The sequence below is a fragment of the Endozoicomonas sp. OPT23 genome, assembly GCF_009653635.1.
In the GTDB taxonomy this organism is placed as follows: domain Bacteria; phylum Pseudomonadota; class Gammaproteobacteria; order Pseudomonadales; family Endozoicomonadaceae; genus Endozoicomonas_A.
In genome coordinates this window covers 57,672-115,342 of the sequence record NZ_PPFD01000006.1, presented here as the reverse complement: position 1 = coordinate 115,342, position 57,671 = coordinate 57,672, and the positions used below count along the sequence as shown (strand labels likewise).

At 47.3% G+C, this 57,671-nt stretch carries 50 protein-coding genes (2 of these 50 cut by a window edge); 29 read left to right on the top strand and 21 right to left on the bottom strand.

What is annotated here, in order from left to right; genetic code table 11:
- Positions 1 to 828 carry the final stretch of a hypothetical protein gene (locus tag EOPP23_RS14475; RefSeq protein WP_153766722.1) on the top strand. 1,863 nt of this gene lie to the left of the window's left edge, so 828 of the gene's 2,691 nt are visible here — the last part of the coding sequence; the start codon falls outside the window, past its left edge; its stop codon occupies positions 826 to 828.
- Positions 829 to 886: 58 nt separating this feature from the next.
- On the opposite strand, the gene fabB is transcribed toward EOPP23_RS14475, so the two are convergent.
- Positions 887 to 2,104 carry a beta-ketoacyl-ACP synthase I gene (fabB, locus tag EOPP23_RS14470; protein ID WP_153766721.1) on the bottom strand — a complete coding sequence of 406 codons (1,218 nt, stop codon included), beginning with the start codon at positions 2,102 to 2,104 and terminating at the stop codon, positions 887 to 889.
- 28 nt (positions 2,105 to 2,132) lie between these two features.
- Positions 2,133 to 2,645 (bottom strand): 3-hydroxyacyl-[acyl-carrier-protein] dehydratase FabA, encoded by a 513-nt coding sequence (fabA, locus tag EOPP23_RS14465; RefSeq protein WP_153766720.1) that lies wholly within the window; start codon positions 2,643 to 2,645, stop codon positions 2,133 to 2,135.
- Between the two features lie 525 nt (positions 2,646 to 3,170).
- Here fabA and EOPP23_RS14460 point away from each other — a divergent pair.
- From EOPP23_RS14460 to EOPP23_RS14440, 5 genes are all read left to right on the top strand, one after another.
- The gene (locus EOPP23_RS14460) at positions 3,171 to 4,199 is read left to right on the top strand and encodes an NAD(P)H-dependent glycerol-3-phosphate dehydrogenase (RefSeq protein WP_153766719.1); all 1,029 of its coding nucleotides are present in this window, start codon (positions 3,171 to 3,173) and stop codon (positions 4,197 to 4,199) included.
- 71 nt (positions 4,200 to 4,270) lie between these two features.
- Complete coding sequence (locus EOPP23_RS14455) at positions 4,271 to 4,579, top strand: DUF4389 domain-containing protein (protein ID WP_153766718.1); 309 nt, start codon at positions 4,271 to 4,273, stop codon at positions 4,577 to 4,579.
- Positions 4,579 to 5,016, top strand: a complete 438-nt coding sequence (locus EOPP23_RS14450) for a histidine phosphatase family protein (RefSeq protein WP_153766717.1) — start codon at positions 4,579 to 4,581, stop codon at positions 5,014 to 5,016. The genes EOPP23_RS14455 and EOPP23_RS14450 overlap by 1 nt, the downstream gene beginning before the upstream one ends.
- 152 nt (positions 5,017 to 5,168) lie before the next feature.
- On the top strand, positions 5,169 to 6,383 hold the full coding sequence (locus EOPP23_RS14445; protein ID WP_153766716.1) for an MFS transporter: 1,215 nt from the start codon (positions 5,169 to 5,171) through the stop codon (positions 6,381 to 6,383).
- 82 nt (positions 6,384 to 6,465) lie between these two features.
- Positions 6,466 to 8,358, top strand: a complete 1,893-nt coding sequence (locus tag EOPP23_RS14440) for an ATP-binding cassette domain-containing protein (RefSeq protein ID WP_153766715.1) — start codon at positions 6,466 to 6,468, stop codon at positions 8,356 to 8,358.
- Positions 8,359 to 8,420: 62 nt separating this feature from the next.
- On the opposite strand, the gene EOPP23_RS14435 is transcribed toward EOPP23_RS14440, so the two are convergent.
- On the bottom strand, positions 8,421 to 8,864 hold the full coding sequence (locus EOPP23_RS14435; protein ID WP_153766714.1) for a universal stress protein: 444 nt from the start codon (positions 8,862 to 8,864) through the stop codon (positions 8,421 to 8,423).
- A 392-nt stretch (positions 8,865 to 9,256) separates the two neighbouring features.
- Between EOPP23_RS14435 and fadB the strand changes: the two genes are divergently transcribed.
- The 5 genes from fadB to EOPP23_RS14410 all read left to right on the top strand — a co-directional run bounded on the left by fadB (position 9,257) and on the right by EOPP23_RS14410 (position 16,590).
- The gene (gene fadB / locus EOPP23_RS14430; protein ID WP_153766713.1) at positions 9,257 to 11,410 is read left to right on the top strand and encodes a fatty acid oxidation complex subunit alpha FadB; all 2,154 of its coding nucleotides are present in this window, start codon (positions 9,257 to 9,259) and stop codon (positions 11,408 to 11,410) included.
- Between the two features lie 47 nt (positions 11,411 to 11,457).
- Positions 11,458 to 12,630: an acetyl-CoA C-acyltransferase FadA gene (fadA, locus tag EOPP23_RS14425; protein WP_153766712.1), complete on the top strand. Its 1,173-nt coding sequence runs from the start codon at positions 11,458 to 11,460 to the stop codon at positions 12,628 to 12,630.
- A 352-nt stretch (positions 12,631 to 12,982) separates the two neighbouring features.
- Positions 12,983 to 15,625 carry a type I DNA topoisomerase gene (gene topA / locus EOPP23_RS14420; RefSeq protein ID WP_153766711.1) on the top strand — a complete coding sequence of 881 codons (2,643 nt, stop codon included), beginning with the start codon at positions 12,983 to 12,985 and terminating at the stop codon, positions 15,623 to 15,625.
- Between the two features lie 90 nt (positions 15,626 to 15,715).
- Entirely contained in the window at positions 15,716 to 16,204 is a 489-nt protein-coding gene (locus EOPP23_RS14415) for a DUF6586 family protein (protein ID WP_153766710.1), read from the top strand.
- A gap of 125 nt (positions 16,205 to 16,329) precedes the next feature.
- Positions 16,330 to 16,590 (top strand): hypothetical protein, encoded by a 261-nt coding sequence (locus EOPP23_RS14410; protein ID WP_153766709.1) that lies wholly within the window; start codon positions 16,330 to 16,332, stop codon positions 16,588 to 16,590.
- A 42-nt stretch (positions 16,591 to 16,632) separates the two neighbouring features.
- Here EOPP23_RS14410 and EOPP23_RS14405 read toward each other — a convergent pair whose 3' ends face one another.
- Positions 16,633 to 17,181 (bottom strand): cell division inhibitor SulA, encoded by a 549-nt coding sequence (locus tag EOPP23_RS14405; RefSeq protein ID WP_153766708.1) that lies wholly within the window; start codon positions 17,179 to 17,181, stop codon positions 16,633 to 16,635.
- A 16-nt stretch (positions 17,182 to 17,197) separates the two neighbouring features.
- Positions 17,198 to 17,797, bottom strand: a complete 600-nt coding sequence (gene lexA, locus EOPP23_RS14400; RefSeq protein WP_153766707.1) for a transcriptional repressor LexA — start codon at positions 17,795 to 17,797, stop codon at positions 17,198 to 17,200.
- A 305-nt stretch (positions 17,798 to 18,102) separates the two neighbouring features.
- Here lexA and EOPP23_RS14395 point away from each other — a divergent pair, with 305 nt between their 5' ends.
- The 8 genes from EOPP23_RS14395 (at position 18,103) to EOPP23_RS14360 (ending at position 24,539) form a co-directional block, all read left to right on the top strand.
- Entirely contained in the window at positions 18,103 to 18,753 is a 651-nt protein-coding gene (locus tag EOPP23_RS14395; RefSeq protein WP_153766706.1) for a TetR/AcrR family transcriptional regulator, read from the top strand.
- Between the two features lie 33 nt (positions 18,754 to 18,786).
- Positions 18,787 to 19,284, top strand: a complete 498-nt coding sequence (locus EOPP23_RS14390) for a L,D-transpeptidase family protein (protein ID WP_370514772.1) — start codon at positions 18,787 to 18,789, stop codon at positions 19,282 to 19,284.
- A complete protein-coding gene (gene nagZ, locus EOPP23_RS14385; RefSeq protein ID WP_153766704.1) occupies positions 19,281 to 20,342 on the top strand; it encodes a beta-N-acetylhexosaminidase in 1,062 nt (353 codons plus the stop codon). Before EOPP23_RS14390 ends, nagZ begins: the two co-directional genes overlap by 4 nt.
- 11 nt (positions 20,343 to 20,353) lie before the next feature.
- On the top strand, positions 20,354 to 21,454 hold the full coding sequence (locus EOPP23_RS14380) for a mechanosensitive ion channel family protein (protein WP_153766703.1): 1,101 nt from the start codon (positions 20,354 to 20,356) through the stop codon (positions 21,452 to 21,454).
- A gap of 94 nt (positions 21,455 to 21,548) precedes the next feature.
- Complete coding sequence (locus EOPP23_RS14375; protein ID WP_153766702.1) at positions 21,549 to 22,580, top strand: mechanosensitive ion channel family protein; 1,032 nt, start codon at positions 21,549 to 21,551, stop codon at positions 22,578 to 22,580.
- Between the two features lie 28 nt (positions 22,581 to 22,608).
- A complete protein-coding gene (locus EOPP23_RS14370; protein ID WP_153766701.1) occupies positions 22,609 to 23,766 on the top strand; it encodes a PP2C family protein-serine/threonine phosphatase in 1,158 nt (385 codons plus the stop codon).
- A gap of 9 nt (positions 23,767 to 23,775) precedes the next feature.
- Positions 23,776 to 24,108 (top strand): STAS domain-containing protein, encoded by a 333-nt coding sequence (locus EOPP23_RS14365; RefSeq protein ID WP_153766700.1) that lies wholly within the window; start codon positions 23,776 to 23,778, stop codon positions 24,106 to 24,108.
- Between the two features lie 2 nt (positions 24,109 to 24,110).
- Positions 24,111 to 24,539 carry an ATP-binding protein gene (locus EOPP23_RS14360; protein ID WP_153766699.1) on the top strand — a complete coding sequence of 143 codons (429 nt, stop codon included), beginning with the start codon at positions 24,111 to 24,113 and terminating at the stop codon, positions 24,537 to 24,539.
- 64 nt (positions 24,540 to 24,603) lie between these two features.
- Here the strand turns inward: EOPP23_RS14360 and EOPP23_RS14355 are convergent, their stop codons facing one another.
- Positions 24,604 to 25,527: a CsiV family protein gene (locus EOPP23_RS14355; protein ID WP_153766698.1), complete on the bottom strand. Its 924-nt coding sequence runs from the start codon at positions 25,525 to 25,527 to the stop codon at positions 24,604 to 24,606.
- A gap of 71 nt (positions 25,528 to 25,598) precedes the next feature.
- Positions 25,599 to 29,060 (bottom strand): transcription-repair coupling factor, encoded by a 3,462-nt coding sequence (gene mfd, locus EOPP23_RS14350; RefSeq protein WP_153766697.1) that lies wholly within the window; start codon positions 29,058 to 29,060, stop codon positions 25,599 to 25,601.
- 339 nt (positions 29,061 to 29,399) lie between these two features.
- Here mfd and EOPP23_RS14345 point away from each other — a divergent pair, with 339 nt between their 5' ends.
- A complete protein-coding gene (locus EOPP23_RS14345; RefSeq protein WP_228550753.1) occupies positions 29,400 to 30,779 on the top strand; it encodes a glyceraldehyde-3-phosphate dehydrogenase in 1,380 nt (459 codons plus the stop codon).
- A gap of 132 nt (positions 30,780 to 30,911) precedes the next feature.
- On the opposite strand, the gene EOPP23_RS14340 is transcribed toward EOPP23_RS14345, so the two are convergent.
- The 6 genes from EOPP23_RS14340 to EOPP23_RS14315 all read right to left on the bottom strand — a co-directional run bounded on the left by EOPP23_RS14340 (position 30,912) and on the right by EOPP23_RS14315 (position 40,375).
- Entirely contained in the window at positions 30,912 to 32,507 is a 1,596-nt protein-coding gene (locus tag EOPP23_RS14340; protein ID WP_153766696.1) for an ABC transporter ATP-binding protein, read from the bottom strand.
- Between the two features lie 16 nt (positions 32,508 to 32,523).
- Positions 32,524 to 33,588: an ABC transporter permease gene (locus EOPP23_RS14335; protein WP_153767212.1), complete on the bottom strand. Its 1,065-nt coding sequence runs from the start codon at positions 33,586 to 33,588 to the stop codon at positions 32,524 to 32,526.
- A gap of 11 nt (positions 33,589 to 33,599) precedes the next feature.
- Entirely contained in the window at positions 33,600 to 34,688 is a 1,089-nt protein-coding gene (locus EOPP23_RS14330; RefSeq protein WP_153766695.1) for a microcin C ABC transporter permease YejB, read from the bottom strand.
- A gap of 27 nt (positions 34,689 to 34,715) precedes the next feature.
- A complete protein-coding gene (locus EOPP23_RS14325; protein ID WP_194842613.1) occupies positions 34,716 to 36,677 on the bottom strand; it encodes an extracellular solute-binding protein in 1,962 nt (653 codons plus the stop codon).
- A 98-nt stretch (positions 36,678 to 36,775) separates the two neighbouring features.
- Positions 36,776 to 38,554 (bottom strand): extracellular solute-binding protein, encoded by a 1,779-nt coding sequence (locus EOPP23_RS14320; RefSeq protein ID WP_153766693.1) that lies wholly within the window; start codon positions 38,552 to 38,554, stop codon positions 36,776 to 36,778.
- 3 nt (positions 38,555 to 38,557) lie between these two features.
- Complete coding sequence (locus EOPP23_RS14315; RefSeq protein WP_153766692.1) at positions 38,558 to 40,375, bottom strand: extracellular solute-binding protein; 1,818 nt, start codon at positions 40,373 to 40,375, stop codon at positions 38,558 to 38,560.
- Positions 40,376 to 40,597: 222 nt separating this feature from the next.
- Here EOPP23_RS14315 and EOPP23_RS14310 point away from each other — a divergent pair, with 222 nt between their 5' ends.
- Complete coding sequence (locus EOPP23_RS14310; RefSeq protein WP_153766691.1) at positions 40,598 to 41,197, top strand: hypothetical protein; 600 nt, start codon at positions 40,598 to 40,600, stop codon at positions 41,195 to 41,197.
- Between the two features lie 92 nt (positions 41,198 to 41,289).
- Here the strand turns inward: EOPP23_RS14310 and EOPP23_RS14305 are convergent, their stop codons facing one another.
- Positions 41,290 to 42,339, bottom strand: a complete 1,050-nt coding sequence (locus EOPP23_RS14305; protein ID WP_153766690.1) for an AraC family transcriptional regulator — start codon at positions 42,337 to 42,339, stop codon at positions 41,290 to 41,292.
- 83 nt (positions 42,340 to 42,422) lie between these two features.
- Between EOPP23_RS14305 and EOPP23_RS14300 the strand changes: the two genes are divergently transcribed.
- Together EOPP23_RS14300 and EOPP23_RS14295 are read left to right on the top strand one after the other, a co-directional pair.
- Positions 42,423 to 43,868, top strand: coding sequence for an NAD(P)/FAD-dependent oxidoreductase (locus EOPP23_RS14300; RefSeq protein WP_153766689.1), 1,446 nt, complete (start codon positions 42,423 to 42,425; stop codon positions 43,866 to 43,868).
- A 3-nt stretch (positions 43,869 to 43,871) separates the two neighbouring features.
- Entirely contained in the window at positions 43,872 to 44,672 is an 801-nt protein-coding gene (locus tag EOPP23_RS14295; RefSeq protein WP_153766688.1) for an alpha/beta hydrolase, read from the top strand.
- Positions 44,673 to 44,739: 67 nt separating this feature from the next.
- On the opposite strand, the gene EOPP23_RS14290 is transcribed toward EOPP23_RS14295, so the two are convergent.
- Both EOPP23_RS14290 and gloB read right to left on the bottom strand, forming a co-directional pair.
- Positions 44,740 to 46,374 (bottom strand): LysM peptidoglycan-binding domain-containing protein, encoded by a 1,635-nt coding sequence (locus tag EOPP23_RS14290; protein ID WP_153766687.1) that lies wholly within the window; start codon positions 46,372 to 46,374, stop codon positions 44,740 to 44,742.
- A gap of 41 nt (positions 46,375 to 46,415) precedes the next feature.
- The gene (gloB, locus tag EOPP23_RS14285) at positions 46,416 to 47,219 is read right to left on the bottom strand and encodes a hydroxyacylglutathione hydrolase (RefSeq protein WP_228550731.1); all 804 of its coding nucleotides are present in this window, start codon (positions 47,217 to 47,219) and stop codon (positions 46,416 to 46,418) included.
- Between the two features lie 256 nt (positions 47,220 to 47,475).
- On the opposite strand from gloB, the gene EOPP23_RS14280 reads away from it, so the two are divergent.
- The 3 genes from EOPP23_RS14280 to dnaQ are packed head-to-tail and all read left to right on the top strand — an operon-like array spanning position 47,476 to position 49,399.
- The gene (locus EOPP23_RS14280) at positions 47,476 to 48,267 is read left to right on the top strand and encodes a methyltransferase domain-containing protein (protein WP_153766685.1); all 792 of its coding nucleotides are present in this window, start codon (positions 47,476 to 47,478) and stop codon (positions 48,265 to 48,267) included.
- A complete protein-coding gene (gene rnhA / locus EOPP23_RS14275; RefSeq protein ID WP_153766684.1) occupies positions 48,264 to 48,716 on the top strand; it encodes a ribonuclease HI in 453 nt (150 codons plus the stop codon). The genes EOPP23_RS14280 and rnhA overlap by 4 nt, the downstream gene beginning before the upstream one ends.
- A complete protein-coding gene (gene dnaQ, locus EOPP23_RS14270; RefSeq protein WP_153766683.1) occupies positions 48,713 to 49,399 on the top strand; it encodes a DNA polymerase III subunit epsilon in 687 nt (228 codons plus the stop codon). The genes rnhA and dnaQ overlap by 4 nt, the downstream gene beginning before the upstream one ends.
- Positions 49,400 to 49,504: 105 nt before the next feature.
- Here the strand turns inward: dnaQ and nhaB are convergent, their stop codons facing one another.
- On the bottom strand, positions 49,505 to 51,007 hold the full coding sequence (nhaB, locus tag EOPP23_RS14265; protein ID WP_153766682.1) for a sodium/proton antiporter NhaB: 1,503 nt from the start codon (positions 51,005 to 51,007) through the stop codon (positions 49,505 to 49,507).
- A 134-nt stretch (positions 51,008 to 51,141) separates the two neighbouring features.
- Here nhaB and nudC point away from each other — a divergent pair, with 134 nt between their 5' ends.
- A complete protein-coding gene (nudC, locus tag EOPP23_RS14260) occupies positions 51,142 to 51,930 on the top strand; it encodes an NAD(+) diphosphatase (RefSeq protein WP_153766681.1) in 789 nt (262 codons plus the stop codon).
- Between the two features lie 42 nt (positions 51,931 to 51,972).
- Here nudC and EOPP23_RS14255 read toward each other — a convergent pair whose 3' ends face one another.
- Positions 51,973 to 52,725: a hypothetical protein gene (locus EOPP23_RS14255; RefSeq protein WP_153766680.1), complete on the bottom strand. Its 753-nt coding sequence runs from the start codon at positions 52,723 to 52,725 to the stop codon at positions 51,973 to 51,975.
- 191 nt (positions 52,726 to 52,916) lie between these two features.
- Here EOPP23_RS14255 and ppk2 point away from each other — a divergent pair, with 191 nt between their 5' ends.
- Positions 52,917 to 53,750 (top strand): polyphosphate kinase 2, encoded by an 834-nt coding sequence (ppk2, locus tag EOPP23_RS14250; RefSeq protein WP_228550730.1) that lies wholly within the window; start codon positions 52,917 to 52,919, stop codon positions 53,748 to 53,750.
- A gap of 157 nt (positions 53,751 to 53,907) precedes the next feature.
- Positions 53,908 to 54,936, top strand: coding sequence for a protease SohB (sohB, locus tag EOPP23_RS14245; protein ID WP_153766678.1), 1,029 nt, complete (start codon positions 53,908 to 53,910; stop codon positions 54,934 to 54,936).
- A 78-nt stretch (positions 54,937 to 55,014) separates the two neighbouring features.
- Here the strand turns inward: sohB and EOPP23_RS14240 are convergent, their stop codons facing one another.
- The 3 genes from EOPP23_RS14240 to EOPP23_RS14230 form a co-directional block, all read right to left on the bottom strand.
- Positions 55,015 to 56,184 carry a cation:proton antiporter gene (locus EOPP23_RS14240; protein WP_153766677.1) on the bottom strand — a complete coding sequence of 390 codons (1,170 nt, stop codon included), beginning with the start codon at positions 56,182 to 56,184 and terminating at the stop codon, positions 55,015 to 55,017.
- Between the two features lie 186 nt (positions 56,185 to 56,370).
- Positions 56,371 to 56,877, bottom strand: a complete 507-nt coding sequence (locus EOPP23_RS14235) for a DUF934 domain-containing protein (protein WP_153766676.1) — start codon at positions 56,875 to 56,877, stop codon at positions 56,371 to 56,373.
- A protein-coding gene (locus EOPP23_RS14230; RefSeq protein WP_153766675.1) for a nitrite/sulfite reductase crosses the window boundary here: on the bottom strand, positions 56,861 to 57,671 show its 3' portion. Its footprint extends 845 nt past the window's final position; 811 of the gene's 1,656 nt are visible here — the last part of the coding sequence; its start codon lies beyond the right edge, outside the window; it ends in the stop codon at positions 56,861 to 56,863. The genes EOPP23_RS14235 and EOPP23_RS14230 overlap by 17 nt, the downstream gene beginning before the upstream one ends.

The window sequence follows — 57,671 nt, the reverse complement described above, 5'->3', positions numbered from 1 at the left end:
GCAGAGGAGTTTCTCGAATTGAAAGCTCATATTACCCGAGCACGGGAACAGTTGATCAGGAAATCACTGACGCCCGACACAATAGCCCCTGGTGACTATGAAGGTGCAGATACTCTGGCTAACTATTTCGATACGGTACTGCATTGTCTTGATATCTATCAGGTTCCTTTTGTTGGTAGTCAAAACTCTCATATCGATAAGATAATTACAGAGGTTAAAGCAAAGGAAGGAAAAGCTTCGCAAGCTATACGTCGTACGAGACTGGCTGATAAACCCTGTACGCTTCAGTTTCGCAGCGGTGAGGTCAGGCTGGACCGTAACCTTTTAGCAGCTCGCTGCGAATACATTGGCAGTGCACAACACTTTGGTAATACGGACAAGGTCTCTTTCAAAAATGCTAATTCCAACAACCCCTTAGCAGAAAAAGCTTTTGAAACTTATCTCACTTCAGGAGACCTAGGGAACATTGGCGAATTACCTGCATCAGCTATCGTATCTCTTTTCCAGCTGGCCAATCGCTACCAGGCCACTGAGCTTGAAAACCACTGCCTGGTTCATATTCTAAAAGCCATTAAGTACAACCTGTTTACCGTGCAGGAGATGGAGCATGTTGTGACATTCATGACAAGGCAAGAAATTCAGCAGGCTCTGGCGCCTCTTATTGAACTACAGGCTGTTGATCAGGGAGGAGGTCCAAGGAGTTTAAAAAGTTTACAGAGCAGGTGCAGAACAATTCCCAGAGCACCAGCCTATGAGTTCGAAAATGGGCTTATGTCACTGCAACTTTCAAAAGGCGGTAGACCGGTAGGAAGGGTCAAACGAGATTGATTTTTCCCAAAAAAAAGCCCTGAAAAAATCAGGGCTTTTTAGTAAGGAAGAAAAAATCTTATCCTTCGTATGCCTGCATAACCAGACAGGCATTAGTGCCGCCAAAGCCGAAGCTGTTGGACATAATGCGGTTCAGTTTTTGTTCACGAGCTTCACCCACCAGAATTGGCAGACCTTCAGCCTGTTCATCCAGCTGACCTACGTTTGCAGAAGCTGTAATGAAGTTGTGCTTCATCATCAGCAGGCAGTAGATTGCTTCCTGAACACCAGCAGCACCCAGAGAGTGCCCGGACAGAGACTTGGTGGAACTGATGGTTGGCATTTCGCCACCAAACACTTCTTTCAGTGCTTTCAGTTCAGCAACGTCACCAACAGGAGTACTGGTACCGTGGGTGTTGATGTAATCAACCGGGCCATCCAGAGTCTCCATAGCCAGACGCATGCAGCGGGCAGCGCCTTCACCGGAAGGGGCAACCATGTCGTAACCGTCGGACGTTGCACCGTAACCTACGATTTCGCCATAGATCTTGGCACCACGAGCTTTAGCGTGTTCCAGTTCTTCAACCACAACCATGCCGCCACCGCCAGCGATAACAAAACCGTCACGATCAGCATCGTAGGCACGGGAAGCTTGCTCAGGGGTTTCATTGTACTTGGTGCTCAGTGCGCCCATGGCATCGAACAGGCCAGTCTGTGACCAGTGCTCTTCTTCACCACCGCCGGCAAAGACGACATCCTGTTTGCCCAGTTGAATCTGTTCAACCGCGTTACCAATACAGTGGGCACTGGTCGCACAAGCAGAAGTAATGGAGTAGTTAACACCCTTGATCTTGAACGGTGTTGCCAGACAGGCTGATACAGTGCTGCCCATAGTGCGCGTTACGCGGTAAGGACCGACACGCTTAACACCTTTCTCACGCATGATATCTGCAGCTTCAACGATGTTCTCGGAAGAGGCTCCACCGGAAGCAGCGATCAGACCTGTACGCGGGTTAGAGACCTGGTCTTCAGTCAGACCGGAATCTGCAATAGCCTGCTTCATGGAAACATAGGCATAGGAAGCCGCCAGTCCCATAAAACGCAGCGTTTTACGATCAATGTGTTCGCTCAGGTCAATGTCTACGGTACCGGAAACATGACTGCGAAACCCTTTCTCGGCATAGCTTTCGTTGAAGCGAATACCTGAGCGTCCATTTTTCAGACTGTCAGCGACCTCGTCCTGAGTGATACCCAGACAAGATGTGATGCCGATCCCTGTAATAACAACGCGTTTCATGTGTCTAAACCCAAATTATCCAAATAAATCAAAAAGCGTCTGTGCTCTGGAACAGCCCGACACGGAGCCCTTCAGCGGTATAGATTTCACGTCCATCTACGCTGACGCTGCCATCAGCAATACCAAGCACCAGTTTACGACTGATAACGCGCTTGATATTGATTTTGTAGGTCACTTTCTTTGCCGTTGGCAGAATCTGGCCGGTGAATTTCACAGCACCACTACCCAGCGCACGGCCCTTGCCAGGATTACCGACCCAGCCGAGATAGAAACCAACCAGCTGCCACATAGCATCCAGCCCCAGACAACCAGGCATTACCGGATCACCAGGGAAGTGACAGTCAAAAAACCAGAGATCCGGAGAAATATCCAGCTCTGCAATAATCTCTCCCTTGCCGTAAGTCCCGCCTTCGTTGCAGATCTTAACAATGCGATCCATCATCAGCATGTTTGGTGCTGGTAACTGTGCATTGCCCGGACCAAACAGTTCACCTTGTGAACAGCGGAGCAGGTCTTCTTTATCAAAGGATTCTTGCTTCATTCGTTCTTTATTCCTGGATCAGACCGTGACCGAAATATGGCTGTTTTGCCATGTACTGATATGCCAAACAGACCGTTATCTGACGGGTCACTGGCCACGGGAATTCATTACTTTCGTACCGATGCTGCACTATACCACTGCCAACTGCCAGCAATCAGCGGCTGGGTGTTGAATTTAACAAAAAAACAACAGTTGAGAGGCTTTCAGTGACATTTGGTACCTAAATCCCGTCTTATCTGTACATTTAGAGGTCTTTCAGTATCGGGATCATCGTAATGACTCTCAACAGTTCTTAATAACTATCAATGGTCAATGTTCAATGGCTCCTGAAATGTGAAGACTCTGAAATATGAAAATAGCAGCTATTAATCCGGCCATTATATCAAAAGCGTTTAAATAGCTCTGAAAGGCGTTGGATTTTATCATTCACTCATGCCATATACGTGGTGAGTATTGTATGATTTTACCGATATCAATCTGGAATCCTTAACGGATTCCCAAGACTTACAGCCGGAATTGATTGCAATGACGCCAAACGAAGCTAGCCAGCAGTATACCATTGCCATTCTGGGCGGTGGCAGCTTTGGTACCGCCCTGTCAGACATCTCAGCACAGAAAGGCCACAAGGTTAACCTGTGGATGCGCAGTGAAGAGCAGGTACGGGGCATTAATGAAGACCACATAAACCACAGATATCTACCGGATTTCAATATTCACCCTTCTGTCACAGCGTCTACTGATATAAACGACGTTGTGGCCAGTGCTGATATCGTGTTGATCGCCATTCCCAGTAAGTCCTTCAGGGAAGTGGTCCAGAGAGCAGCTCCATTCCTTTCTGGCAAAATAGTCGTCAGTACCACTAAAGGCATTGAACCGGTCACCTTTGATCTGATGAGTGAAATCCTCAGAGAAGAAATACCCGATGCCCGCATCGGTGTGCTCAGCGGGCCGAATCTGGCCAAGGAGATTGTCGCCAAGGCGGTTACTGCCACGGTGATCGCCAGTGAAGATGATGATCTCTGCGAAACCGTCCAACAGGTTCTGTACTGTGACTATTTTCGTGTTTACTCCAACCATGATACTTACGGTGTTGAGCTGGCAGGAGCACTGAAGAACATCTATGCCATTGTTTCCGGTATGGGCGCAGCCATGGGGATGGGGGAGAACACCAAGAGTATGATGATTACCCGCAGTCTGGCGGAAATGAGCCGCTTTGCGGTAACACTCGGCGCGAACCCGTTGACTTTCCTTGGCTTGGCCGGTGTCGGTGACCTGGTAGCCACCTGCACCTCTGACCTCAGTCGTAACTACCGGGTTGGATTCGCTTTAGGGCAGGGCAAAACACTGCAGGAAGCAGAAGAGGCGCTCGGCCAAGTCGCTGAAGGAGTTAACACCCTGAGTCAGGTAAAGCAGAAAGCAAAAGAGCTGGATGTGTATATGCCTATTGTCGAAGGGCTTCACAAGGTTATTTTTGAAGACTTCAAAGTACATGACCTGGTTAAAAATATGATGAATCGCGAGCAAAAGACGGACGTAGAATTCATGGTTCGCTGATTTTTGATAGTGACTTATTGATAAAAGCCCTTTCCCAACAACCGGTTTTGGTGAATAAAAGGAATAAATAAATGGATAGCAAGATTAAGGAAAACCTGGTCTCCGAGTCACGGTGGCTGCGCCTGGTTTTTATGGTGCTGTTTTATCTGGTGGTTTCGGTCCTTGCTCCGGTCGTTGTTCTGATCGCTATCGTTCAAGCTCTGCTTGGCTTTATCTCTGGCCACCCTAATGAGCGCCTGCTTAGCCTGAGTTCATCCATAAATTATTATATTTACCAGATAATTCAGTACATTACTTTCAACTCTGAAAGTAAACCCTACCCATTTTCAGATTGGCCAACTGACTCACCACAAGAGACTCAGGAGCACGAGAACGTATAATGCTAGTTGCAATTGTTCGACACGGTGATGCAGGCTTTGCTGCTGAAGACAGACTGAGAACCCTGACTGATTACGGCAGGCAGCAACTTGAACTGACGGCGGAAAAACTGAAGCCTTATGGGTTCGAGCAGATTCTGACCAGCAGCTATGTTCGAGCTCGTGAGAGTGGCGACATTCTCGCACAAAATCTTAATCTGCCAATCAGTGTACTTGACGGTATAACACCAGATGATTCTGCAACTGATGCAGTCTTTTCTTTTCCTGAACAGGGAAACCTCATCATCGTCAGTCATATGCCACTGGTTTCATCACTGGTCTCTGTTCTCTGTGAAGGAACTGAAACGGGTGGCCCATTTTTTAATACAGGTTCAGCGACTATCCTCGAGATGGATCTTCCTGGTCCCGGCCTCGCTCGACTAAAAGCCTTTTCAGGCTAATTCACTAAAAAATATTAATTTACATTCCTATTAGCCATGAACTTTTTCATGGCTGCCCTAATCTATATCTGCCCTGATTCTTCTTTTCGAATCAATTCCTATAACCAGAACAGCGAAATAATGCCGTTGTTGCAGTCATAAAGGGCTCGCAGGTGCAGAGATGGTCAATGGTGCAGGGAGTGCTCGCCAGTGGTGTTGCAACCCTGTTTTGTATTTATCAGTTTATGATGCAGGGTGCACCATCAGTGATGGTGTTTCAACTTTCGAAAGACCTGAACCTGAGCCTGACCCAGGTAGGGTTTATGGGCAGCGCTTTTCTGTATGCACTTTTCTTCTGTCAGGTACCTGGGGGGGTGCTGGCGGACCGTAGTCATCCCGGAAAGTTATTGGCAGCCGGCTGTTTGCTGATGTCTCTGGCCATCTACTGGTTTTCACATTCAGAAAATTACTGGGAAACACTGATCAGCCGAGCCGTTATGGGGATTGCAACATCGCCAGCCATTGTTGTCTGTTTGTCACTGGTGGCTCGCTGGTTTCCGAAAAAACTGTTTCCCTTTCTCAGCGGTCTGATCGAGAGTGCGGCCATGCTTGGTGGAGCTTTAGGACCAATGCTTCTTCCTGGCCTCATTGAGCAATCTGGTTGGCGCGACACCATGTTGTTTGTCGCTATTACAGGCGTTTGCCTAAGTGGCCTGCTACTGATTTGTGTAAGAAATCCAACGGCTAATGTTTCGCATCAGGATTTAAGTGAGCCCTATCAATGGCAGCAATTGCTGAATAACCCCAGCCTCTGGTTTTGCTGCATCTATGGTTTAGGGCTTTTTGCCTTGATCAGCGGCTTTGCCGGGTTATGGGGCATTCCTTTTCTCGAAAGCCGCTTCCATGATCAGCTGGGACATTCAAAACACGCAGTATCATTAATTTACCTTGGTGCTGCAGTAGGCGCTCCGACGCTGGGTTTGCTTGCTTCATTAACAGGTCGTGCTGTTCTGATCATGCAGGTTTGTGCTGTTCTGGTGATTATAGGCAGTAGCTATATTTTCTACTCGGACTGTGACTCAGCAACCATGTGTATTTACTGTTTTGGTACAGGCTTTATCTCGGGAAGCTATCTACTGGTATTTTCAGAAGTAAGAAAACTAGTGCCTGATTCTATGGAAGGTGTCGCTATGGCTATGGCCAATGCTTTTATGCTGCTGGGAGCCCCCATCATACAACCACTGGTAGGCTGGCTGCTTGAGTTAAGCAAAGATGTGGAGCTTTCGGCTTCCAGTTACTCCAGTGCATTGATCGTTATTATTCTATGTCAGCTAATAGCTTTTGCCTGCATCTGCCTCTATGGATACAGGCTCAGAAAAGAGCAATAACGCCAGCCTGACTGTTCACAGCACCACGATAGCGGTATTCTTGCAGCCAATTTTGCAGTGATAAGGTTAGGCACTAAAGTCAATGCCGCTACTTAGATTCGATAACATCAGTCTCGCATACGGCGACCATCCTTTGATGGATCAGGCCGAATTTCAAATCCGCAAGGGAGAGCGCGTCTGTCTGCTGGGCCGTAATGGCGCCGGCAAGTCCACCATGATGAAGCTGGTGTCCGGAAAAATAGATTCCGACGATGGCACCATCTGGCGCAAACCCGGCCTTAAAATTGGCATCCTGAATCAGGACTTACCGGATCAGGATGATAAAAAGGTTTACGACGTTGTTGCGTCCGGTCTCGAGGAAGTCGGTGAATGGATCAGCCAGTTCCACGAACTGTCCATGAACATTGAGACCGATGAGGACATGAAGCGTCTTGAGAAGGTACAGCAGAGGCTGGAAGCCGCCGATGGCTGGAACCTTCAACAGAAAGTGGACACAGTGATTCAGAAACTGGGTCTGCCTGAAGAGAAGAAGATGAAAGAGCTCTCCGGCGGTTGGCGTCGAAGAGTTGAACTGGCCAGAGCACTGGTTTGTGACCCCGATGTACTGTTACTGGACGAGCCGACCAACCACCTGGACATCGTAGCCATCGACTGGCTGGAAAAGCAGCTGCTGGATTTCCGTGGCGCTCTGCTGTTTATCACTCACGACCGTTCTTTCCTGCAGTCTCTCGCTACCCGAATCATTGAACTGGATCGAGGCAAGCTGACCAGCTGGGAATGTAATTACGCTGAATACCTTGAACGTAAAGCCCATGCTCTGGAAGTAGAAGCGGAACAGAATGCTCTGTTCGATAAGAAGCTGGCTCAGGAAGAAACCTGGATTCGACAGGGTATCAAGGCGCGGAGAACCCGTAACGAAGGCCGTGTTCGTGCCCTGAAAGCGCTGCGTGAAGAACGTATGGATCGCCGTAACGTGCAGGGCAAGGCGTCCTTTGGTCTGGAGTCCGGCAGTACCTCCGGCAAGCTGGTGCTGGAGGCTAAGAAGATCTCCAAAGCCTTTGAAAACAATACCATTGTTAAAGATCTAAATCTGCGTGTTATGCGTGGTGACAAGATCGGCCTGATCGGCGCCAACGGTGCCGGTAAGTCAACATTGCTGAGTATCCTGCTGGAAAAAATGCAACCGGATACTGGTTCTGTGAAATCCGGCACCAAGCTGGAAGTGGCTTACTTCGATCAGCTTCGTAACCAGCTGGATCTGGAAAAGACGGTTATTGATAACGTCGCTGAAGGCCGTGAAAGCATCACCATCAATGGTGCTGACCGTCATATTATCAGTTACCTGGGTGACTTCCTGTTCCCGGCGGGTCGCTGTCGTGTACCCGTAAAAGCACTGTCCGGTGGTGAGCGTAATCGTTTGCTCCTAGCTCGCCTGTTCAGTAAACCAGCCAACCTGCTGGTGATGGACGAACCGACCAACGACCTTGATGTTGAAACCCTTGAGCTGCTGGAATCACTGCTGGTCGACTTCCAGGGCACCATGCTGCTGGTCAGCCACGACAGGGCATTCCTCGATAACGTAGTGTCCAGTACTCTGGTGTTTGAGCCGGGCGGCGTGATTCGTGAATACGTGGGTGGTTTTGATGACTGGCTGCATCAGGGCGGCAAGATTACCCAGCTGGTGGCTGAGCCACAGACAGCCAAGTCTGGAAAAAAGGAAGAGCCTAAACCTACAGAAGCTGCTGAGCCGAAAAAGAAAAAGCTCAGCTACAAGCTACAACGTGAGCTGGATGGCCTCCCTGCAGAGCTGGAAAAGCTGGAAGAAGAGCTGAGCACACTCGAAGCCGCTATGGCTGACCCGTCATTCTATGCAGATGATCAGGATAAGGTTCAAAAAACTCTGGATAGACTGGAGACGTTGAATCAGGAAATCGAGGAAAAGATGGAACGCTGGGAAGAGCTGGAGAACATGTAAGTTCTGACAGCCTTTCTATAGAGAAGAAGCCGGAATAATCATGTTCCGGCTTCTTTTTAATCTTACTTCTCTTTCTTACCCACTCTCACCGCCAGCACATCACAGCAGGCGCCGTGCAGGATACTGGTTGAAGTAGAGCCGAGAATCAGTGCCAGACCATGACGACCATGGCTGCCCACCACGATCAGATCCACATCGGACTCTTCAGCTATTCGATGCACTTCCCGCTCGGGACGTCCATAAACGACATGCTGTTGCCCCTTATCGATATGAATACTTTCGGCCAGCTTGGAGATGCGCTCCCGTGCCTGCTGGGTGATTTCATCCTGCAGGGTGGTCAGGTCCAGTGGTATGTCACTGCCGTAAGCAACGCTGAGTGGTTCGACAACATGAACCAGAGTTAACTGTGCCTGATAGGTTTCAGCCAGTGATTTTGCTTTATCCAGGACATCATCAGCTTCGTCGGACAGGTCTATCGCGACCAGAATATGTTTATATTGGCTCATAGACTGTTTCTCTTTTTCAGTTGTTGACTGTTATTGATAAGTGCCAAGAGTCCACGCAAGTGCGCTCCCATTGCCTACAGAATTCCACTCGTTTAAGAATGCTGTTTTGTTTGCGCACTTCGATCATAGACCAGTCAATGCAATTTTTTTCTGTGCCAGATCATTATTCAACGAAACTAGACGCATTGACAGCAAAAATATAAGTAAAAATGACTAGACAGCTTCTGCAATTGCTTGACATTGATGGGGATTTAAAAGAAGGTAAGCAAAATTCAAACAAACGTATGAATCGGGCTTTTTAACTGTTGCATTCAAACATCGATAACAGAGCGACAGTGAGAGCATAACCAATTACATACATAATCATCTTCAATCCGCTCGGAGAGAAATCAATGATCTATCAAGGGAAGGCATTCAAGGTTCTGGCTCTTGAAGACGGCATCGTCGAACTCAGGTTTGACCTGGAAGGCGAGTCAGTCAACAAGTTTAATCAGCTGGCCATTGAAGACCTTAATGCTGCTATTGAAGCTATCAAGGCTGACAGCAGTGTGCAAGGTGTCGTCCTTACCAGTGGCAAGGACGGCGTATTTATCGTTGGCGCTGACATCATGGAATTCACCAGCACCTTTAAACAGGCTGATGAAGAACTGATGAACATGGTTCTGTCCGTTAATAAGGTATTTAACGGTCTCGAAGATCTGGATATGCCAACCGTTGCCGCCATAAACGGCAGTGCGCTGGGTGGTGGTTTTGAAGTCTGCCTGGCGGCTGATTTCCGCGTCATCTCCACTAAAGGCGGCGTCGGCCTGCCGGAAGTTAAACTGGGTATCTACCCGGGCTGGGGCGGGACTGTACGCTTGCCTCGACTGATTGGCGCAGACAATGCCGTTGAATGGATTGCCGGTGGTCGTGAACAGAAGCCTGCAGCTGCCCTGAAAGTTGGTGCGGTTGATGCGGTTGTTGCTCCAGAGAAACTTCTGGAGTCTGCTATATCTCTGGTTAAGAGTGCGCTGTCTGGCGATCTCGATTTCAGAGCTCGCAAAGAAGAGAAGAAAGCACCTCTCAAGCTACCAATGCTTGAATCCCTGATGGTGTTCGAAACCTGTATGGGTGTTGTTCGACAGCAGGCAGGGCCAAATATTCCTGCTCCGGTAGCCGCTGTTAAAACCATCAAGAAGCACGCAGAACTGCCTCGTGATGAAGCCATTGAAGTAGAAGCCAAAGGCTTCGTAAAACTGGCCAAGACTCCGGAAGCGGATGTCTTCGTTAATCTGTTCCTGAACGACCAGATGCTGAAGAAGAAAGCCAAGGGCATGGCCAAAATCGCCAGTAAAGTCGAGAAGGCTGCAGTGCTCGGTGCTGGCATCATGGGCGGCGGTATTGCTTACCAGTCAGCCTACAAAGGCACACCGATCCTGATGAAGGATATTGCTCAGGAAGGTCTTGATCTGGGTCTGACTGAAGCGACCAAACTGCTGTCCAAACGTGTCGCTCGTGGTCGTATGGATCCTGCCAAAATGGGTCAGGTTCTGAACAGCATTGTTCCAACACTTTCTTACAGCGAATTCAAAGACGTAGACGTTGTTGTTGAAGCTGTAGTTGAGAACGTTAAGGTCAAGAAAGCGGTACTGGCTGATGTAGAAAATCACGTCCGTGAAGACGCTGTTCTGACCTCTAACACGTCCACAATCTCCATTACCGAACTGGCTAAAGACCTGAAGCGTCCGGAAAACTTTTGCGGCATGCACTTCTTTAACCCCGTTCACGCTATGCCACTGGTTGAAGTGATTCGTGGCGAGAAGACCAGTGATAAAACGGTTGCTACCGTCGTTGCTTACGCACAAAAAATGGGTAAGACCGCCATCGTAGTCAACGACTGTCCCGGCTTCCTCGTTAACCGTGTGCTGTTCCCGTACTTTGGCGGATTTGCCTCACTGGTGAAAGACGGTGCCAACTTCCACAAAGTCGACAAGGTTATGGAACGCTTTGGCTGGCCAATGGGTCCGGCTTACCTGCTGGACGTTGTTGGTATCGATACCGGCTTCCACGCTGAGCAAGTGATGGCTGAAGGCTTCCCGGATCGTATGACCCGTGACTGGAAGAGCGCCATGGACGTAATGTATGAAGCAGGTCGCTTCGGTCAGAAGACCGGTTCCGGTTTCTACAAGTACGAAATGGATAAGAAGGGCAAGCCGAAGAAACTGGTTGACGATTCTGTTCCTGCTCTGATCTCCGGCGTTGTCGGTGAAGCGAAAGAGTTCGACGATCAGGAAATCATCGAACGCATGATGGTGCCTCTGTGCATGGAAACCATTCGTGCCTACGAAGACGGCATTGTTGCCACACCAGCAGAAGCGGATCTGGCACTGCTTAACGGCATTGGCTTTCCGATCTTCCGCGGTGGCGCACTGAAGTACATCGATACCATGGGTGTCGACACGTTTGTTGAGCTGGCTGACAAGTACGCACACATAAGCCCACTGTATGCTCCAACAGAAAAACTGCGGGAAATGGCCCGCGCAGGCAAGACGTTCTACGGCGTCTGAACATTCGGCTTTTAACAGATTAATGACAGAATAAAGAGAGACATATTATGAGCCTGAATCCAAGAGATGCCGTTATTGTTGACTTTGGACGTACCCCGATGGGTCGTTCCAAAGGTGGCATGTACCGTAACGTCCGTGCCGATGATCTGTCCGGTGATTTGATTACCGGTCTGCTGGCCCGCAACCCGAAGGTTGATCCGGCAGAAGTGGAAGATGTGATCTGGGGTTGTGTCAACCAGACCCTGGAGCAGGGCTGGAACATTGCCCGTATGGCATCGTTGCTGACGCCAATTCCTCACACGGCTTCAGCGCAAACTGTGAGCCGCCTGTGTGGTTCTTCCATGAGTGCCCTGCATACTGCTGCCCAGGCGATTCAAACCGGCAACGGTGATGTTTTCGTGGTCGGTGGTGTTGAGCACATGGGACACGTTGGCATGATGCACGGCATTGATCCAAACCCGCGCCTGTCCAAGCATATAGCCAAAGCGGCCGGTATGATGGGCATGACCGCAGAAATGCTGGGACTGATGCACGGCATTACCCGTGAACAGCAGGATGAGTTCGGTGTTCGTTCCCATCAGCGCGCTCAGGCTGCCACTGAAGCCGGTCGTTTCAAGAATGAAATCATTGCCATGAAAGGCCATGACGCTGACGGCAGTTTAAAACTGTTCACCCAGGACGAAACCATTCGCCCTGAAACCAGCCTGGAAAGCCTGAGTCAACTGAGACCTGCGTTTAACCCGAAAGGCACAGTAACCGCGGGTACGTCGTCACAGATTACCGACGGTGCTTCCTGCATGATCGTAATGTCTGCACAGCGCGCTCAGGATCTGGGTATTCAGCCAATGGCGGTGATACGTTCCATGGCTACTGCCGGTGTTGATCCGTGCATCATGGGTTATGGTCCGGTACCAAGCACCAAAAAAGCTCTGAAACGTGCCGGCCTGACCATGGATGACGTTGATTACGTTGAACTGAACGAAGCCTTTGCGGCACAGGCGTTGCCAGTTTTGAAAGATCTGAAACTGCTCGACAAGATGGATGATATGGTCAACCTGAACGGTGGTGCTATTGCACTGGGCCACCCATTTGGCTGTTCCGGCGCTCGTATCTCCGGTACCTTGCTGAATGTGATGGAGCAGAATAACGGCTCCATTGGTATCGCAACCATGTGTATCGGTCTGGGGCAGGGTATTACCACTGTCTTTGAACGCCTGTAACTGAATAAACCCTTCGTTTTTCAGTGGAAGCTGCGCCGCATTAGCGGTGCAGCTTTTTCCGTTTTAGGGGATAAGTCAGTAACCTGCTGAAATAATAGAAATATTTCTAACAACAGGTCTGGATTAAACTTCTGGGCTGTGAAACGATAAAAAAGGATGGTCGTTCAAGAAAAAAACGGTTTGATTTGACAGTTTTCCTTGACCGATGTTTTTCTTGACCTTATATATTGAAACAATTTTTCAATTCCCGACCTTTCTTGTTTCAGCAAGCACAAGCCCGAGCCAGAGGATTAAAATGCCTGTAGCGGCGTGGCTGAAACAATGGAGATGATTACAGGACGTGTAAGGTAGCATGGGCAAATCTCTAGTTATCGTCGAATCGCCCGCCAAGGCGAAGACAATAAACAAATACCTGGGCAAGGATTTTGTGGTGAAATCCAGTGTCGGTCACATACGTGATCTGCCCACAGCAGGCGGTGCCAAGAAACCGGTTGACGCTAAAGCCAGGGCTAAGGCCGCTGCTGAAACACGCAAACTGTCTCCTGAGCAGAAAGTCATCCATAAAAAGAAAAAGGCGCGTCAGCAACTTGTTGAGCGCATGGGCATTAACCCGGAAAAGAACTGGGAAGCCCGTTACGAAATTCTGCCTGGCAAGGAAAAGGTTGTAGACGAGTTACGTCGTCTTGCAGCCAACGCCGACACAGTCTATCTCGCGACCGATTTGGACCGCGAGGGAGAAGCCATTGCCTGGCACCTTCAACAGGCCATTGGTGGTGATGAAAGCCGCTATCGCCGGGTAGTTTTCAACGAGATTACCAAGAGCGCTATCCAGGAAGCTTTTAAAGAGCCTGGTCAGCTGAATATTGATCGCGTTAACGCACAGCAGGCACGTCGTTTCCTCGACCGTGTTGTGGGTTATATGGTCTCACCATTGCTCTGGGCAAAAATTGCCCGCGGCCTGTCTGCAGGACGGGTTCAGTCTGTTGCTGCCAAGCTGGTTGTTGAGCGGGAACGTGAAGTTCGTAAGTTCATCCCTGAAGAGTACTGGGAAGTTTTTGCTGATATCACCAGCAAAGATGGCACCGAGATTCGTTTTCAAGTGGCCAAAGAGAGCGGTAAAAACTTCCGCCCCGAGAACAAGGCGTCTGTTGACGTAGTTCTGGGCACACTGAAAGCAGCTGACTATCAGCTGACGGATCGTGAAGACAAGCCAACCAGAAGTAAGCCTTCGGCCCCGTTTATTACTTCAACACTGCAACAGGCAGCCAGTACCCGCCTTGGTTTCAGTGTTAAGAAAACCATGATGATGGCCCAGCGTCTTTATGAAGCTGGTCATATCACCTATATGCGTACAGACTCCACCAATCTGAGTAAGGAAGCCGTGGAGAATGCTCGTGATTACATCGATGATCAATTTGGCATTCGTTACCTGCCTGAATCACCGAACGTATACTCCAGCAAAGACGGCGCACAGGAAGCTCACGAAGCGATTCGTCCGTCCAGTGTCAAGACCGAGCCTGGTTCCATTACCGGTATGGAGCGTGACGCTGAGCGCCTGTATGAACTGATCTGGCGTCAGTTCGTTGCCTGTCAAATGACACCAGCTGAGTATCTAAGCACCACCCTGACCATCAAGATTGATAAATACGAGCTGAAAGCTAAAGGCCGTACGCTCAAGTTTGACGGTTATACCCGTGTTCAGACAGCAGTCGGTCGTAAAGGCGAAGATCTGATTCTTCCTGCTCTGGAGAAAGGTGAGAAACTCAACCTGAAAGAGCTGGACCCACGCCAGCTGTTTACCAAGCCGCCAGCACGATTCAGTGAAGCTGCGTTGGTAAAAGAGCTTGAGAAAAAGGGCATTGGTCGTCCGTCAACCTATGCATCCATCATCTCGACCATTCAGGACCGTGGTTACGTTTCGCTGAAAAATCGTCGTTTCTACGCAGAGAAGATGGGTGACATTGTTACCGATCGCCTGTCTGAGAACTTTACCGATTTGATGGATTACAACTTCACGGCTCACATGGAAGGTAATCTTGATTCGGTGGCAGAAGGTCAGGAAGACTGGAAAAATCTACTGAACAATTTCTACGGTGATTTCAGCAAGAAGCTGGAACATGCCGAAGACCTTGATGACGGTATGCGGGCCAATGACCCGACTCCAACCGATATCAAATGTCCCGAGTGCAGCCGCGAGATGATGATTCGTACGGCCAGTACCGGTGTATTCCTGGGTTGCTCTGGCTATTCACTGCCACCAAAAGAACGCTGCAAGAGCACCATCAACCTGGTACCGGGTGATGAAGCAGAAGACGCAGACGATGAGAACGCAGAAGTTAACGCGCTTCGTGCCATGCATCGCTGTCCTAAGTGCGCGACAGCCATGGAAAGCTACCTGATCGACGAACAGCGCAAGCTGCACGTTTGCGGTAACAATCCGGACTGTTCCGGCTTTGAAGTGGAAACAGGGCAGTTCAAACTCAAGGGGTATGATGGTCCGCTGCTGGATTGCGATAAGTGTGGTTCAGAAATGCAGTTAAAGTCTGGTCGTTTTGGCAAGTACTTTGGTTGCACCAACTCTGAATGCAAAAACACCCGTAAGCTGCTCAAGAGCGGTGAAGCTGCGCCACCGAAAATGGACCCGGTTCCAATGCCGGAGCTGAAGTGTCTGAAGGTGGAAGATCATTATATTCTCCGTGACGGTGCGTCTGGACTGTTTCTTGCGGCCAGTCAGTTTCCAAAGAACAGGGAAACCCGTGCACCTCAGGTAAGCGAACTGATTCCACATCAGGCCGAGATTGATCCAAAATACGGTTATCTGTTTGATGCGCCAAGACAGGATCCTGATGGCAATCCGTCCATTATTCGCTACAGCCGCAAGACCAAAACTCAGTATGTAATGAGCGAGGTTGATGCCAAGGCGACGGGCTGGAGTGCTACCTTTGACGACGGCAAGTGGACTGAAAAGACCACCAAGAAGCGCAAGAAAGCCTGATTACGTTTTAACCAGATTTTTTTGTGATAGCAACACCCGGAACGCCCTGCATTGTCAGGGCGTTCTTCTAGAAAGAAAAGAGAGGTTGTAATGTCCAGCTCATGGCAGTCCATTACTAATAAAAAACTACATAACGCCCGCTTACAACTGGATGCCTGGGAAAGTGCCGAGAGTATGGCTTATCAGGGATTCAGGGAAGGTTTCCTGTTTCAGTGCAAACTGGCCTACCAATCGCTGCTGTCAGAAATAGTAAACAGCTACGGCATTTCTGATACCGCTGTCAGAAACCTTCATGAAGCCGGTGAGCTGATAAAGAGTAAGGACACGGTTTCGTCAGAGCTTGAACAGTTACAGCAACTCGAAAACACCGATAGCTGGCTAAGCACCTTGTTGAGCGAGATTGGCAAACTTGAAGCCTTGTCTCTGTCAGAATTTCAGCCAATTCAATACCAGGCATCACTGCTTGCCAGCGATGCGGTGACCAGTGATGACATCAAGAGCATTGAGCAGGCACAACATTCATTGAAAGCCATGAAAGAGCTGGTAACGCACTTCCGTAATTTCAACCTTGAATGGTAAGCATGCTGATACTGAAGGGATATTCAATCAGGCTGGATTGATCATATTACGAAATTACCTGATAATAGCGGTCAACAATTACAGACAGCTTCCTGCTGTGAATCTGCATAGGTGTGGTTAGTATTATGGATCAGGACAGAGCTGCTTCTTTTCTTGAAATCGTCGAGTTGCCCAATGGTGAGATTGTCTTACGTCGTAGCGATGACGACGACAGTGAAGAACCATTACTGACCATGAAGTTTTCTGAAGAAGCCAAATCCTATCTCGAAGGCGAATACCTTCAGGTAGCCAAAGCTATGTTTGATGCTGGTATGAAGGAAGTTGCAGAACTGACTCAGCCTCAATCTTCAGACGATGAAGTTCCTGAAAACAGAGTACTGCACTGACTCTTATCTGCTGTTTGTTTCGACTGACTCTTTCTGTGAGAGTCAGGCAGCTCTGTTTCTACTGCGAATAGCCAAAGCCTGACAATGCCCATTCTTCGCTGCGGATTCCAGCAGGTCCAGATTTTCATTATCTACTTCATTCAACCAACTGATCACGGTATGGCTTGTACCTGAAGCCAGAGCTTTGCGAGTCAGCTCCAGCAGGTCTGCTTTACCCTTTGGGTTGATCACCTGAACCTTAGTGTGGTTGATGCCGGACTGTTTCAACCAGCTTCTGGTCTTATCAGAGGCATCATCACTCAGCACCAGTGTTAACCAGCGCTGCTCGCTATTATCGGCCAGCTGATTGAGAATAGGGGTAAGAATAAAGTCCGATTGCCAGGGGTTGTCCGAGAGAATCAGTTCATTAACTGAACCCAGCTTGCGCTTTTGCTTTCTTTGCTGCTCATTTCTTTTACTGCTAAGCCCACTCCTGTCAATTGGCCTGGAAGGGGTGGACTTGTAAAGAAAAGAATCTGATGAATAGAGCATGGTGACTTCCTCCTGACAAACGCACAGCTTGCGTTTTTTTGCCATGAATTCTTCACTCATGGCATATTATAAACTCTTAATGGTTTCTTATTACGCCTACACTTAAGCCTTCAATGGCAAAACTGTTTTCACTCAGATCAACAACAATAGTGTCAAACTCTTCATTTTCTGCATGAAGCAGCACCTGATTACCATTTTGCTCGAATCGCTTTACCGTCACTTCGTCTTCTATTCGGGCAACGACCACCTGGCCATTTCGAACCTCAGTCGTTTTATGAACAGCAAGAAGGTCACCATCGAGAATACCGATATCCTTCATGCTCATACCTTTTACCCGAAGCAGGAAGTCAGCCTGTGGCACAAAGAAGCCCGGATTCAGATTGAGATGATCTTCAATATGCTCCTGGGCGAGGATAGGGTTACCCGCTGCCACCTGACCAATTATTGGCAGACCATCCTGATGCGAATCAGGAATGCGAATACCTCTGGAAGCTCCAGGGGTGATTTCGATAGCACCTTTTCTGGCCAGCGCCCGTAGATGCTCTTCAGCGGCGTTAGGAGAACGGAAACCAAAAGTGCGAGCAATTTCTGCACGAGTAGGAGGGAAACCGGTTTCTTCGATATGCGACTTGATCAGATCAAGTATTTCGCTTTGCCTTTTGGTGAGCTTAATCATGTTTAAGCCTGTTGTTATATACAGTATCTGTAATTATATACAGTATTTTTACTGTATCAACTATTGTTGAGCAGATTTATTTCTTATTGCTTCCTTTATCGGCATGACTGTCGACCATCAAAGCGGTTAACCATCTGTAACAGTGACTTCAATGTGCTTCTGAAAAAGCTGTGATACATTTATCTGGTCATACTGTTCACCCTCTAAAAAGCAGTAATTCTCAGCCTTTGCCTGACTCCTCTCCTTGACAGCTGCAGTTTTCAAACGTAGGTTTGAAACACTTGTTTCTTAACTGATGTTTGCCTATGTCTCGATCGACCACAGTAGAACGCATTCTCGACTCTGCAGAATTACTCTTTGCTGAACACGGGTTTGCAGAAACGTCTCTCAGAGCTATCACCAGCGATGCCAAAGTAAACCTGGCAGCAGTGAATTATCATTTCGGTTCCAAGAAGGAATTGATTCAGGCGGTGTTTGGCCGCTTTCTTGATCCGTTTATGGCCGGGCTGGATCAGTCTCTGGAAAATCTGTCCAGTGACAGCAAGATGATGGAAGTCGAAGAAGTGCTGGAGCTTCTTGTTAACCATATTCTGGCAGTAAAACCCCGTCGTCCAAATGATATTGCGATATTCATGCGCTTGATGGGGCTGGCGTATACCCAGAATCAAGGCCACTTGAAACGCTTCCTTACCGAAAGTTACGGTGCCACACTGGCTCGCTATTTTGAAAAGCTCTATGGATCCTGCCCCGGTCTGCCAGTGTCTGATATGTACTGGCGCAGCTACTTTATTCTGGGCTCTGCTATTTTCGCCATGTCCGGGTCAGAAGCGTTACTGGCCATTGCCAAACGAGATCATGGCATTGATGACGATATAGAAGCTATTATGCGAAGAATGGTACCTTTTATGGCTGCAGGACTCCGTGCCCATGCAACTTATGATGAAGGCCACTCTTGATCAGCATAATTGATAGCAAAGGTTAGCCCCAGCGTGCACATCAATGTTTTTATAGACAGCCAGACCCTTGAACTGACCGATGACAACGGTGTACTGCACCGTTATTCAGTCTCCACTGCCAGCAAAGGAACTGGCCAGCAGGAAGGAAGCTGGCAGACACCACTGGGCAGGCACATTATTCGAGCTAAAATTGGTGACGGTTGCCCTCTTCATACTGTATTTGTTTCCCGCCGTCCTACCGGTGAAATATTTTCTTCTGAACTGCAGGAAAATTACCCGGTAAGACGAGACTGGATACTTACCCGCATTCTCTGGCTAAGCGGAACCGAAGTTGGTTTCAATCGCCTGGGTAATGTCGATACCATGCGTCGATACGTTTATATCCATGGCTCACCGGATCATGCGACCATGGGTAAACCTGGCTCAAAGGGCTGCATCCGCATGCATGGTAAAGATCTGATTGAGCTTTTTGACAGGATTCAAGCCGGTATCAGCATCAACATTGTCAACAGCAGGGAAGATATACTGTGACATCAACCAGTCCATCCAATGGCGAAAAGAATCACAAAAACAGTGGCGCTCTTCTGGTCGATCTGCCGGGTACTGAGCTTAGTCAGGAAGACAGAGAGATACTTGTTCACCCTAAGGTCGCTGGTGTTCTGCTATTCAGCCGTAACTTCACAGGGAAAGAACAACTTATTCAGCTGGTTAACAGCATACGCTCTGTCAGAGAAAACCTGTTGATCACGGTTGATCAGGAAGGTGGTCTTGTTCAGCGTTTTAAAACCGAATTTACCCGTCTACCTCCTGCAGCCAGCTATGCCCGTTACTACAACCGTGATCCTGAAAATGCGCTGGCACTGACCAAAGACGCTGGCTGGTTGATGGCATCGGAATTACTGGCCTGTGACATTGATCTAAGTCTCGCTCCCGTTCTGGATCTGGATCTGGGGCTGAATACCGTCATTGGGACCCGCGCTTTCGGGCATGACACTGAAACAGTTATACAACTGACTGAAGCATGGCGAGCGGGTGTCAATGAAGCTGGAATGGCTAATATCGGCAAACATTTCCCCGGCCATGGCAGTGTTGATCTTGACTCCCACCTTGATTTACCGGTTGATTCACGCTCGTGGCAAGACATTGAAAACCGTGATCTGAAGCCTTTTGTAACTGCCATCGAATCTGGCATTGAAGCCCTGATGCCGGCCCATATTGTGTTTGATCAAGTCGATTCCAGTCCGACGGGCTTCTCCAAAAAATGGCTACAGGACATTCTTAGAAAGCAGCTCGGCTTTAAAGGCCTGGTAATGAGTGATTGCCTGACTATGGAAGGAGCCGCTTCTGCGGGAAGTTATTCTGAACGCGTTCGACGTGCACTGTCTGCAGGCTGCAACCTGTTAATTCTGAGCAATCGAGACGGTGTAAAAGAGGTACTGTCAGAAATTACTGATTACCAAGCCGATCCAGAACTGATTCAAACTCTGATGAAAAAACAGGCGGTTGATGGCAATCAGCTGCGAAGTTCTGAACGATACCTTAACTGCCGTGATAAAATCGATCACCTGATTCAACGTTATACTGACTGAGTGTTGTTCTGATGGATGAGATAACCACCTACTTGTTTGGAGCCGACTTGCCGAGTGGAATAGGGCAGTTGCTGATCGTTTTCGGCATGGCTGTTGCCTGTCACTTGTTCATGAGCAGGTTCTTTAGTGTGCTGACTATACAGGCAGAAAAGACCAGGGTGCTCTGGGATGATGCTCTTATCAAGTCAGCCAGAAAGCCTGTTATCTCATTAGTCTGGCTGATCGCTTTCGGCTGGTCCATCGACATTATTCATCTTGAAACCCAGTTGGAAGTACTGAAAGGTATCAGAAAACTGTCTGATATCTCATTCGTGTACATTGCTGGCTGGTGTCTCTATCGGTTCATCAGACGCCTTGAAAAGAGTTATCTGAATCAGGATGCTGCCAGTGTAAAAAAGGATCCGACAGCGGTCGTTGCTGTAGGCCGACTGTTCCGCACTATTATTGTGATCATCGCTTTTCTTATTAGTTTACAAGTGCTTGGCTACAGTATTTCAGGTATTTTGGCATTTGGTGGTGTGGGTGGTTTAGCCATTGGTTTTGCCGCCAAGGATATGCTGGCCAATTTCTTTGGCGGCCTGATGGTCTATCTCGACAAGCCCTTTAAAGTAGGCGACTGGATCCGTTCACCGGACAAAAATATCGAAGGCACTGTGGAATATATTGGCTGGCGCCAGACCCGTATTCGCACCTTTGATAAACGCCCACTTTATGTTCCAAATGCAACCTTCACCAGCATCTCTGTTGAAAATCCGTCCCGTATGGAAAACAGACGCATCAAGGAAGCCATCGGTTTGCGTTATCAGGATGGTCGACAGGTGCATGCCATTCTTGCCGAGATCAAAAGCTACCTGCAACAGAATACAGATATTGCCAGCGATAAAACCCTGATGGTGAATTTTGATCGTTTCGGTGCCTCTTCGCTGGACTGCTTTATCTACTGCTTTACTCGCACCACGGACTGGGTTGAGTTTCATCGAATCAAACAGGAAGTGCTGCTGGAAGTGATGAACATCATTCATAAGCACAATGCGGATATTGCCTTTCCTACACGCACTATTGACCCTTCACCGTTTATTACATCTTTAGCCTCCCAAATAGAGCCTGCCTAAAGCCACGCCTTCACAGGTCGCTGTTTAACATAACAGCGGCCTGACATCATGATACCGGCCGTATTTTCTTAAACTGATAATCCATGGAGCGGTTATGAGTTTAACGGCCTGGCTATCCAGTCAATCCCTGATGATCGCAATGTCACTAGCAGCTGCATTGGTTTTATGCTGGTTGATTCATATTATTCTTCATCGCTGGCAAAGAGCTGACCAACACCAGTTGCGAAGACTACTTGTAACAACTGTCAGATATCCTTTATTGCTGCTGCCCTGGATTCTCTGCCTGTTTTACTTTCTGCATATCGTTGACCCTCACGAGGGTGATCTCTGGCATGACTGGTTGCGAATACTGGAAGTCGTTGTTTCTGTAGCATTCCCACTCTGGATACTTATTCGAGTAACCCGATCATTGCCTGAACTTTCCCGTCAGGGCTATATCAGAAACCTCAGCTATGATCTTGCTGCCAGCATTTCCCGTATCGTGCAGATCATACTGGTCATATTTGCAGTTCTGGCACTGGCGCAAAAACTGGGGTACTCACTGTCTGCATTGCTAACTTTTGGTGGTGTTGGCGGTATCGTCCTTGGTCTGGCCGCCAAGGACTGGCTGGCCAATTTCTTTGGCGGTTTGATGCTTATGGTCGACCGACCTTTTAAGGAAGGAGACTGGATTAAATCCCCCGATCGTAATATTGAAGGTCATGTAGAACATATTGGCTGGCGACTGACACGAATTCGTACTTTTGAGCGTCGACCCATTTATGTACCCAATTCAGTCTTCACCAGCATTGTTATTGAAACACCTTCACGGATGCTTAACCGCCGCATCGTTGAGAACTTCGGTCTTCGTTATGAAGATTTCGATAAAGTAGAAGCGGTAATGAACAGTATCTGCGAAGCGTTCAAACAGCACACAGAACTCAATTGCAAAGAGCCGTATTACGCACGATTCCTTAAATACGGTGAATCCGCACTGGACTGCCAGATCAGGGTTCATGTTATCCCCACCGGTCGAGTTGATTTTGTCCGGGTACAGGAGCAGGTGATGATGATCATTGCCGATGCAGTAAAAGCCGCAGGCGCAGATTTTGCCTACCCTGTGGTTCGCTATCTTAAAGAATCATGATTCATTCTGTCATGCCGACAACAGCAGCATGAATATACTGATTGTCGAAGATGCCAGAGACCAGCGCATGCTGCTGTCGGTGGTGCTTCGCAAAAAAGGTCACACCGTGCTGGAAGCCGAAGACGGTGAGCAGGCCTTTGCCATGTTGCAGTCACAGCCGGATATCCGGATTGTGATCAGTGACTGGATGATGCCAGGAATGGACGGCATTGAACTGCTTCAGCAGGTTCGAAAAACCACGGGTGAGCGTTACACCTACTTTATTCTTCTGACCGGAAAATCAGACCGTCAGGCCGTGGTCGAAGGTATGAATAATGGTGCGGATGACTTTCTGGTCAAACCGGTCAATTTTGAAGAACTCGATGCTCGCCTTAATGCAGGCATACGAATTATCGAGCTGGAGCAACAGCTGGAACAGCAGAACCAGCAACTCTCTGAAGCTATTCATACCATAGAAAAAGATCTGGAATCGGCAGCCTGTACTCAAGAGTCTTTATTGGCCAAACCTGCAACGATACAGAAGGTGGATTTCGACTGGTTCTTTAAGCCCAGCAAGATTCTGGGCGGCGATATGTTTGGTTATCATCCGGTGGATGGTGAACGTATTGCCTTTTATCAGCTTGATGTTGCCGGCCACGGCATACCTTCGGCACTCTTCTCTTTTACGCTTAACAATATTCTTTCCGAGAGTTCAGACGTTGAAGCCGCATTAAGCAACCCTGCAGAAGTGCTTGCATCTCTGAACAACCGTTTTCAAACCACACCTGAATCCATGCTTTATTTCACGGCGGTTTACGGCGTAATCAACAGCAGAACCGGAGAGGTAGTCATTGCTCAGGCAGGGCATCCTCCAGCGCTCTGGATCAGCCCTGAAAATAAAACAGTCAACGCAGTAATGGGTGGCGGGGTTCCCGTTGGCATGATGCCTGATATGGAGTACCAGAACCAGACACTACAACTGCAACCCGGTGATCGTCTGTTTCTTTATTCCGACGGCATTACCGAGTGTGAAGACCCGCAGGGTGAACAATACGAAGAACAGAGATTACTGACCGCACTGATTTACAGCCTCCAGTTCAGCGTGTCTGAAACGATACGTCATGTAGAGCAGGAAATAAGTCAGTGGCGAAATCAGGATGGTTTTGACGACGATGTAACTTATCTATTACTGGAATGGAATCCATAGGAGCTGAATATGTCTTTTGAACAACGTCAGGAAGGCGAGTTCACCGTTATTGAAGTGGAAGAGGCGAGGCTGGATGCTTCTATTGCCGAATCATTCAAAACCTTTGCTTTCGATCTGATCGAAAATGACAAGCATAATCTGGTGGTCAATCTGTCACAGGTTCGTTTTATGGACAGCAGCGGCCTTGGTGCTCTGGTTGCAGCCTTTAAAAAGCTGGCCGGTAATGGTTCATTCAGTCTCGCCGAAGCTCAGCCTGCAGTAAGGGACCTGTTTGACCTGACATCCATGGACAAGCTGTTCACCGTTCACGACTCGGTAGCCGAGGCTGTTAAGGGAAGCTGAGTATGTCGGCCATGTTATCTCTGGAAATCGACAGCGAACTGAGCAACACCACTTTGATGGCGATGGCGGTTCGCGGTGTTTGTGCCATGACCACTCTGTCTCCGGTTGAAACCAACCGGCTTGAGCTTTGTCTGGTCGAAATAGTGAACAATGCTATTGAACACGCCTATGAGAATCAGGCAGGACAGAAGGTTCAGGTCGAGCTGGAACTGGATGATTCACTGATTCGTCTTACCGTCAGCGATCATGGTAAAAGCATTCCACAGGAATCCTTACAACCCGATGCAGAACCTGAAGTTGATCCGGAACAGTCAGACAGCTGGCTGTGCAGTGGCAGAGGGCTTCATATTGTCAATAAGCTGATGGATGCTGTTTCCTATCAACGGATTGGTGACAGAAACAGTTTTATTATGGAAAAGAAGCTTCGGTAATCTGGTTTGAACTCAACCAAATTACCGATCTTCTGTCGTAAAGCGTTGTCTTCAAAGTAGTCAATCAGTTCGATGCCTGATCTTCAGGCTTCAGTTCCAAAAGACTCTTATTCTCCGGATGCTCATAAGGTGTCAGTTTGAAAATGACACCAATCACTGGTGTATCCAGATACTGCGTTTGTTCTGAACGCTGAATCTTGCGACTCTGCTGCAAAGGAAAGTTTCTGGTGACTTTCATTGGCTTGCCAATGTCACTGTAAATCAACTGATCTTTGCCAATAACCGGATGGTCGGGCTTTTTAATGGTTATCTCAGCCTCTTGAACCGGTTTTTCATCGCCATCACTCGCTTCGAACTCAACTGACTCAAAAAGTTCCACTTCCGGTTTTTGATAATGACTGTTCAGGCCTTCTGCTGCCAGCTCCCGATACCAGAGATCCAGATCAGCGTGCAGGTAGCGACCGGAACTTACAGTAACCGTACCTTCCAACTGGAAGGGCTGTTCCGATTCAGTCTCGGTCTGTCGTATAACAACAGCCGGTGTTTCTTCACCTTCACGGATTGATAACAACCAGGATTGTCTTTTCAGAACCCTGTAACCTTTGGCTCGGTCGAGAATATTACCCTGCTTTTGCAGCAGTTGCTTTTCATAAGGGAGTTCTACATAAGCATCACGAGTAATATCAGGAGATTGCTGTATTTCAACACTTTCTGTATCTGTAGCTGTATTCAACCAATCCAGATCAGGCTCGTTTTTAGTGACAGCCTCAGCCGATTTCAGCTCAATAATGTTGCCTGGTAGCAATTTATGAGTGATCTCGGGCCATTGTTCAGTGCCAGTCATACTGGTTTTATTAAGAAACACCACCAGATCAGCTTGATACCATTGTTCTTTTTTCTCTTCAATGCCATTGGCATTATTTACCTGCGCTGTCGCCTGAAGACTACTCAGCACGCCGATCAGCAAAAAAGGTAATCGTTTCTTCATTAAAATGTTCCGGTTCTGCCTGCAGTCTTCGGCCTGCGCTTTTCTATATAGCGCAGGCTTTCCGTGCAGCGTTAACTGGCCAGTCGATCCAGCAAGCCTTCCAGTAGCTGAAAACGCTGTTCAGCTTTATCCATCGAGCCACTGTACTTGAGAATGCTGCTGCCTTCCAGTCGATATGACATGGGCTCGGACTGGATCAGCTTGATGATGGCAACAGGGTCAATATCCGGTTGACTGTTGAATTCCAGTCGAGCACTGCCAGCGCCGGCATCGATTTTCACCACACCCATCTTCTCGGCTTTCAAGCGTAAGCGTGTCTGTCTGAACAGGTTTTTAGTCTGATCCGGCAGGAGCCCAAAGCGATCAATCAGTTCAACCTGCAGAGATTTCAGCGCATCATTATTACTGGCAGCGGCAATGCGTTTATAAAGCACCAGTCGTGTATGAACGTCATGGATATAATCTTCCGGCAACAGGGCAGGGAGTCTCAAATTAACATCACTGTTCTGTTGCAGCGGTTTATCAAGGTCCGGTGTTTCACCTTTTTTGATCGCTTCTACGGCTTTTTCCAGCATTTCTGTATAAAGGGTGAAACCAACACTCTGAATCTGTCCGCTCTGACCTTCACCCAGAAGCTCACCGGCACCACGAATTTCCAGGTCGTTGGACGCCAGCATAAAACCTGCCCCCAAATCCTGAGCTTCAGCAATGGCATCCAGACGCTTGAGCGCATCCTTGGTCATGGCTTTCTGGTTAGGTGTCATCAGATAGGCGTAAGCCTGGTGGTGTGAGCGCCCGACACGACCGCGAAGCTGGTGAAGCTGAGCCAGACCAAACTTGTCAGCACGATGAATAACAATGGTATTGGCGCTGGGAACATCGATACCGGTTTCAATAATGGTGGTGCACACCAGAATATTGAACCGTTTGTGATAGAAGTCAGACATCACCTGTTCCAGTTCCCGTTCGCGCATCTGGCCATGGCCAATAGCAACACGAGCTTCAGGAATCAGGGCTTCCAGGTCTGCCGCAGCTTTCTCAATGGTCGACACTTCATTATGAAGGTAATAAACCTGACCACCACGAAGCAGTTCACGAAGAATCGCTTCTTTAATCAGATGCTGGTCGTGTTGGCGAACAAAGGTTTTTACCGATAGGCGTCGAGCTGGCGGTGTGGCAATTATCGACAGATCACGAATACCGGACATGGCCATATTCAGGGTTCTTGGAATAGGCGTCGCAGTCAAAGTAAGAATATCCACTTCGGAACGCATGGATTTCAGCATTTCCTTATGGCGGACACCGAAGCGGTGTTCCTCATCAATGATCAGCAAGCCAAGATTCTTGAATTTGAAGTCACTCTGAATCAGCTTGTGGGTACCAATGATGATGTCCAGCTTGCCTTCAGCGGCTTTATCCTTTAATCCCTGAACCTGCTTGGCAGTTTTGAATCGAGATGCGACATCAATTTCTACTGGCCAGTCAGCGAAGCGATCCCTGAAGCTTTCATAATGCTGTTGCGCCAGCAGGGTTGTTGGCACAAGAATGGCTACCTGCTTGCCACTCTGAGCGGCAAGAAAAGCGGCTCGCATGGCTACTTCGGTTTTACCAAAACCAACATCACCACAAACCAGACGATCCATAGGCTGAATCGCAGTCATATCCCTGATGACATTATCGATAGCCTGCTGCTGGTCAGGCGTTTCCTCAAACGGGAAACCGGCACTGAATGCGTGGTACTGCTGATCCGGCGAATCAAAGGAAAAACCTTTTCTGGCTTCACGGCGGGCATAGATATCCAGCAACTCTGCAGCGGCATCACGAGCTTTTTCAGCGGCTTTACGGCGCGCTTTTGTCCACTGCTCACTGCCAAGACGATGCAATGGCGCCAACTCATCATCGGTACCTGTATAACGGGCGATCAGATGCAGTGAAGCAACGGGAATATAAAGCTTGGCTTCGCTGGCGTATTCCAGCGTCACAAACTCGGTCTCCTGACCATCCACTGAAAGCGTCTGTAAACCACGGTAACGACCGACACCGTGATCTATATGAACCACGGGCGCACCTTCACGCAGCTCGGTCAGGTTACGGATGGTTTGATCGGTTTCAACTTCCGTTACGCCTTTGCGACGGCGCTTTTGCATAACTCGCTGACCAAGCAGCAGAGACTCGGGAACAATGGCCAGTTCTGGAGAGTCGAGATAAATACCGGAATAGAGACCACCAACGGTGATACCCAACGGCTCTGTACGACTCAAAAAGGTACTCAGGCTATTAAAATTCACCGGCTTGATATTGGATTCAGCCAGCAACTCCAGTAACACTTCCCTGCGTCCGGCCGTTTCTGCAACCAGCAATATTCGCTGTTGTTGATCAATCAGCTGCTGCAGTGGCGCAAGCGGATTATCGGCTCTGGCATTAAGAGTCAACTCAGGCAGCGACTGATGATCAAGATTCAGATAGCCCTGTGTTTCCTTAACAGCCTCTTTATTAAGGAAAACCCTTGGATAAGCTTTCAGCTTCTGGTTTAACTCAGCTACAGGCAGTAACACTTCTGAAGGTGCCAGCAATGGTCGTAATGGATCGACTTTCCGATTTTCATAACGATCAGTTACATCACGCCAGAACTGCTCCATGGCATCCTGTACACCTTCGCACTGGATTATGCAGGTCTGCTCGGAGAGGTGATCAAACAGACTGGCGGTTCCATCAAAGAACAACGGCAGATAGTACTCGATACCCGGGCTGGCCATACCCAGGCCAATATCCTGATAAATCGGGCAGTCACGATGATCGACATCGAATTTATCCCTGAAGGCTGAACGGAATCTATCCCGTGATGATTTATCCAGCGGAAACTCATGTCCCGGCAACAATTCAATATGATCAACCTGATCAATGGAACGTTGGGTCTCAGGATCAAAGGTTCGCAGCGTGTCAATTTCATCATCAAACAGATCAATCCGGTAGGGCAGGGTGGACCCCATGGGGAAGATGTCCATCATGGCGCCCCGAATAGCAAATTCGCCGTGCTCATAGACCGTATCAACACAACGATAACCGGCTTGCTCCAGCTGTTTGCGCTTGTCTTCCATAACAAAACGTTCGTTACGTTTCAGTACCAGACAGTTGGCTTCCAGATAGCTTCTTGGGCAAAGTCGGTGTATCAAGGTTGAGACCGAAATAATCAGTATCGACTGCTTAACATTACGAAGCCGGTAAAGAGTATCAAGACGCTGGGAAACTATGTCCTGATGGGGTGAAAAAGCGTCGTAGGGCAGAATTTCCCAGTCCGGGAAATGAAAGATTTCGGCGTGCTTCCGATCCTGCAGAAAGAATTCCAGTTCCTCTTCCAGTCGAATGGCCTGACTGGAGTCCGCTGTCACCACCAATACCGGTTGCTGGCTCTCTTCAAAAGCTCTGGCTATGGCCAGAGTACTGGCCGAATCGGGCAAGTTGCCCCAGAAGTTTTTTTCTCCCGGCTTGCCGGGTAACGGGAAAGATGGAAGTGTCGCGCTTGCCTGAGACATGTAATCCGTATTCGTCCTGCACAATTCAATAGCATGATCAGGCAGGGTGAATTCTGCCTGTAGGGCGTTAGCATTGTAGCCTTTAGACCGTTCAGATACCAAGTGATCAAAGTCTCGCGAAAATCGCGAAGAGACATCTTGTTATCCTGTGTTCATCTTTGTTGCCAACCGACACCATTGTCTGGATAATAGCCGACATTGAAGTACTCACGTTCTGTATTGCCGTGAGTCTGCCTATACAAATGAGTCGCTTTCAGAAGCAGAATAATTAGCAGGATTGCAACCGTGCCAAAACAACATCTTCAGGACTGGAAAGAACGAGAAGCGATCGCCGAATCCATGATTCCCCTGGTCGGTCATCTCTATCGTGAAAACAATGTTGTTACGTCCATTTATGGCCGTTCCATCATTAACCGCACCGTGGTTGATATCATCAAGGCTCATAAATACGTTCGTCAGGTAGAAGGCACACCTCTTTGCGTGAGAGAAACCTGGCCAATACTGGAGATCCTCAGTCGTCTGGAACTGGGCCCGTCCCGCATTGATATTGGCAAGATTGCCACCGGTTACAAGAACAGCAATGAAGCGGTTGAACTGGAAGATTACGTTCGCGGCCAGGTGTCTGAACTGATCAACGCCAAAAATGGCAGCGACCATGAAGAGCAGGATGTTGTGCTCTACGGGTTCGGTCGTATCGGTCGTCTGATGGCTCGTATTCTGATTCAGCGTGCCGGTGGTTCCGGTATGAACCTGAGAGCCATTATCGTTCGTAAAGGCAAGGCTGAAAACGACCTGCAGAAGCGTGCCAGTCTGCTGCGCCGTGATTCAGTTCACGGACCATTTAACGGCACTATCTCTGTTGATGAAGAAAACAACGTTATCTTCGCCAACGGTGTTGCGATTCAGGTGATCTACGCCAACTCTCCTGATCAGGTGGATTACACTGACTACGGCATTAACAATGCCATCGTCGTTGATAACACCGGTGTATGGCGTGACGCTGAAGGTCTGGGTCAGCACCTGCAATGCAAAGGTACGTCCAAGGTTATCCTGACAGCTCCAGGTAAAGGCGAGCTGAAAAATGTGGTCTATGGTGTTAACCACAACATCATCGAAGAAAGCGATAATATTATCTCTGCAGCTTCCTGTACCACTAACGCTATCACTCCTGTGCTGAAAGCAATCTGCGACAAGTTCGGTGTTGAAAACGGCCATGTTGAAACCGTTCACTCCTACACCAACGACCAGAACCTGATTGATAACTACCACAAAGGCGCACGTCGTGGTCGTTCAGCAGCTCTGAACATGGTTATTTCAGAAACCGGTGCAGCAAAAGCGGTTTCCAAGGCGCTGCCACAACTGGAAGGTAAGCTGAGCGGTAATGCTATTCGAGTACCAACACCGAATGTTTCCATGGCGATTCTGAATCTGAACCTGTCTACCAACACCGATGTTGAAGAACTGAACAACTATCTGCGTGAAATGGCGCTGTACTCTGACCTGAAAAAGCAGATCGATTACACCAACTCCCACGAAGTAGTTTCCAGTGACTTCGTTGGTAACCGCAATGCCGGTATTGTTGACAGTCGTGCCACCATCGTTAATGGCAACCGCTGTGTACTGTACGTTTGGTACGATAACGAGTTCGGTTACAGCTGCCAGGTAAACCGCATTCTGCAGCATATGTCCGGCAATATGCATAAATCCGTTCCAGCCTGATAGACATCAGTTATGGAAAAAGCCTCTGATCTGCTTCAGAGGCTTATAAAAAAAGAGGCTACTGAATTTTCAGTAGCCTCTTTTTTTGCACTGCTTTTTACATTGCTTTAAGCGCAGTCATCTCACTACTTTTCAGCCATGACTCTCAAACGCAGCACCCAGCAGCTCGCGGGTGTAATCTGTCTGCGGCTGATGAAATATCTGTTCTGTCGAACCCTGCTCAACAATTTCGCCATCTTTCATCACCATGATGCGGTGACTCATGGCTTTCACCACGGCGAGATCGTGACTGATAAAGATGTAACTCAGGTTGTATTTGGCCTGCAGACTTCTTAATAGATCAATCACCTGTGACTGCACGGTTCTATCGAGAGCCGAGGTTGGTTCATCCAGCACAATCAGTTTTGGTTTCAGGATCAGGGCTCTGGCAATAGCCACCCTTTGTCGTTGGCCTCCCGAAAACTCATGGGGATAACGGTGTCGCCAGTCCGGGTTCAATCCAACTTCTTCCATGACCTGAACAATCTGTTGCTCTCGCTCAGAACTTGCGGCCAGTTTATGGATATCCAGACCTTCACCAATAATATCGGCGATGGTCATTCGCGGGCTGAGACTGCCAAAAGGATCCTGAAAAACCACCTGCATTTCCCGCCGGAATGGCCTGAATTCCTTCTGATTCAGTGTATCAATAGTCTGACCTGCAAAGTGAATGTTGCCGGTTGAATTCTGAAGTTTCAGTAACGCCATACCCAGCGTCGTTTTTCCCGAACCTGACTCACCGACAATGCCCAGCGTTTCAGCTTTTCCAAGAGAGATAGAAACATCCGTTACCGCTTTTATATGATCAACAGTTCGACGAAACACACCAGCTTTGACCGGAAACCAGACTCTGACATCACTTGCTTCTAATAACTTATAATCCGGGTCAGACTGAACCTCAGGAGTCCCATCAGGCTCTGCATTAAGCAACTCAATGGTGTAAGAATGGGAAGGTGAGCTAAAAACATCTTCGGTTTTTCCCTGTTCCACCAGCTCGCCATCCTTCATCACGCAGATATTGTCGGAAACATGGCGAATAAGGTTTAAGTCATGGCTGATAAACAGAATGGCCATCCCAAACTTCTGTTGTAACTCAGCCAATAGCGACAATATCTGTCGCTGTACCGTAACATCCAGCGCAGTAGTTGGTTCATCAGCAATCAAAATATCCGGTTCACAAGCCAGTGCCATGGCAATCATAGCTCTTTGGCGCTGACCTCCGGAAAGTTCATGGGGGTAAGCGGTCAGTTTTGTTTCCGGTCGCTGAATACCCACAAGATGCAGCAATTCCAGTGTTCTTTCCCTGGCCTGACTCTGTTTCATACCCAGATGCAGAGTCAATACCTCGCAGATCTGCCGCTCAATGGTATGAAGTGGGTTAAGTGCAGTCATTGGCTCCTGAAAGATCATGCCGATGCGGTTACCACGAACCTGGCGCATCTGCGTTTCAGAAAGACTGAGCAAATCACACCCTTCAAACTCAATTGAGCCCGAGCAGGAGGCATTATCGGGTAGAAGATTGAGAATACTCAGCGCAGAAATTGATTTTCCGGAACCGGATTCGCCCACCAGCCCTAGAGTTTCACCTGCATGAAGGTCAAAGCTGATGCCTTTCACGGCATCCTGATTATCAGCGCACTGATTAAAACTGACTTTAAGATTTTGAACTGAGAGCAATGCGTTCTTCATAGCGTATCCCTGACCATTATCCCTGAACCAAGTACTTTCGGGGATCAAGCGCATCCCGGGTTGCTTCACCAATAAACACCAGCAGGGTCAACATGATCGACATCACCAGAAAAGCAGTAATACCCAGCCAGGGCGCCTGAAGGTTATTTTTGCCCTGAGCAATCAGTTCACCTAGAGAGGGCGAACCGGCAGGCAGACCAAAGCCGAGGAAGTCCAGAGAGGTCAGAGTAGTAATGGCTCCGGTCAGAATAAAAGGCATAAAGGTCACCGTAGCAATCATGGCATTAGGCAGAATATGGGCAAACATCAATCGACTGTTGCCCATTCCCAAGGCTCGAGCAGCACGAACGTATTCCAGATTACGGCCCCGCAAAAACTCGGCTCTGACCACATCCACCAGCGCCATCCAGGAAAACAGCAACATAATACCCAGAAGCCACCAGAAACCCGGTTCAACAAAGCTGGAGAGAATGATCAGAAGATAGAGACTGGGCATCCCCGACCATATCTCAATAAACCGTTGCCCAAAGAGATCCAGTTTGCCGCCATAAAAGCCCTGCACGGCACCAACGGCAACGCCAACCACTGAACTGACCAGTGTCAGAGCCAGTCCGAATAATACTGAAATACGAAAACCGTAAATAACCCGGGCCAGTACATCTCGCCCCTGGTCGTCTGTTCCCAGAATATTTTCCAATGTCGGTTTGGCAGGTGCAACCCGGGCGTAATTAATAGTGTCGTAGCTGTAACGAATGGGTGGCCATAGCATCCAGCCGTGAGGCTCAATCAATTCCCGTGCGTACTCTTGCCGGTAATCCATCTCTAACTCGAACTCACCGTCAAATACAGTCTCTGAATAGATATGCAGGGTAGGGGTGTATAACTCACCTTTGTAATAAACCAGCAGCGGTTTGTCGTTGGCAATCAATTCTGCAACTAGTGTGACAAAGAACAGTATGCTGAAAATGATCAGAGAGTAGAAACCACGACGGTTACTTTTAAAATTGCGCCAGCGTCGTTGGTTGAGTGGGCTCAATCGGGATTGCTGACAGGTCTTCTGAAGTGAGTCTTTGGCTTCCATAGCTTTCAATACTAGGCCCTTGCTTCAAAGTCGATGCGGGGGTCAACCAGCATATAGGTCATATCACCCAGCAGTTTCACTAGCATACCGATCACGGTGAAGATAAACAGCGATCCGAACACCACTGGATAGTCCCGATTAATGGCAGCTTCATAACCGAGCAGTCCGAGACCATCCAGCGAAAAAATAATTTCTATCAGCAACGAGTTAGTAAAGAGAATACCGATCAAGGCAGCAGGAAAGCCGGAAATCACCAGTAGCATGGCGTTTCTGAAAACATGCCCGTACAACACCTGAGTGTCGTTCAAACCTTTGGCTCGGGCTGTCTGAACATATTGACGATGAATCTCGTCAAGAAAGGAGTTTTTGGTCAGCATGGTCAGAGTGGCAAAGCCACCAATAACAATACAGATAATGGGCAGTATCAGGTGCCAGGCATAATCCAGCATCTGACCGGCAAAACTGAGCTGGTCAAAGTTATCAGAAGTTAAACCCCGCAGAGGAAAGATATTCCAGTAACTGCCACCGGCAAAAAGAACAATAAGCAGTATCGCCAGCAGAAAACTGGGAATAGCATAACCAGTAGTGATAATCGCACTGGTCCAGATATCAAAGCGACTGCCATGCTTCAGGGCTTTACGAATCCCCATGGGAATAGAGATCAGGTAGATCAACAGAGTACTCCAGAGTCCGAGCGATATGGAGACTGGTAGTTTTTCCTTAATCAGATCAATCACACTGGCATCACGAAAGAAAGAATCACCAAAGTCCAGCTTGAGATAGTTGCCTACCATCATAAAGAAACGTTCAGTGGCAGGCTTATCAAAGCCGTACAGTTTTTCAATGTCTTTGACCAGTTCAGGGTCAAGACCTCTACGACCTCGATACTCTCCGGTTTCATCCATACTGAACTGCTGAATTTCGGCATTGCCACCACCGCTGATTCGGCTGGTGGCACTAACATCAAACCCTTCCAGTTTGGCAATCATCTGCTCCACCGGACCGCCCGGTGCAGCCTGAACAATAACAAAGTTGAGCAGCATGATGCCAAACAGGGTTGGAATCATCAGCAACAGGCGTCGAATGATATAGCTGGTCATAGCAATGAAAATCCTGCCTGTTTGAATTTATAAAAGTTTTTCTACCTGTTTCTTGCGTCGTATATACCAGCCCACAACAAAGACAAGAAAGAAGATAGCCACCAGAGAGGACAGTATGACATTGCCTTTTTCTTTATCCTTGCGCTGCTCCTGAACAAACTGGTTTTCTTCTACCGGATCACGCCACCAGGTTTGCAAGTCAAAGCGATAAAGTGGCTCTTGTCCCGGTTTTAATCTTGGGTAGTTAACGGGTTTCCAGTAAGCCACTCGATGGTAAGGGTAATACCACTGAGGAATCATGTAGTTGCCCCAGAGCAATACCCGATCCAGTGCTCTTGCGGCTACTATCAGGTCTTCCCTGGTCTTGGCCTGAACAAGTTGATCAATCATGGCATCAACGGCGGGGCTCTTAAGTCCAATATAGTTACGGCTGCCAGACTGGTCTGCTGAACTGCTGCCCCAGTATTCCCGCTGCTCGTTACCCGGAGTGCTGGACTGGCCATAACGGGTCACTACCATATCGTAGTCGAAGCTACGCATACGGTTAATGTATTGAGAGATATCCACCATACGCATGGTGACGGTAACGCCCATGGTCTCAAGATTTTTCTTAAAGGGAAGTACTACTTTTTCCATACCACTGTTGAACAGCAGAATTTCAAACTCAAAAGGTTCGCCATTTTTCTGCAGTTTGCCTGACTCCAAAGACCAGCCAGCTTTTTTCATCAATTCCAGTGCCTGACTCAGCTGGTTTCTGATACGGCCGCTGCCATCGGTTTTCGGGAGGGTATATTCGTCAGTAAAAAGTTCTGCTGGTAATTGATCTCGCCATGGTTCAAGCAACTCCAGTTCTTTTCCGGACGGAATACCTGTCGCCTTCATGTCCGAATTTTCAAAATAGCTTTTTGTTCTCAGGTAACTGCTGTAGAACAGGTTTCTGTTTAACCACTCAAAGTCCATGGCGTAACTCAATGCCCTGCGAACATTACTGTCCTTGAATTTATCCTTTCTCAGGTTGTAAACAAAACCCTGCATACCTTCCGGTGACTTCGAGGGGATAACTTCCTTGACCAGCAAACCCTCATCAACAGCCGGTATGTCATAAGCCGTCGCCCAGTTTTTTGCAATGTACTCTAGGTGCAGGTCGTACTCACCCGCTTTAAGTGCTTGCAGAGCAACATTGGCATCACGGTAATAGTCGTACTTCAGCAGGTCAAAGTTGTGCCGTCCCTTGTTTACCGGCAGGTCTTTCGCCCAGTAATCCTTAACCCGTTCATAAACAACCTCACGACCAGACTCAGCCGAAAGCACCCGGTAAGGCCCATTAGCCAGAGGAAAGGTCATATTTCCCGCCTCAAAATCATTTTCCGGCTTTTGCCAGAAATGCTCCGGGAATACCGGTAGCTGGGAAATAATCAATGGCAATTCAGGGTTATCGTTTCTGGTGAAGATAAATCGCACACTGAGTTTCGACAGCGCTTCAACCGTTTTTATATCTTTATAGTAAGTACGATAGAAGGGTGAAGCCTTGTTTCTGAGAATGTTAAAGGTGAATACCACATCCTGTGCCGTTATAGGTGAACCATCATGAAAACGTGCTTTGGGGTTGAGATGGAAGGTTATCTCACTGTTATCTTCAGCCGGTTCAGCCAGCTGGGCAATCAGTGGATACATAGAGAACGGCTCATCGGCACTGTTCACCATAAGAGTGTCGTACAGAAGATCCAGGCCGGCAGCAGACGTACCTTTCTCAATATAAGCGTTCAGACTGTCAAAAGTCCCAACACTGGCCTGCTGCAGTGTGCCACCTTTAGGGGCGTCGGGGTTTACATAGTCAAAATGCTTAAAATTGGCTGGGTATTTACTTTCACCGTGGAGCGACAACGAGGCCTGCCTTAATTCGGTTGGCAACCGGTCAGCAAATAGCGCAGTCGAAGCGGTGAAGAAGAGCAACGAAGTCAGCAGACGTAAAAATCTTGTTGTTATCATGGAACCTGCCATTACATCCATTGGGAGCTGATTAATATAGAAGCGATACAAAAAAAGAGCTTCCAGCCAAAATAATCCTTATTTCGACTTAATTCCTATTATTCAGCCCACCACGCCGAAAAGTCCAGCGCATAAGGAGCAGGGTGGTCAGGATAGCGAAGATTATCCCGATGGATAATGACCCATTTTGGCAGGTAACGGAGGGGCAGGGAGTAGTAACCCCAGAGTAGAACCCGATCAAGGGCACGAATCATGGAAAGTTGCTCCGCTCTGGTTTTCGCTTCAGGTATTCGATTAACCAGGTCGTCTACTACTTCTGACTGAACCCCGGCATAGTTCTTGCTGCCTTTCTGGTTCGCTGTTTCTGAACCCCATAGAGACTCTTGCTCGGTACCGGGAGAAAGTGTGTGGTATTGAGTGCTCAGGATAATATCAAAATCAAACTCTCTTACCCGTTCAATATATTGCAGTGGATCGACTCTTTGAACGTGTAACTCAACGCCCAGATATTTAAGGCCTTGCTTGAAAGCCAGCATCAGTTTTTCATGATCAAGGGTGGTCACCATGGCATTAAGCTCAAGATTCTCACCCTTTCGATTCACCTGTTGGTTGCTCTTGATATGCCAACCCGCCTGTTTCAACAACCTGAGCGCTTTTCCTCGTTTTATGCGGTCTCCAACACCAATACGGCTGCCTGGCACCACAAAGGTTTCAGAAAATAATTCAGTCGGTAATTTACTTTTCCATGGATTCAGCCATCTTAACTCCTCGTTATCAGGAAGCCCCCATGAAGCCAGTGCCGTTCCGGCAAAGAAACTGTGCGCCCTGACATACATACCTCGATAGAATTTTTGATTAACAAACTCAAAATCCATTGCATAGCCCAGACTTTCCCTGACATCGGGGCTCGAGAGAAAACGGGAGCGGTTGTTAAAGGTAATATTGAGTGACTGAGGATTACCATTAATGAAAAGTGACTGTTTTAAGCCGTACTTTGACAACTCATTAGGAGTCAGTTTGGAATTCCATATAGAAGGGTCAGTTATGATTCTTACATCATATTCTTTATTGAATAACCCCTCCATGGCTACTGTCGCATCTTTGTAATACTCAAATACCAGCTTATCAAAATTATAACGGCCACGATTTACCGGTAAATCCTTGCCCCAATAGTCGGCATTTCTTTCATAATGAATGGATCGTCCGGGAATAACCTTCGCAACTTTATAAGGCCCACTGCCCATAAGGTTGGCAATTCCGGGTTCACCAAAGGAACTCTTCTTGGCGAATTGTCTGGAGAAAACCGGCATCTGCCCCATAATCAGAGCCAGCTCAAGGTTCTTGTTATGAACAAACTTGAATAGCACCCTGCGTGAAGAGGTCACTTCGGCATAATCTATATCTCGAAAAAAATGCCGGTAAAAAGCCGAACCTTCACGGCGCAGACTGTCAAAGCTGAATTTTACATCTTCAGCCGTCACAGGGCTGCCATCATGAAATCGAGCCTTAGGGTTTATATGGAAAGCCACCCAGTTATTATCAGGATCCTGTTCTATTTTTTCTGCGATCAGGCCGTATTTTGTCAACGGTTCATCCCATGAACGTTGCAACAGGGAGTCAAATCTGTAGTTACTGCCAGCTGCCGCCAGTCCCCGGTCAATATAGGGGTTTGTCGAATCAAACTGGCCAATGACAGACTGCCTGAATACACCTCCTTTAGGGGCTGCAGGGTTTACATATTCAAAGTGATGAAACCCTTCCTTATATTTGGGGGTTCCATAGCGGATGATCCCGTGAACAAGCTCTGCAGCATTGACAGACTCCAGAGTATGGCTGGCAGCCAGGAAAGCCAGCAAGAGATACACTGATCGTTTCATTATTTAATCCTTTTGCCACCAGAGACTGAAGTCCACCGAGCCAAAGAGCGCCTTAACTTCAGGGTGGTTGAACTGACTGCGATACGCAACCCGCCAGTATGGCCCGTATAGCTGTGGAATAGTGTAGTATTCCCAAAGCAGCACACGATCAAGAGCACGAGTCGCCGTAATCAACTGTGGATAGCTCTCTGCTTTGGACAGTTGCTCCAGCGCCGTATCAACCACAGGATTACTTACACCTGCCAGGTTCTGGCTGCCATGATTATTGACATTACTGCTGTGCCAATACTCCCATTGTTCCTGCCCGGGAATGGCCGGGTGCACCAGGGATCTCAGCAGCATGTCATAATCCTTATCCCGTACTCTCTGGACATACTGGGAAATATCGACAGCAGTAATGCGCATATTGATACCTAACTGCTGCAAATTTTTACTGAAAGGGATAGCGACTCTTTCTTGTTCAGGCACAGCCAATAAAAGCTCAAAGTCCAGTAGAGTGCCAGTTTTACGATTTTTCCGTTGCGTACCAGATCTCACCCAACCGGCCTTAGACAATAATCGATCAGCCTTACTCAAGGCCTTTCGTATATAACCTGAGCCGCTACTGGTCATTGGCTGCCAGGCCTGCTGGAAGAGTTCAGCAGGTAATTGAGTACGAAAGGGTGCAAGCAGCTTTTCTTCAGCGTCTGATGGCAAGCCACGCTGTCCATACTCAGACAATGCAAATAAGCTTTCCGGCTGTCGATAGGCATCGTACAGAAGGTGTTTATTGATCCAGCGGGCATCATAGCCATAGCTAATTGCTTCCCGGACTTCGCGCTGACGGAATTTTTCTCGCCGTGTGTTAAAGATAAAAGCCTGAACCTGAAAAGTTTTTCTAGGATAGTTTAGCTTCAGAACTCGACCTGAACTTAACTCTGGTCCTTCATAGCCGTATTGCCAGTTCTTGGCGAGATTTTCCAGCCTCAGGTCATACTCATTGGCTAAAAAGGCCTGTAATGACACCGTCGAGTTACGGTAGTAAATCTGTTTAACTGTTTTGAAATTATGTCGGCCAATATTAACCGGTAGTTCTGCGGCCCAATAATTTCGCTGCCTTTCAAGCCAGACAACCTTGCCAACCTCAAACTTCCTGATGATATAAGGTCCGGAACTGACAGGAATGCTAAGGTCTGCAGCGTCCGTATCAAGCTGCTGCCAATAGTGACGGGGAAGAATAGAGAGTGTCGCGATAGTAAAGGGTAATTCTCTTGATCGTTCACTATTGAAGTCAAAACGAACTGAGTCTTCTTTAGCGTTCCCTCCCTTAACAACCGAGATCTTCTCGACACCCTGCAATTTATGCTGGTAACTGGATAATTCTGACGATCGATACTGTTCAAACGTAAAAGCGACATCATCTGCAGTAATAGGGCTACCATCACTGAATCGTGCTTTCCCATTAATACGAAAGGCAACCCAGCTATCATCATCCGGGTATTCGATAGAGCTGGCTATCAGCGGATAAATGCTTGTGGGCTCATCCTTACTTCGTGCCATTAAGCTGTCATAAAGGTAACCGCTAACCGCCGCAGGAATCCCTTTGGGTGAAAATAAGTTAAACGTATTAAAATTACCAAGAACAGCCACTCTCACAGCACCATTTCTGGGAGCTTCCGGGTTTACATAATCAAAGTATTTGAAGTCCTGAGGATATTTAGGCTGGTCATACAATGAACGCGCATGAGATTCAGCTGCAAGAGCTGTTTCAGATAGAAGAACCAGTTGAAGCACTAGTAGTAAAGCAACTATGAGGAATGTGCGATTAAGAGAGCAAGCCATAGATAGCGTCTGAATTGAGGAAACTGTCTCTATTTATCGTAATCCAGAACTCCATGCTTTAACGATACGTAAAACGAACTAGTACTTTAGTATGTTTTTAAACTGAACAAATTCAAGCTGGTACTTTGCTGTGATATTGTCCAATCACTGACGTTTATAACGGCTGTAACAGGGTACAGAGAACATGTACCTTCTGACATAAACAAGGAAGATTGCTTTACAATGGAACTGTTAAATATCACCAATCTAAAGTCACTGATAACCTTTACCCACCTTGCAGGATTGGCATTTGGTCTCGGTGGTGCATGGATACTGGATCTCTTTATTGTCCGTTATTTCCGCTCCGAAACGGTATCCGAAGAGCGTTATCAGTTTCTGGAGTTTGTCTCCAAACTGGTACTGGCCGGTCTGGTCATTCTCTGGGTATCAGGGCTTTTATTCGTACTTTACTACTACCTCTATACACCAGAGTATCTGTACAACCAGAAAGTCTGGGCTAAAACCTTTATCGTCACCGTGCTCTCACTCAATGGTGTGATGATTCACCGTAAACTGATGCCTGTGATCAAACGCAGTATTGGTAAAAATCTGTTGGTCAGCTTGAGTCTCACTGAGATACGCTCCATGCTGACGATAGGAACCGTTTCCGTGGTTTCCTGGGTCTTCCCTGTTGTACTTGGCGTGGCTAAAACCTTGAATTTCTCAGCAACAGCCATCGTTATCGCCATCAGCTATCTGGTTATTCTGGCTATCACGCTGATGCTGGTGCATATGCTGTTTAATATGATTAACCAGAAGCCAAAGCAGCTGCAAATAGACTGATAGAACCGACAAATTTTGATTCCAGTAAATACCCGTGAAAATCCGGGTATTTTTTTATCTGTGACAAACTTCAATAGCATGGATAGAATAAGTCACTCATTTGATGGACTCTCTTGCTGATTGCGATAGGTATTTCTAAGTACTGAAGGAGAACATTTAAACCAGCGTTTACATGCCCTTGTCATAACCGACTGTTCTGAGTACCCCAAAATCAGCGATAGCTGACTGAAGGAAATGCGTGTTTCCTTTATATATCGTTCCATCAAATGCTGTCGCACTTCATCTCTAAGTTTCTCAAAGCTCTCATTTTCCTCGCTCAGCCTTCTTTGTAATGTTTTTGGGTGAATAGACAACACCCTGCAAACATAATCACGATTTGCATTTTGACTCCCCAGTAATTTAAACAGTAGTCGCTTAACAATAGATGATAGGGTTGCTTCTTTTGAACCAAAGCGACTCTCCAGATATTCCTCACCCAAGTTTTGGAGCAGACTACTGGAAGAGTTCAGGGGTGCAGCAAGAAGGTCTTCCGGAATATGAAGAGCCGTACTATCAAAATCAAAGATGATCTTGCAATTGAAATATTTTTTATATCTGTTGATCGGCAGATCTGAGTGATGGCTCAGGGTAAGAGCCAGAGGACTAAACGGCAGATTAATACTGTCACGTATAAACTGATAAAGATTACTGATGCATAATTCCAAACATTGGCGATGTCTTGATGGAAGGCGGGTATCGACAGTAAAACCAACTGCTACGGAATTTCTCGAGAGTGTTGACTCCCGAAGGCTAAGAATAAGACCTGGACTATGAATGTGCAGATACTTTATCGCCAGCTCTATCGCAGAACCTAGCGTATCTGCGCTTTGCACTACAAGGGCTATAGAGCCCAGAACTTCAAGATTCTGATGATTTGAAAGCCGTAAGCCAAAATCTTCAAGTTTCGTTAATTTTGCGCTTTCTTCAAGGACATTAATCACTGATGCCAAAGACAGCAATGACTCTGTATCGGACAGCTGTTTAATATCAATTCCGTAATGCGCCAGAATAGGCTCTGCATCGACAGAGAGAGACTCCATCAGGGACAAATATCCGTTTAAGCCACTGGCTCTTACAATTGTATTCATGTCTTGAAATATCAAACATATGTCCTGTAATGTCAATAAAGTTCGATGGAAGAATATTAACTTTCAAAGCCTGAAAACAACTATAAAAAGGCAAGTTTATGAGTGAAGTACTGGATGTATTGATTATCGGGGCTGGTATTTCTGGAGTAGGGATGGCCTGCCGACTGAAAAATCAGTGCCCTGACCTTAGCTTTCAGATACTTGAGCGGCGTGAAAGTCTGGGTGGGACCTGGGATTTATTTAAATACCCGGGGGTTCGTTCTGATTCAGATATGCTTACATTCGGCTTTGACTTCAATCCGTGGAATGGCGCAGATGTTCTGGCATCTGGTTCCTCTATAAAACAGTATATTTCTGAAACCGCCCATAAGTTTCAGATAGAAAACCAAATAACATACGGTATAAAAGTCATACAAGCGAATTGGTCTACTATAGACTCCTGCTGGACAGTTACTGCCTTTAATGAACGAACAGGCCAACAGTGCCTGTATAAAAGTCGATTCATGGTATCGGCATCAGGCTATTACAACTTTGATCAGGGGTACCTGCCTGACTGGCAGGATATTCATAAATTCAAAGGTCAGGTTATTCACCCACAGCACTGGCCCGACAGAGCGCAATACAAAGATAAGAAAGTTGTTGTGATAGGGAGTGGAGCAACTGCTGTAACTTTGATTCCGAGTATGGCAGATGACACCTCTCATATTACTATGTTGCAGCGCTCTCCTTCTTATGTCTATTCTCTGCCATCAAGGGATCAAATAGCTATAACACTGAAACAACTGTTACCTGAAAAGTGGGTCTATCGATTGGCACGCGCTCGCAATATTCACTTACAACGGTTTGTTTATAAGGTAAGCCGACAATTCCCAGGTTTGACGAGACGCTTTTTTCTGAACAAGGTTCGTAAACAGCTGACTCACATTGATTCAATGCAGCACTTCACACCGAACTATAATCCGTGGGATCAAAGAGTAGCAGCGGTTCCAGACAGTGACCTGTTCAAAGCAGTCAATGAAGGCAAGGCATCAGTAGTTACAGATGAAATCAAAAACTTTAATGCACACGGTATAGCGCTAAAGTCAGGTAAGCAGCTGGATGCAGATATCATAATTGCGGCTACTGGCCTGAAACTACAGGCTATCGGCGGCATGAAACTATCGATTGATGGTAAGCCTTACGATATAACGAAGAAAATGACTTATAAAGCAGTGCTGCTCCAGGACCTCCCTAACGCAGCCATGCTTTTCGGCTATACCAACAGTTCATGGACGTTGAAAATTGATCTTGCAACAGACTATGTATGTCGCCTGTTGAATGAGATGACTATTCGCAAAGCCGGTTCCGTCATACCTACGGCAGATGACGGGCAGGCCAGCTCTGAAAGTGTACTTGATTCACTGACAGCAGGTTACGTCAAGAGAGGCTCTGCTACTTTGCCCAGACAAGGAAAAGACTTTCCCTGGAAAGTTACTCATGATTATAAAAAAGATAAAAAGATACTTAAACAGCCCATTTCTGACTCACACCTCGAGTGGGGTTGATGTATGAGTTCGAACAATAAATTACCAACGCTGGTCTTTATTCATGGCATGTGGTCAACACAACAGGTTTGGTTGCACTGGATTAAATGGTTCCAGAAACGAGGCTATGAGTGCCTGAGTTTCGATTTGCCAGGTCATGAACAGCCAGAGGTGAAGAACAGACAGCCTTATAAATTACAAGATTATGTTCAGTTTGTTACCAAACAACTTCGTAATGTGAAATCTCCTGTATTAATCGGACACTCACTTGGAGGCTTAATCGCTCAACTGGTAGCAAGCCAGACATCTCCCTCAGGATTGGTTTTGGTCAATAGTGCTGCACCGGGGCAAATATTCCCTATAAGAACAAAGGTTATACCTGGCGTTGTCCGGCACCTGCTGAGATGGGGGTTATGGAAAAAGGTCTTTCACCTATCCCAGCGTGAAGCTAGATATTTAGTGTTTAATAAAGCGCCCAAGACAGAAATCGAAAATCAGTTTCCAAAAATGACAGGTGAGTCAGGAAGGGTTTTTTATCAAGTCGGTTACGGTTTTTTGAATCTGGCAGGTAGTAACAGAGTCAAAACAGACGATGTTAGCTGCCCACTCTTATTGCTGGCAGGTGATAAGGATCGAATTATTCCGGTTGTAGTCAGCCGAAAAGCCGCAGCACTATACGGCGATCGGGCAACTTATCAGGAATTGCAGAACCATGGTCACTGGTTAATAGGGGAGCATGGCTGGAAGGAGCTTCTGTCACAGATTGATAGCTGGCTTCAAACTAACGTTAATTCTATGTCAAATGAAACCCTATCTTCCAGATAAGGTGATGAGAACCAGACACTTGGTCACCCTTTCAGGTAATCAAGTGTCTCTCTATCAAAAACCTCACTTAACGACTTGAGCGAGTAACGTCTACAAAGAGTGTAATCATCTGACCTGGATGAATGTATTTACTGTCAAAACTGTTCCAGACTTTCAGCTGTCCGACATTAACATTAAATTTATCCGCAATACGCGCCAGCGAATCACCTTCACGCACCTTATAACGAACTTTTCTCACCACACTGTCTTTAGTTGCTGCCGTTTTTGTCCAGACCACCAGCTTCTGACCAATTTTCAACATATCCCTTGGAGACAGGTTGTTCCAGCGAGCCAGCTCGTTCACACCCGTATTGTACTTCCGTGCGATAGTCCAGAAACTGTCACCCGACTGAACCTGATATTTCATTCGATGACGACCACTGACTTTGCGACTCTGCCGGGTGATACGGCGCTGGTTACTGGTCAGGGAATACTCTTCGCGATTCCTGGCAGGAACCGGTATCAACAGGTTCTGACCAATACGAATGATATTGCTGTCGAGCTTGTTCACTTCCTTGATCAGTTTTACCTGAGTGCGGAAGTTATTAGCGATTCTGAGCAAACTGTCACCGGACTCTACCGAATAACGACGCCACTGCAGGCGTTTTTCCATAGGTAGCTCAGCCAGCTGAGTTCGAAAACCTTGCGCTTTAGCAATGGGAACCAGCAGATAATGCGGGCCGGAAGGTGGCGTGGACCAGCGATTAATACCTGGATTCAGCTTATAAAGCTTATCCAGAGGCACAGTAGAAAGTCTGGCTGCTTTTGCCATATCCAGCTGACCATCGGTTTTTACCTTGGCAAAATAGGGTTTGTTGATAACAGGCTTCAGTTTGACACCGAATTTTTCCGGATTTCTAATGATCTTGCCAAGTGCCACCAGCTTGGGAACATAGGCGGTTGTTTCTTTGGGAAGATCCAGCGCCCAAAAATCAGTCGGTTTCTTGAGCTTTCTATTTTTCTTTACTGCGCCGAGTACACGGCCCGGACCAGAGTTAAAGGCAGCCAGTGCCAGCTCCCAGTCATTGAACATTTTGTTCAGATTGACCAGATAATCAAGCGCTGCACGGGTTGCCGCCACAATGTCCCGGCGACCGTCGTACCACCAGTTCTGTTTAAGACCATAATGCTCACCAGTAGCGGGCATAAACTGCCAGAGACCTGAAGCGCCCGCATGGGAATAAGCGAATGGGTCGTAGGTACTCTCTACCACAGGCAACAGAGCTAACTCGAGCGGCACATCTCTTTTTTCCGCTTCCTGAATGATGAAGTACAGGTAAGGGGAAGCTCGCTCAGTGACGCGATCAAAAAACGTCTGATTGTTACGATACCAACGCAACTCGGCCAGAATTCTCTGATCATTATTATCAAGATTAAGGCCAAGACCCTGGCGTGTTCTGACCCAGAGATCGGTTACGGGAACCTCCTGCTCTGTTTCTTCAACCTTCTGTTCAATTCTTGATGAATCAACAGGCTCAACAGGAATCACTTTTTCAGTCACCATTTCTGGTGCCGGTTTCTGAGCATCCTGCAGGGTGAGGCTCTGGCAGCCGGAAAGGACTAATGCCATGGTGGTAACACCAATCACTCTGGTCAACAGCTTGGTTTCAACACTCGGTCGATCAGGTTGAGTAGTCATATTACGATCAACTGCTTCAGGCATAGGCGGCTTTCTGGTTATTCGCTGGGACGGACATTCTAACATCACTGAAAATTATCCTTCCATTGGCGAATTACCCTTAAAACATCAGCACCGCTATAAACACCATCGCCATTTTTCCTGATGACAGCCTCTATAACACTGGTCTTATCCGTCCTTAGGAAAGGGTTTACTTCTAGTTGTTGAGCCATTAATACGGGCAGCGTTTCTCTGCCTTCTGCTCTGGCTATTGCAACTTCTTCAGCGTATTGAACAAGAGTATGGTTTTCAGGTTCTACTGCCAACGCAAAACGGACATTCGCCGCAGTGTATTCATGGGTGCAATAGATTCTGGTTTGTGGCGGAAGTTGCTTGAGCTTGTTGAGTGAATTGAACATTTGTTCTGGTTCACCTTCAAACAGTCGCCCACAGCCTGCTGAAAACAAAGTATCTCCACAAAAAAGAAATGGAGAATCAGTATTCGGTTCTGCAATATAGCAGATATGGTCAAGGGTATGCCCCGGAGTCGTTATCACCTCAAACTCAGTGTCCAACAGCTTGATTTTATCCTTATCACCTACGCGATGGGACACTAGTTTTATTTCAGCATTATGCGGTCCATAGACCGGAACACTGCAATGTTGTAACAACTCCTCGACACCATTGGTGTGATCCCAGTGGTGATGAGTAACCAGAATGCCTTTCAAGGTCAGCTGGCGTTCATTCAGACAGTCAATGACAACACTTGCATCACCAGGGTCAACAACCAGACAATCAGTACCTGAACTCTCCTGAAGGCACCAAATATAATTATCCTCAAAGGCAGGGATAGGAAAAACATTAATCATATTTAGTTTTTTTAATTCCATAGTCACTCGATTTGACCATGAGTGTACCTGTTTAGTTCTGATAACTCATTGGCTTTGCCCACAATGAATGATAAAAGGAAAAATTTGACTGGTTGCAAAACAGCCTCGGCGATACTATGTAAATGGCATGGTAAACAGAAAGATCAAACACAGTAGTTAAGTACAAAGACATAAGCATTCAATTACGTGTGTCTGCACACTTATAAGCTGTGTTTAATTGAAAGGTGGGAATTCGTTGGGTTTATGGAAAAGCACGATGCTCTGGCTAAAGATGTTCTGGTTGAATAAGTCCTCTCGACCAGAAACGAGTCAACGGTTACAGAACATATCAGAGTGGCTGGCTACTGGCGCCGGCCAGTACCTCCTTGAGTCAGAAAAGCGGATTATTAATCAGGAGCTGAATTATATATTTGGCTACCATGCCGTAGAGCTGTCTGTATCATCAGAATTTCAACTGTTGGCAGATTCTCAGGTCAGCCGTAATTTTCGTTTTTCGACCAGCCCTGAAAACCGGCAAACATCCCAACTGGCTCTGGATTGTTTTCAATGGCCGGTAAAACCCGCCAGCCTTGATCTGGTTCTGCTTCACCATCTGATTGAGACATCGGACAGACCACACCGATTACTGAGCGAAGCCGGTAATACTATTATCCCTGGTGGCAAAATGATCGTCGTTGGCTTCAACCCCTGGAGCCTCTATCAGTTGACCAGACTTTTCTCCTCCAAAGCCAGACGACGCTTTCAGGGTATTCACTGCATCAGCAGCCGACGCATGAAAGACTGGCTGACATTGCTGGGTTTTCGTGTCGAAAAAATCCATCAGAGTGCGTACCTGTTTCCGCTCAACCGGCTAATGAAAAAGAAACGTTCTGACTTACTGGAAAAGCAGTGCAGTCGCTGGTTTCTTCCTTTTGGCAGCTTCTATATTATTGTCGCCACTCGGGAAACCCCCGGCATGACACCAATCAAATCATCCTGGAAGGGAATGAACCAGCCATTGGTCCATCAACCTATTGCAGGGTCCAGCAGAGTGAGAGAAAACCATTGAGCAAGCTCGTTGAGCTTTTTACTGACGGCGCCTGTAAAGGCAATCCAGGCCCTGGTGGCTGGGGTGTGGTTCTTAGATACGGCACTGCAGAAAAAGGTCTCTATGGTGGTGAAGATAACACCACGAATAATCGTATGGAACTGATGGCTGCCATTGTAGGGCTGGAGACTCTGACCCGGGACTGTGAGGTCAGATTGACCACTGACTCCCAGTACGTCAGAAAAGGCATTACTGAGTGGATCACTGGCTGGAAAAGGAAACAGTGGAAAACAGCTGCAGGCAAACCCGTCAAAAATCAGGATCTATGGCAGCGTCTGGATGATCAGAACCAGCGCCACCAGATTGAGTGGTGCTGGGTGAAAGGGCATGCCGGTCATCGTGAGAATGAAATGGCCGATGAGCTTGCCTGCAAAGGCGCAGAAGACATCATAAAGGGTAAATCAGCATGAGTCGCCAGATCATAATGGATACCGAAACCACCGGTATCGACCCATCGCAGGGGCACCGAATTGTCGAGATCGGCTGTGTCGAATTAATCGACCGTAAACCCACTGGTAACACCTTCCATGTGTACATCAATCCTGAACGGACCATGGATGAAGAGGTTATCAGGATTCACGGCATCACCAATGAATTTGTTCAGGACAAACCCCTGTTCTCTGCTGTGGCCCGTGACTTCCTGGATTTTGTCAAAGATTCGGAGATGATCGCTCATAACTCCAACTTTGATATCAACTTTCTGGATCATGAGCTGAAGTGGCTCAATGCCGGTCTGGGTAAAGTAGAAGACTACTGTTCAGTAACTGACTCTCTGGCCATAGCCAGAAAAAAACACCCGGGTCAGAAGAACAATCTCGACGCTCTCTGTAAACGTTACTTCATCGATAACTCGTCTCGTACATTCCACGGCGCGTTACTCGATGCCCAAATCCTAGCCGATGTTTATCTGGCCATGACCGGCGGCCAGACAGCACTTATACTGGGTGGTTTAGGCGAAAATCAGGAGGGGGATGCTGCAACAATTCGTCGCCTGCCAACTGACAGAGCAGCCCTGACGGTATTAAAAGCGTCAGAAGAAGAGTTAAAGCTTCATAAGGAAAAGCTGGAAAAGATTGGCCAGGAACTCTGGTGATTGAGCTGTTGTAACTGCCATAAAAATTTAAAATAAAATCATAAAAAAGGGAGCCTGCTGAACAGCGACTCCCTTTTTTATTTCTTAGGCTTACTGGCTGCTAAATCAGATAGCGCTCACTGTTAAATAACCAACCAGGCTCAACACGATGGTGTAGGGCAGGGCCATAATCACCATTCGCCCGTAAGAAAGTCTTACCAGCGGTGCCAGTGTCGATGTCAGCAGGAACAGGAAAGCAGCCTGACCGTTGGGGGTAGCAATACTCGGCAAGTTAGTACCCGTGTTAATCGCAACAGCCAGTTTCTCAAAGTGCTCACGACTGATCTGACCAGCGTCCAGCGCAGCTTTTACTTCATTGATGTAAATGGTGGCAACAAACACATTATCACTGATCATCGACAACACACCGTTGGCAATAAAGAACATACCTATCTGGGCCTGCTCTTCCATGGCAAGAACCTGGGCAATGATCGGGCTGAACAGGTGCTGGTCGTGAATCACCGCTACTACGCCAAAGAACACAACTAACAGCGCGGTAAACGGCATGGCTTCTTCAAACGCCTTGCCCAGTTGATGTTCTTCAATAATGCCGGTGAAGGAGGTGATCAGGATGATAACCATCAGGCCAATAAAGCCCACTTCTGCCAGATGAAGCGACAGCGACGCAATCAGAATGAAGGCAACAAACAGTTGTACGCCCAGAGCAGCACGCTCGCGATCCGTTCGATGTTTATCTTCATGGTCACTGGACTCTTTCAGGACATCGCGTACGCGTTCAGGGAGTTGCGCACCGTAACCAAGAATCTTGAGTTTTTCCAACAGTACACAAGTCATCAAACCTGCGGCCAGTACCGGCATGGTCACTGGCGCCATCATCAGGAAGAACTCATTGAAGGTCCAGCCTGCTCGCTCAGCAATCAGAAGATTCTGTGGTTCACCGACCAGCGTGCAAACACCACCCAGAGCCGTACCCACGGCACTGTGCATCAGCAAACTGCGAAGAAAGGCACGAAACTCATCCAGTTCTTCACGATGAGTTTCCTGTACCTGCTGATCGCCATGATGATCATGACCGCTGTGATCAAGCTTCTGACCAGAGGCAAAGCGGTGGTACACAGAATAGAAGCCGACACAGACACTGATCAGAACGGCAGTCACCGTTAAAGCATCAAGGAATGCAGAGAGAACGGCAGAAACGATACAGAAGAGCAGGGAAAGAATCGTTTTGGAGCGAACATTAATCAGCAGACGGGTGAAAGTGTAGAGTAGCAGCCCTTTCATAAAGTAGATGCCCGCCACCATAAACATCAGCAGCAGAATTACCGGAAAGTTGTTGTATACCTCAACTTTCAAACTCTCTACATCCGTCAGGCCCAGCGCTATTGCCTCAATAACAAGCAAGCCGCCAGGTTGGAGTGGATAGCATTTCAGCGCCATCGCTAATGTAAAAATAAACTCGGCCACTAGTACCCAGCTTGTTACAACAGGTCCGGCAAGCCAGACCAATACAGGGTTTAACACCAGAAAGAACAGGATTGCCTGTTTATACCAACTTGCGGTGTTGCCCAGGAAGTTTTTTCCCAGGGCTGTCAGGTATGTTGAAGCCATTGTGTTAATTATCAGATCCTTAGGGAGATGCCATTATATGTATCTAAGTTGCAAACACCAGTTTATCCAATGAGCATGTGTGATACTGTGGAAGACTGCACTTTACACTTAATCTTTATAGTTTTTATTGATCTATGGAACACTATCGAGCCTATACCGGCCGTCAAGCTATGCCGGAAAATACAGACAATTGTCGTTTTTTTCTACTCCATGACTCGCAGGTTGCACCTGCGGCAAAGCAATTGTTATGGAAGAAGTCAGAACTACCAGATTCTGCAGAGCTGCTTTACCCGGTTGGAGAGTTTCAGGGAAAGACCATTATCGTTGGCAGAGTCAGCAGTCTGCACAGCGGTTCTATCCTTGAAGCCAGAGATTTTCTGGCCAGTAGCACTGAACCTGAATCGAATCTATACAGTCACGCAACACAGTTGTTGAGGGCAGAGAAGGAACATGCCTTTTGTGGTCGTTGTGGCTCTGCTACAGAAAAAACAGCCCATGAATGGGCAATGCTCTGCACCTCCTGTGAGGTCAGCTATTACCCAAGAATCTCTCCCTGTATTATTGTTCTGGTGAAACGGGGCAATGAGTTACTACTCGTTCAGCACCAGAAGCACCTTCGCCAGAATCCTGTTTTCACCACTGTGGCTGGTTTTATGGAGCCAGGTGAAACTGCAGAAGAAGCGGTATATCGCGAAGTTCTTGAAGAGACAGGCATCAAGGTAAAAAACGTGGAGTATCATTTCAGCCAGAGCTGGCCTTTCCCTCATTCATTAATGCTGGGGTTTCATGCTGAATATGAATCTGGTGAGATAGTGCTGGAAGAAAAGGAGTTATCGGCTGGTGGCTGGTTTAAGGCTGATGAGATGCCGGAAATTCCACCTGCTTTTACTATTGCAAGAAGATTGATTGATATCGCATTGTAATAATGGAAAGAGCCAGATTATATGGCTCTTTCCATTAGGTATTTAGTACTCTCTGTCACTATCGATATGATTTATATTTTCAAACAGATAGTTACCATCACCATCATTTTTTGGATTGGCATAATTACCTAACATCCAGAAACCATGTTTATCCTTGGAGCCATAGCGTTTTTTCTGGATTTCCATCTGTTTCCGCACTTGTTGCCCATGTTTTTCCCCCGAAAGTTTGCCCAGATTACCTTTAAGGCATTCTTTCGTTGTGCATGCCCAACCACCTCCAGGTACGGTCACTATATTTGTCTCTTTAACAAACTGATATACGGCACCCGTTAAATTACTACAAAAGCCTTCATCATCCTGAAAGCCCAAGGCCGTCTTTTTCTTTACTGTTGAAATTTCAGCTTTACACAGAACTTCATTTTCTGTGAATGAGTTCATGGTTAACAGGCCTTTCTTATTCTGTATGCCAGGGCAGTACGGAATGGCATTAATTGCACTGTACTCTTCAACACCGACCGGAATGCGCTGAAAGCCTTCTTCATCAGCATTTAGCCAATAGAATCTTTTTTCAGCCAGATTATTTCTAAGGTAACTTTGACACTCACCTTTCTCCGTAACATAACCACGGAAAGTATTTTCATGACTGTCAGGCTCTGAATGATAAAACCAGCAGTCATCTCGATAGGAGCTTATACTGCTGCTTGGCTTCCAGCAAAGAGTATCAGCCAGTGATGACTGAACAGTCAAAGTGACAATTGCACCAGCAATAACCTTAACAATCTGTATTCTTTTCATACTCAGCCTCCTGTCTTCAAAATCAGAATTCGCTAGTTATAGATAGTCCGTATTACTGAAAAAGCAATTTATTATGTGGCATCTACGTACCATCAAAGGTGGCAATATTGACTACCATCAATATCAAGAAAGGAGTATGAAGATAGACTGATCACAACAATAAAAATAAATGAACCATCATGGAGGAAAGCATGGGCATTATTGCAGATCAGTCACCCAAAATTAGCGCTGCTAAAAAGGAAAAGAGTGCTAGAAAAATTATTGAAGCCACCGGCTTACCAAAACTAAAACGTCAGGAATACGAAGCAGAAAAGCGACTGTTACAGATAGAACTGGTGAAGATGCAAAACTGGGTTAAAGAGAAAGGCAAGAAAGTTGTCATTATCTTTGAAGGCCGGGATGCAGCCGGTAAAGGTGGTACTATCAAACGCATGACCGAGCATCTTAATCCCCGTGGCGCGAGGGTCGTTGCTCTGGAAAAACCTTCTGACAGAGAGCTGGGGCAGTGGTACTTCCAACGTTATGTTCAGCACTTGCCAACATCCGGTGAAATCGTCCTGTTTGACCGATCATGGTACAACCGTGCAGGCGTTGAGAAAGTTATGGGCTACTGCACTAAAAAGCAATACATGAGTTTTATGCGTGAAGTGGCTGACTTTGAACGTATGCTGGTTCACAGTGGCGTTAAGCTTTATAAACTCTGGTTCTCGGTCAGCAGGGATGAGCAACTCAGTCGATTTGAGCGCCGAAGAACCGATCCGTTAAAGCAGTGGAAGCTATCTCCGGTCGATAAGGCATCCATCGACAAATGGGATGATTACACTCAGGCAAAGGAACAAATGTTCCATTACACCGATACCCGAGATGCACCCTGGACTGTTGTTCGCTCCGACGATAAGAAGCGCGCCCGATTAAACGCCATGCGTTACATACTGAATGACCTTAAATACGACGGTAAAGATTATAACGTTGTTACTTCACCTGACTCTGCCGTAGTAGGCAGTGCCGAGCAAGACGTAGAATAAGACTTCAATAACGGGTCAGAATGTTGTCGACCCGCCTCAGTTTTGAACCTCGCCACCTTACCCCTGTCTTAAAATCAGGTATCCTTAGATTTTCGCTCTTAGCTACTTACTAAAAGCTGATTAATCATTCATTACTCACCCAATCTGGAGATGAACATTGGAGTATTTGGCAGAATATGGCCTTTTCCTGGCAAAAGCTGTGACCTTTGTGGTTGCCCTGCTGATTTGCTTTGCCGTTGTGGCTTCCTTTGGCCAAAAAAACAAACAGTCCGCCAAAGGTCATCTGGAGATCAAAAAGCTCAATGAGCACTATGATCACCTGAAGGCCGATCTGAAAAACAGCCTGCTTGATAAAGACGCTTTGAAAAAACAGCACAAGGAAGAAAAGAAGCAGGAAAAGGCCAACAAGAAAAAGCCCAAAGAACAGAAAGCCAGATTGTTTGTTATTGACTTCCATGGCGATATGAAAGCCAGCGCGGTGAAATCCCTCCGAGAGGAAATCACTGCGGTACTTTCTGTTGCTGAAACCAGTGACGAAGTGCTGGTTCGTCTGGAAAGTGCGGGGGGTCTGGTTCACTCTTATGGCTTTGCGGCTTCTCAGCTACAGCGTATTCGCGACAGTGGCATCAAGTTCACTATCGCTGTCGATAAGGTTGCTGCCAGTGGCGGCTACATGATGGCCTGCACCGCTAATAAGATCATTGCAGCACCTTTTGCTGTGATTGGCTCTATCGGTGTTATGGCACAACTGCCTAACATCAATAAACTGCTTAAAAAGCATGACGTTGATATTGAGCTGCATACGGCCGGTGAATACAAACGTACCCTGACCATGCTCGGTGAAAACACCGATAAAGGCCGCGAAAAGTTTAAACAGGATATTCAGGATACTCACGAACTGTTTAAGGATTTCATCAAGCATGAACGAAAGCAGGTTGAGATTGAAAAAGTTGCGACCGGCGAAATCTGGTACGGCCAGAAAGCGCTGGAGCAGAAGCTGGTGGACAAAATCATGACCAGTGATGAATACATCTACAACCAGGTTGAGGCTCTTGATATTGTTCAGGTGACTTACAGCACCAAGAAAGGAATGGCAGAAAAACTGGGCCTTGCAGCTGAATCTTCAGCTGAACGTGCAATGACCAGAGTTTGGGAAAAGTTTTCTGAAAGTCGTTTCTTCAGTTAAACAAAACTTATACTCTGAACAGCTCTCTAACAAGAAGGCGGACTTAATCGTCCGCATTTTTGTCGGTTACACCCTGATTTAATCTCTTCTAAGCTTCTCTGACACCGCAATCGGTGACTCAAAGTTAAAGACCACGACATACGAAGAGAATATCAGGGTCAGTATTGCGGTTGCCTGAATCACATGGGCTGCAACACTGCCAATCAGCAACTGACTGGCAGCCAGTACTGAGATAAGAATAGAGAACTCACTGGTTTGCCCCAGCCGAAAGCCCACTTCCCATGCCGTAGATTTACTCTCATTACGCTTAAGCAGGAAACCAAAAGTAGCCGGTTTAATCAGTAGGCAAACAGCGGTTAACACTAAAGAAGGTATCCATACCTGTTCCCAGAGTGCGAGATTAAAACTGGCACCAATAGAAAAGAAGAACAGTACCAGGAAGAAGTCCCGCAAGGGTTTCAGGTTGATAGCTATATACTGAGAAATCGGGCTGGTGGCCAAACTGACACCAGCAATAAAGGCTCCAATTTCATAGGACAGATTAAGTGCATGGGCCAGTTCAGCAAAGCCGAGACACCAGCCAATGGCCAGCAGAAACATATATTCGTGAAAACGGTCAAAGCGTGCCATCAGTGGCAAAAGAATAAATCGTACGGCGCAATAAGCAGCCATGATCAGCAAGGGTAATGCCGCAAGAGCCATCAGAATGTCATTCTGACTGCTGGCAAAACCACCCTCCAGATTGTAGAGCAGTAACAGTACCAGAATCGCAAGAAGATCCTGCAGCAACAACAGACTCACCAGTACTTCGCCTGTATGTTTATGATGCAAGACGGTTGTCGGTAAGAGCTTGATGCCAATAATGGTACTGGAAAACATCATGGTAGCGCCCATGATCAAGGCTTCTTTCTGGGTGAAACCAAAAGCCAGCCCAAGACCGAAACCTGTCAGGGCAAAGATGAGCGAACTCAAAAGACCCACCGTTGCCGTTCGCTTTAACAGGGTTCCGAGGTGCGATGGCTGCATATCCAGCCCAAGCAGAAACAGCAGAAAGATAATACCGACGTGAGCAATGTCATTCAGCAAGTCAGTGTCATTGACCAGCTCCATTCCATAAGGTCCAAGAATGGCGCCAAGCACTATATAAGCGACCAATAACGGCTGACGGGTAAACAGAGCAACAGAAGCGAGTACCGCTGCACCACTGAAAATCAGAAAAAACGAAAAAAGAAGAGAGCCGCTTTCCATTCAGACCGCCAAAAATTATTAGGTTTGAGCACTGGCTGTAAAGAAGTTAGTGTCAGTGATTCAGACAAATAGCGCAAGAATATCAACCAACAGAGCAAGTATAACAGTGAGGAGGAATGAAGGGAGGGGAGTTGACAGGAAAGTCAGAATCACTTTCCTGTCAGGTGCGGTCTGAATTACTACAAATCAGCCACGTTTGCGATACAGAGGCTGATGATCGTCGCTGCTACCCTGATACCTTAATGTAAAGGTGTCCAGAGCTTTCAATGCATCCTCCTGCTTTTGATCTTCTCGCAGCAGAAAACTGCTGAAACCACAGCGTTTCATGGCAAACAGTTGGTCGATCAAAACATCGCCAGTCGCTCTGATATCACCTTCAAACTTATAGTGATCTCTTAATTCACGAGCAGTGGAGTAACCACGACCGTCCATAAAACCGGGAAAGTCCACAGCAATCAATTCAAAGAAGCTCAGATCACCTTCAACAGATTCCGGCATGTCATCCGCTTCAAACAGCAAACCCATGCTTTGGCTCAAAGCTTTATATGGCTCTGAATCTGCCAGCCAAAGTTTGACTGGAATCAGTACGGTTTTATCTGCAAAAGTTTCCTGGGCAGAGTTCAGGTCCGTTTCTGCCGTTACAATAACAGTTGAGTCCTGATAGAACTCATTATTCTTAAGCAGCCTTGGCATAAACTTTCTCCTTGAATGGCTGGAGACCGATACGCTGGCAGGTATCGATAAAGCGTTCGTCTTCGTGACGTTGCTCTACATAGACACCCAGAATCTTCTCGAGAATATCAGGCACATCTTCACGCTTGAAAGAAGGGCCAATAATCTTACCCAGTGTTGCATCCTTGGATGCAGAACCACCCAGCTGAATCTGGAAGTACTCTTCACCCTTACGATCAACACCCAGTACACCGATATGACCTACGTGGTGATGAGCACAGGCGTTCATACAGCCTGAGATGTTGAGATCGATTTCACCAATATCATGGAGATAATCAATATCTTCAAACTTTCGTTGAATGGCTTCAGACAGTGGAATAGAGCGGGCATTAGCCAGAGCACAGAAATCACCACCCGGGCAGCAGATGACATCAGTCAGTAACCCTCGGTTGGGTGTCGCTAGATCAAACGTTTCCAGCTTTTGCCAGAGTTCAATCAGGTGATTCTGTTGCACATCAGACAGAATCAGGTTCTGTTCATGACTTACCCTGACTTCCCCTAGACTGTACTGGTCAGCAAGGTCTGCAACGATCTCCAGTTTTTCAGCGGAAATATCACCAGGAGCGTCTCCCGTTGCTTTCAGCGTCAAAGTCACTGCCGCATAGCCCGGTTTTTTATGTCGGAATACGTTCTGCTTTAACCAGCTTTGAAAACCGGACGGAGCACCAAGTGACACATCATTCCAGTCCAAATCATCCAAAGCCTGATAATCCGGTTCAGTAAAGTGCTGACTGACACGATCTATTTCACTGGCG

What these genes read in the sequence shown, in the direction of transcription:
- fabB (WP_153766721.1), bottom strand. Translation starts at nt 2,104, where the DNA reads ATGAAACGCGTTGTTATTACAGGGATCGGCATCACATCTTGTCTGGGT.
- fabA (WP_153766720.1), bottom strand. Translation starts at nt 2,645, where the DNA reads ATGAAGCAAGAATCCTTTGATAAAGAAGACCTGCTCCGCTGTTCACAA.
- EOPP23_RS14460 (WP_153766719.1), top strand. Translation starts at nt 3,171, where the DNA reads ATGACGCCAAACGAAGCTAGCCAGCAGTATACCATTGCCATTCTGGGC.
- EOPP23_RS14455 (WP_153766718.1), top strand. Translation starts at nt 4,271, where the DNA reads ATGGATAGCAAGATTAAGGAAAACCTGGTCTCCGAGTCACGGTGGCTG.
- EOPP23_RS14450 (WP_153766717.1), top strand. Translation starts at nt 4,579, where the DNA reads ATGCTAGTTGCAATTGTTCGACACGGTGATGCAGGCTTTGCTGCTGAA.
- EOPP23_RS14440 (WP_153766715.1), top strand. Translation starts at nt 6,466, where the DNA reads ATGCCGCTACTTAGATTCGATAACATCAGTCTCGCATACGGCGACCAT.
- EOPP23_RS14435 (WP_153766714.1), bottom strand. Translation starts at nt 8,864, where the DNA reads ATGAGCCAATATAAACATATTCTGGTCGCGATAGACCTGTCCGACGAA.
- fadB (WP_153766713.1), top strand. Translation starts at nt 9,257, where the DNA reads ATGATCTATCAAGGGAAGGCATTCAAGGTTCTGGCTCTTGAAGACGGC.
- fadA (WP_153766712.1), top strand. Translation starts at nt 11,458, where the DNA reads ATGAGCCTGAATCCAAGAGATGCCGTTATTGTTGACTTTGGACGTACC.
- topA (WP_153766711.1), top strand. Translation starts at nt 12,983, where the DNA reads ATGGGCAAATCTCTAGTTATCGTCGAATCGCCCGCCAAGGCGAAGACA.
- EOPP23_RS14415 (WP_153766710.1), top strand. Translation starts at nt 15,716, where the DNA reads ATGTCCAGCTCATGGCAGTCCATTACTAATAAAAAACTACATAACGCC.
- EOPP23_RS14410 (WP_153766709.1), top strand. Translation starts at nt 16,330, where the DNA reads ATGGATCAGGACAGAGCTGCTTCTTTTCTTGAAATCGTCGAGTTGCCC.
- EOPP23_RS14405 (WP_153766708.1), bottom strand. Translation starts at nt 17,181, where the DNA reads ATGAGTGAAGAATTCATGGCAAAAAAACGCAAGCTGTGCGTTTGTCAG.
- lexA (WP_153766707.1), bottom strand. Translation starts at nt 17,797, where the DNA reads ATGATTAAGCTCACCAAAAGGCAAAGCGAAATACTTGATCTGATCAAG.
- EOPP23_RS14395 (WP_153766706.1), top strand. Translation starts at nt 18,103, where the DNA reads ATGTCTCGATCGACCACAGTAGAACGCATTCTCGACTCTGCAGAATTA.
- EOPP23_RS14380 (WP_153766703.1), top strand. Translation starts at nt 20,354, where the DNA reads ATGGATGAGATAACCACCTACTTGTTTGGAGCCGACTTGCCGAGTGGA.
- EOPP23_RS14375 (WP_153766702.1), top strand. Translation starts at nt 21,549, where the DNA reads ATGAGTTTAACGGCCTGGCTATCCAGTCAATCCCTGATGATCGCAATG.
- EOPP23_RS14370 (WP_153766701.1), top strand. Translation starts at nt 22,609, where the DNA reads ATGAATATACTGATTGTCGAAGATGCCAGAGACCAGCGCATGCTGCTG.
- EOPP23_RS14365 (WP_153766700.1), top strand. Translation starts at nt 23,776, where the DNA reads ATGTCTTTTGAACAACGTCAGGAAGGCGAGTTCACCGTTATTGAAGTG.
- EOPP23_RS14360 (WP_153766699.1), top strand. Translation starts at nt 24,111, where the DNA reads ATGTCGGCCATGTTATCTCTGGAAATCGACAGCGAACTGAGCAACACC.
- EOPP23_RS14355 (WP_153766698.1), bottom strand. Translation starts at nt 25,527, where the DNA reads ATGAAGAAACGATTACCTTTTTTGCTGATCGGCGTGCTGAGTAGTCTT.
- mfd (WP_153766697.1), bottom strand. Translation starts at nt 29,060, where the DNA reads ATGTCTCAGGCAAGCGCGACACTTCCATCTTTCCCGTTACCCGGCAAG.
- EOPP23_RS14345 (WP_228550753.1), top strand. Translation starts at nt 29,400, where the DNA reads ATGATTCCCCTGGTCGGTCATCTCTATCGTGAAAACAATGTTGTTACG.
- EOPP23_RS14340 (WP_153766696.1), bottom strand. Translation starts at nt 32,507, where the DNA reads ATGAAGAACGCATTGCTCTCAGTTCAAAATCTTAAAGTCAGTTTTAAT.
- EOPP23_RS14335 (WP_153767212.1), bottom strand. Translation starts at nt 33,588, where the DNA reads ATGGAAGCCAAAGACTCACTTCAGAAGACCTGTCAGCAATCCCGATTG.
- EOPP23_RS14330 (WP_153766695.1), bottom strand. Translation starts at nt 34,688, where the DNA reads ATGACCAGCTATATCATTCGACGCCTGTTGCTGATGATTCCAACCCTG.
- EOPP23_RS14325 (WP_194842613.1), bottom strand. Translation starts at nt 36,677, where the DNA reads ATGATAACAACAAGATTTTTACGTCTGCTGACTTCGTTGCTCTTCTTC.
- EOPP23_RS14320 (WP_153766693.1), bottom strand. Translation starts at nt 38,554, where the DNA reads ATGAAACGATCAGTGTATCTCTTGCTGGCTTTCCTGGCTGCCAGCCAT.
- EOPP23_RS14315 (WP_153766692.1), bottom strand. Translation starts at nt 40,375, where the DNA reads ATGGCTTGCTCTCTTAATCGCACATTCCTCATAGTTGCTTTACTACTA.
- EOPP23_RS14310 (WP_153766691.1), top strand. Translation starts at nt 40,598, where the DNA reads ATGGAACTGTTAAATATCACCAATCTAAAGTCACTGATAACCTTTACC.
- EOPP23_RS14300 (WP_153766689.1), top strand. Translation starts at nt 42,423, where the DNA reads ATGAGTGAAGTACTGGATGTATTGATTATCGGGGCTGGTATTTCTGGA.
- EOPP23_RS14295 (WP_153766688.1), top strand. Translation starts at nt 43,872, where the DNA reads ATGAGTTCGAACAATAAATTACCAACGCTGGTCTTTATTCATGGCATG.
- EOPP23_RS14290 (WP_153766687.1), bottom strand. Translation starts at nt 46,374, where the DNA reads ATGCCTGAAGCAGTTGATCGTAATATGACTACTCAACCTGATCGACCG.
- gloB (WP_228550731.1), bottom strand. Translation starts at nt 47,219, where the DNA reads ATGGAATTAAAAAAACTAAATATGATTAATGTTTTTCCTATCCCTGCC.
- EOPP23_RS14280 (WP_153766685.1), top strand. Translation starts at nt 47,476, where the DNA reads ATGCTCTGGCTAAAGATGTTCTGGTTGAATAAGTCCTCTCGACCAGAA.
- dnaQ (WP_153766683.1), top strand. Translation starts at nt 48,713, where the DNA reads ATGAGTCGCCAGATCATAATGGATACCGAAACCACCGGTATCGACCCA.
- nhaB (WP_153766682.1), bottom strand. Translation starts at nt 51,007, where the DNA reads ATGGCTTCAACATACCTGACAGCCCTGGGAAAAAACTTCCTGGGCAAC.
- nudC (WP_153766681.1), top strand. Translation starts at nt 51,142, where the DNA reads ATGGAACACTATCGAGCCTATACCGGCCGTCAAGCTATGCCGGAAAAT.
- EOPP23_RS14255 (WP_153766680.1), bottom strand. Translation starts at nt 52,725, where the DNA reads ATGAAAAGAATACAGATTGTTAAGGTTATTGCTGGTGCAATTGTCACT.
- ppk2 (WP_228550730.1), top strand. Translation starts at nt 52,917, where the DNA reads ATGGGCATTATTGCAGATCAGTCACCCAAAATTAGCGCTGCTAAAAAG.
- EOPP23_RS14240 (WP_153766677.1), bottom strand. Translation starts at nt 56,184, where the DNA reads ATGGAAAGCGGCTCTCTTCTTTTTTCGTTTTTTCTGATTTTCAGTGGT.
- EOPP23_RS14235 (WP_153766676.1), bottom strand. Translation starts at nt 56,877, where the DNA reads ATGCCAAGGCTGCTTAAGAATAATGAGTTCTATCAGGACTCAACTGTT.